At 74.7% G+C, this 56,376-nt stretch carries 53 protein-coding genes (2 of these 53 cut by a window edge); 30 read left to right on the forward strand and 23 right to left on the reverse strand.

Annotation, left to right across the window (positions count from 1 at the left end; translation table 11 throughout):
• From KPL57_RS53030 to KPL57_RS53040, 3 genes are all read left to right on the forward strand, one after another.
• On the forward strand, window positions 1–69 hold the 3' end of the coding sequence (locus KPL57_RS53030) for an MSMEG_0565 family glycosyltransferase (RefSeq protein ID WP_226357977.1). The gene continues 1,047 nt to the left of window position 1, outside the view; the window shows 69 of its 1,116 coding nt (coding positions 1,048–1,116); its start codon lies beyond the left edge, outside the window; the stop codon is at window positions 67–69.
• A 66-nt stretch (window positions 70–135) separates the two neighbouring features.
• On the forward strand, window positions 136–318 hold the full coding sequence (locus KPL57_RS53035) for a hypothetical protein (protein WP_157818271.1): 183 nt from the start codon (window positions 136–138) through the stop codon (window positions 316–318).
• A 379-nt stretch (window positions 319–697) separates the two neighbouring features.
• A complete protein-coding gene (locus tag KPL57_RS53040; protein ID WP_226357978.1) occupies window positions 698–1,603 on the forward strand; it encodes a hypothetical protein in 906 nt (301 codons plus the stop codon).
• 163 nt (window positions 1,604–1,766) lie between these two features.
• Here the strand turns inward: KPL57_RS53040 and KPL57_RS53045 are convergent, their stop codons facing one another.
• The 5 genes from KPL57_RS53045 to KPL57_RS53065 all read right to left on the reverse strand — a co-directional run bounded on the left by KPL57_RS53045 (window position 1,767) and on the right by KPL57_RS53065 (window position 6,495).
• Window positions 1,767–2,981 (reverse strand): CdaR family transcriptional regulator, encoded by a 1,215-nt coding sequence (locus tag KPL57_RS53045; RefSeq protein ID WP_226357979.1) that lies wholly within the window; start codon window positions 2,979–2,981, stop codon window positions 1,767–1,769.
• A 70-nt stretch (window positions 2,982–3,051) separates the two neighbouring features.
• Window positions 3,052–3,243 carry a ferredoxin gene (locus KPL57_RS53050; RefSeq protein ID WP_062396337.1) on the reverse strand — a complete coding sequence of 64 codons (192 nt, stop codon included), beginning with the start codon at window positions 3,241–3,243 and terminating at the stop codon, window positions 3,052–3,054.
• Window positions 3,243–4,661, reverse strand: a complete 1,419-nt coding sequence (locus KPL57_RS53055) for a fatty acid desaturase (RefSeq protein WP_226357980.1) — start codon at window positions 4,659–4,661, stop codon at window positions 3,243–3,245. The genes KPL57_RS53050 and KPL57_RS53055 overlap by 1 nt, the downstream gene beginning before the upstream one ends.
• 131 nt (window positions 4,662–4,792) lie before the next feature.
• Window positions 4,793–5,566 carry an ABC transporter permease gene (locus tag KPL57_RS53060; protein WP_226357981.1) on the reverse strand — a complete coding sequence of 258 codons (774 nt, stop codon included), beginning with the start codon at window positions 5,564–5,566 and terminating at the stop codon, window positions 4,793–4,795.
• Window positions 5,563–6,495 (reverse strand): ABC transporter ATP-binding protein, encoded by a 933-nt coding sequence (locus tag KPL57_RS53065; RefSeq protein ID WP_226357982.1) that lies wholly within the window; start codon window positions 6,493–6,495, stop codon window positions 5,563–5,565. The genes KPL57_RS53060 and KPL57_RS53065 overlap by 4 nt, the downstream gene beginning before the upstream one ends.
• 113 nt (window positions 6,496–6,608) lie before the next feature.
• Here KPL57_RS53065 and KPL57_RS53070 point away from each other — a divergent pair, with 113 nt between their 5' ends.
• Window positions 6,609–7,733, forward strand: a complete 1,125-nt coding sequence (locus KPL57_RS53070; protein ID WP_226357983.1) for a sensor histidine kinase — start codon at window positions 6,609–6,611, stop codon at window positions 7,731–7,733.
• The gene (locus KPL57_RS53075) at window positions 7,730–8,458 is read left to right on the forward strand and encodes a response regulator transcription factor (protein WP_226357984.1); all 729 of its coding nucleotides are present in this window, start codon (window positions 7,730–7,732) and stop codon (window positions 8,456–8,458) included. Before KPL57_RS53070 ends, KPL57_RS53075 begins: the two co-directional genes overlap by 4 nt.
• Before the next feature lies 1 nt (window position 8,459).
• Here the strand turns inward: KPL57_RS53075 and KPL57_RS53080 are convergent, their stop codons facing one another.
• Complete coding sequence (locus KPL57_RS53080; RefSeq protein WP_226357985.1) at window positions 8,460–8,654, reverse strand: hypothetical protein; 195 nt, start codon at window positions 8,652–8,654, stop codon at window positions 8,460–8,462.
• 209 nt (window positions 8,655–8,863) lie between these two features.
• Between KPL57_RS53080 and KPL57_RS53085 the strand changes: the two genes are divergently transcribed.
• The 5 genes from KPL57_RS53085 to KPL57_RS53105 all read left to right on the forward strand — a co-directional run bounded on the left by KPL57_RS53085 (window position 8,864) and on the right by KPL57_RS53105 (window position 13,021).
• Complete coding sequence (locus KPL57_RS53085; protein ID WP_226357986.1) at window positions 8,864–9,112, forward strand: hypothetical protein; 249 nt, start codon at window positions 8,864–8,866, stop codon at window positions 9,110–9,112.
• A 49-nt stretch (window positions 9,113–9,161) separates the two neighbouring features.
• Window positions 9,162–9,395 carry a hypothetical protein gene (locus KPL57_RS53090; RefSeq protein WP_226357987.1) on the forward strand — a complete coding sequence of 78 codons (234 nt, stop codon included), beginning with the start codon at window positions 9,162–9,164 and terminating at the stop codon, window positions 9,393–9,395.
• A gap of 144 nt (window positions 9,396–9,539) precedes the next feature.
• Complete coding sequence (locus tag KPL57_RS53095; RefSeq protein ID WP_226357988.1) at window positions 9,540–10,829, forward strand: aromatic acid/H+ symport family MFS transporter; 1,290 nt, start codon at window positions 9,540–9,542, stop codon at window positions 10,827–10,829.
• Between the two features lie 109 nt (window positions 10,830–10,938).
• Complete coding sequence (locus KPL57_RS53100) at window positions 10,939–12,039, forward strand: LLM class flavin-dependent oxidoreductase (protein ID WP_226357989.1); 1,101 nt, start codon at window positions 10,939–10,941, stop codon at window positions 12,037–12,039.
• 13 nt (window positions 12,040–12,052) lie between these two features.
• On the forward strand, window positions 12,053–13,021 hold the full coding sequence (locus KPL57_RS53105) for an AraC family transcriptional regulator (protein WP_226357990.1): 969 nt from the start codon (window positions 12,053–12,055) through the stop codon (window positions 13,019–13,021).
• A 42-nt stretch (window positions 13,022–13,063) separates the two neighbouring features.
• Here KPL57_RS53105 and KPL57_RS53110 read toward each other — a convergent pair whose 3' ends face one another.
• From KPL57_RS53110 to KPL57_RS53120, 3 genes are all read right to left on the reverse strand, one after another.
• Window positions 13,064–14,671, reverse strand: coding sequence for an NAD(P)/FAD-dependent oxidoreductase (locus KPL57_RS53110; protein ID WP_226357991.1), 1,608 nt, complete (start codon window positions 14,669–14,671; stop codon window positions 13,064–13,066).
• 3 nt (window positions 14,672–14,674) lie between these two features.
• A complete protein-coding gene (locus KPL57_RS53115) occupies window positions 14,675–15,448 on the reverse strand; it encodes a cyclase family protein (RefSeq protein ID WP_224401959.1) in 774 nt (257 codons plus the stop codon).
• 99 nt (window positions 15,449–15,547) lie between these two features.
• Window positions 15,548–16,522, reverse strand: a complete 975-nt coding sequence (locus KPL57_RS53120) for an AraC family transcriptional regulator (protein WP_226357992.1) — start codon at window positions 16,520–16,522, stop codon at window positions 15,548–15,550.
• A gap of 151 nt (window positions 16,523–16,673) precedes the next feature.
• On the opposite strand from KPL57_RS53120, the gene KPL57_RS53125 reads away from it, so the two are divergent.
• The 3 genes from KPL57_RS53125 (at window position 16,674) to KPL57_RS53135 (ending at window position 19,932) form a co-directional block, all read left to right on the forward strand.
• Window positions 16,674–17,465 (forward strand): SDR family oxidoreductase, encoded by a 792-nt coding sequence (locus tag KPL57_RS53125; RefSeq protein ID WP_226357993.1) that lies wholly within the window; start codon window positions 16,674–16,676, stop codon window positions 17,463–17,465.
• 5 nt (window positions 17,466–17,470) lie between these two features.
• Window positions 17,471–18,994, forward strand: coding sequence for an NAD(P)/FAD-dependent oxidoreductase (locus KPL57_RS53130; protein WP_226358041.1), 1,524 nt, complete (start codon window positions 17,471–17,473; stop codon window positions 18,992–18,994).
• A gap of 98 nt (window positions 18,995–19,092) precedes the next feature.
• The gene (locus tag KPL57_RS53135) at window positions 19,093–19,932 is read left to right on the forward strand and encodes a PaaX family transcriptional regulator C-terminal domain-containing protein (RefSeq protein WP_226357994.1); all 840 of its coding nucleotides are present in this window, start codon (window positions 19,093–19,095) and stop codon (window positions 19,930–19,932) included.
• A 325-nt stretch (window positions 19,933–20,257) separates the two neighbouring features.
• On the opposite strand, the gene KPL57_RS53140 is transcribed toward KPL57_RS53135, so the two are convergent.
• From KPL57_RS53140 to KPL57_RS53160, 5 genes are all read right to left on the reverse strand, one after another.
• On the reverse strand, window positions 20,258–20,683 hold the full coding sequence (locus tag KPL57_RS53140) for a RidA family protein (RefSeq protein ID WP_226357995.1): 426 nt from the start codon (window positions 20,681–20,683) through the stop codon (window positions 20,258–20,260).
• A 1-nt stretch (window position 20,684) separates the two neighbouring features.
• The gene (locus tag KPL57_RS53145) at window positions 20,685–22,382 is read right to left on the reverse strand and encodes an indolepyruvate oxidoreductase subunit beta family protein (RefSeq protein WP_226357996.1); all 1,698 of its coding nucleotides are present in this window, start codon (window positions 22,380–22,382) and stop codon (window positions 20,685–20,687) included.
• Entirely contained in the window at window positions 22,382–24,550 is a 2,169-nt protein-coding gene (locus tag KPL57_RS53150) for an indolepyruvate ferredoxin oxidoreductase subunit alpha (RefSeq protein WP_226357997.1), read from the reverse strand. The genes KPL57_RS53145 and KPL57_RS53150 overlap by 1 nt, the downstream gene beginning before the upstream one ends.
• Before the next feature lie 134 nt (window positions 24,551–24,684).
• Complete coding sequence (locus tag KPL57_RS53155; protein ID WP_226357998.1) at window positions 24,685–24,945, reverse strand: hypothetical protein; 261 nt, start codon at window positions 24,943–24,945, stop codon at window positions 24,685–24,687.
• Window positions 24,946–24,983: 38 nt separating this feature from the next.
• Window positions 24,984–26,312 carry a phenylacetate--CoA ligase family protein gene (locus tag KPL57_RS53160; protein ID WP_226357999.1) on the reverse strand — a complete coding sequence of 443 codons (1,329 nt, stop codon included), beginning with the start codon at window positions 26,310–26,312 and terminating at the stop codon, window positions 24,984–24,986.
• Between the two features lie 240 nt (window positions 26,313–26,552).
• Here KPL57_RS53160 and KPL57_RS53165 point away from each other — a divergent pair, with 240 nt between their 5' ends.
• The 4 genes from KPL57_RS53165 to KPL57_RS53180 are packed head-to-tail and all read left to right on the forward strand — an operon-like array spanning window position 26,553 to window position 31,070.
• Window positions 26,553–27,449 carry a fumarylacetoacetate hydrolase family protein gene (locus KPL57_RS53165; RefSeq protein WP_226358000.1) on the forward strand — a complete coding sequence of 299 codons (897 nt, stop codon included), beginning with the start codon at window positions 26,553–26,555 and terminating at the stop codon, window positions 27,447–27,449.
• The gene (locus KPL57_RS53170; RefSeq protein ID WP_226358001.1) at window positions 27,446–27,904 is read left to right on the forward strand and encodes a cupin domain-containing protein; all 459 of its coding nucleotides are present in this window, start codon (window positions 27,446–27,448) and stop codon (window positions 27,902–27,904) included. Before KPL57_RS53165 ends, KPL57_RS53170 begins: the two co-directional genes overlap by 4 nt.
• A complete protein-coding gene (locus KPL57_RS53175; RefSeq protein WP_226358002.1) occupies window positions 27,901–28,779 on the forward strand; it encodes an acyl-CoA thioesterase II in 879 nt (292 codons plus the stop codon). Before KPL57_RS53170 ends, KPL57_RS53175 begins: the two co-directional genes overlap by 4 nt.
• Entirely contained in the window at window positions 28,776–31,070 is a 2,295-nt protein-coding gene (locus KPL57_RS53180) for a bifunctional salicylyl-CoA 5-hydroxylase/oxidoreductase (RefSeq protein WP_226358003.1), read from the forward strand. The genes KPL57_RS53175 and KPL57_RS53180 overlap by 4 nt, the downstream gene beginning before the upstream one ends.
• Window positions 31,071–31,077: 7 nt before the next feature.
• Here the strand turns inward: KPL57_RS53180 and kynA are convergent, their stop codons facing one another.
• From kynA to KPL57_RS53200, 4 genes are read right to left on the reverse strand one after another with little or no spacing between them, the layout of a single operon-like run.
• Entirely contained in the window at window positions 31,078–31,929 is an 852-nt protein-coding gene (gene kynA, locus KPL57_RS53185) for a tryptophan 2,3-dioxygenase (protein ID WP_226358004.1), read from the reverse strand.
• A complete protein-coding gene (locus tag KPL57_RS53190; RefSeq protein ID WP_226358005.1) occupies window positions 31,926–33,182 on the reverse strand; it encodes an aminotransferase class V-fold PLP-dependent enzyme in 1,257 nt (418 codons plus the stop codon). The genes kynA and KPL57_RS53190 overlap by 4 nt, the downstream gene beginning before the upstream one ends.
• On the reverse strand, window positions 33,179–35,056 hold the full coding sequence (locus KPL57_RS53195; protein ID WP_226358006.1) for a helix-turn-helix domain-containing protein: 1,878 nt from the start codon (window positions 35,054–35,056) through the stop codon (window positions 33,179–33,181). The genes KPL57_RS53190 and KPL57_RS53195 overlap by 4 nt, the downstream gene beginning before the upstream one ends.
• A 25-nt stretch (window positions 35,057–35,081) precedes the next feature.
• On the reverse strand, window positions 35,082–35,858 hold the full coding sequence (locus tag KPL57_RS53200) for a FadR/GntR family transcriptional regulator (RefSeq protein WP_226358007.1): 777 nt from the start codon (window positions 35,856–35,858) through the stop codon (window positions 35,082–35,084).
• A 287-nt stretch (window positions 35,859–36,145) separates the two neighbouring features.
• Here KPL57_RS53200 and KPL57_RS53205 point away from each other — a divergent pair, with 287 nt between their 5' ends.
• Genes KPL57_RS53205 through KPL57_RS53245 form a run of 9 tightly spaced genes read left to right on the forward strand, consistent with a single transcriptional unit; the run spans window position 36,146 to window position 48,440 of the window.
• Window positions 36,146–37,546: an MFS transporter gene (locus KPL57_RS53205; protein ID WP_226358008.1), complete on the forward strand. Its 1,401-nt coding sequence runs from the start codon at window positions 36,146–36,148 to the stop codon at window positions 37,544–37,546.
• Window positions 37,543–38,100 (forward strand): MaoC family dehydratase, encoded by a 558-nt coding sequence (locus KPL57_RS53210; RefSeq protein WP_226358009.1) that lies wholly within the window; start codon window positions 37,543–37,545, stop codon window positions 38,098–38,100. Before KPL57_RS53205 ends, KPL57_RS53210 begins: the two co-directional genes overlap by 4 nt.
• Window positions 38,097–39,308 (forward strand): CaiB/BaiF CoA-transferase family protein, encoded by a 1,212-nt coding sequence (locus tag KPL57_RS53215; RefSeq protein WP_226358010.1) that lies wholly within the window; start codon window positions 38,097–38,099, stop codon window positions 39,306–39,308. The genes KPL57_RS53210 and KPL57_RS53215 overlap by 4 nt, the downstream gene beginning before the upstream one ends.
• Window position 39,309: 1 nt before the next feature.
• Window positions 39,310–40,473 (forward strand): acyl-CoA dehydrogenase family protein, encoded by a 1,164-nt coding sequence (locus KPL57_RS53220; RefSeq protein WP_226358011.1) that lies wholly within the window; start codon window positions 39,310–39,312, stop codon window positions 40,471–40,473.
• Complete coding sequence (locus KPL57_RS53225) at window positions 40,470–42,044, forward strand: amidase (protein ID WP_226358012.1); 1,575 nt, start codon at window positions 40,470–40,472, stop codon at window positions 42,042–42,044. Before KPL57_RS53220 ends, KPL57_RS53225 begins: the two co-directional genes overlap by 4 nt.
• A 28-nt stretch (window positions 42,045–42,072) precedes the next feature.
• Complete coding sequence (locus KPL57_RS53230) at window positions 42,073–43,467, forward strand: MmgE/PrpD family protein (RefSeq protein WP_226358013.1); 1,395 nt, start codon at window positions 42,073–42,075, stop codon at window positions 43,465–43,467.
• A complete protein-coding gene (locus KPL57_RS53235) occupies window positions 43,460–44,527 on the forward strand; it encodes an LLM class flavin-dependent oxidoreductase (protein WP_226358014.1) in 1,068 nt (355 codons plus the stop codon). The genes KPL57_RS53230 and KPL57_RS53235 overlap by 8 nt, the downstream gene beginning before the upstream one ends.
• Entirely contained in the window at window positions 44,524–46,635 is a 2,112-nt protein-coding gene (locus KPL57_RS53240; RefSeq protein ID WP_226358015.1) for a hydantoinase/oxoprolinase family protein, read from the forward strand. Before KPL57_RS53235 ends, KPL57_RS53240 begins: the two co-directional genes overlap by 4 nt.
• Window positions 46,632–48,440, forward strand: coding sequence for a hydantoinase B/oxoprolinase family protein (locus KPL57_RS53245; RefSeq protein WP_226358016.1), 1,809 nt, complete (start codon window positions 46,632–46,634; stop codon window positions 48,438–48,440). The genes KPL57_RS53240 and KPL57_RS53245 overlap by 4 nt, the downstream gene beginning before the upstream one ends.
• Window positions 48,441–48,488: 48 nt before the next feature.
• On the opposite strand, the gene KPL57_RS53250 is transcribed toward KPL57_RS53245, so the two are convergent.
• Window positions 48,489–49,310 (reverse strand): CoA ester lyase, encoded by an 822-nt coding sequence (locus KPL57_RS53250; RefSeq protein WP_226358017.1) that lies wholly within the window; start codon window positions 49,308–49,310, stop codon window positions 48,489–48,491.
• 274 nt (window positions 49,311–49,584) lie between these two features.
• Between KPL57_RS53250 and dctP the strand changes: the two genes are divergently transcribed.
• Genes dctP through KPL57_RS53265 form a run of 3 tightly spaced genes read left to right on the forward strand, consistent with a single transcriptional unit; the run spans window position 49,585 to window position 52,528 of the window.
• Entirely contained in the window at window positions 49,585–50,661 is a 1,077-nt protein-coding gene (gene dctP, locus KPL57_RS53255) for a TRAP transporter substrate-binding protein DctP (protein WP_226358018.1), read from the forward strand.
• Entirely contained in the window at window positions 50,658–51,239 is a 582-nt protein-coding gene (locus KPL57_RS53260) for a TRAP transporter small permease (protein ID WP_226350610.1), read from the forward strand. Before dctP ends, KPL57_RS53260 begins: the two co-directional genes overlap by 4 nt.
• Window positions 51,239–52,528 (forward strand): TRAP transporter large permease, encoded by a 1,290-nt coding sequence (locus KPL57_RS53265; protein WP_226350609.1) that lies wholly within the window; start codon window positions 51,239–51,241, stop codon window positions 52,526–52,528. The genes KPL57_RS53260 and KPL57_RS53265 overlap by 1 nt, the downstream gene beginning before the upstream one ends.
• Window positions 52,529–52,535: 7 nt before the next feature.
• On the opposite strand, the gene KPL57_RS53270 is transcribed toward KPL57_RS53265, so the two are convergent.
• Window positions 52,536–52,922, reverse strand: coding sequence for a DUF5313 family protein (locus tag KPL57_RS53270; protein ID WP_226350608.1), 387 nt, complete (start codon window positions 52,920–52,922; stop codon window positions 52,536–52,538).
• 47 nt (window positions 52,923–52,969) lie between these two features.
• Between KPL57_RS53270 and KPL57_RS53275 the strand changes: the two genes are divergently transcribed.
• Window positions 52,970–53,431: a MarR family winged helix-turn-helix transcriptional regulator gene (locus tag KPL57_RS53275; protein ID WP_226350607.1), complete on the forward strand. Its 462-nt coding sequence runs from the start codon at window positions 52,970–52,972 to the stop codon at window positions 53,429–53,431.
• A 42-nt stretch (window positions 53,432–53,473) separates the two neighbouring features.
• Here the strand turns inward: KPL57_RS53275 and KPL57_RS53280 are convergent, their stop codons facing one another.
• The 3 genes from KPL57_RS53280 to KPL57_RS53290 form a co-directional block, all read right to left on the reverse strand.
• Complete coding sequence (locus KPL57_RS53280) at window positions 53,474–54,382, reverse strand: tagatose-bisphosphate aldolase (RefSeq protein ID WP_226350606.1); 909 nt, start codon at window positions 54,380–54,382, stop codon at window positions 53,474–53,476.
• Window positions 54,379–55,860 (reverse strand): FGGY family carbohydrate kinase, encoded by a 1,482-nt coding sequence (locus KPL57_RS53285; RefSeq protein WP_226350605.1) that lies wholly within the window; start codon window positions 55,858–55,860, stop codon window positions 54,379–54,381. The genes KPL57_RS53280 and KPL57_RS53285 overlap by 4 nt, the downstream gene beginning before the upstream one ends.
• Window positions 55,861–55,934: 74 nt before the next feature.
• Window positions 55,935–56,376, reverse strand: partial view of an SDR family oxidoreductase gene (locus tag KPL57_RS53290; RefSeq protein WP_226350604.1) — the 3' portion only. Its footprint extends 287 nt past the window's final position; only the last 442 of its 729 coding nucleotides appear in the window; its start codon lies off the right edge, out of view; the stop codon is at window positions 55,935–55,937.

Genomic DNA, 56,376 nt, shown 5'->3' on the forward strand with positions numbered 1-56,376 from the left:
GCCGCGGACCGGCACGCCGGCCTCTACCGCACCCACCTCGCCGACCGCGGCGTGACGACGACGGGGTGACGGGGGCCACACCGACTGCGCTAACCTGGGGTGACCACACGACGACGACGTCCCGGGGGTACGCCGATGCCTGCTCACGAGGCACCCGCTCCGGCCACCGTCGTGCCCCTGTGCCGCGCCGCCCGCCACGGCGACGCCGCCGGGGTCCGCTGCCCGCACTGCACCCGCCCCACCCGCGACGACCGCGACGCCGTCGTGCTGCGGCTGCCCCGGCTGCGCGGCCACGAGGTGCTCGCGGGCGAGCTCTGACCCACCGCCCGCCCGGCCCCTCCGCGCCCGCGCCGGTCCGCCGCTGCCGCAGTGCTCCGCCGCTCCTGCATCGACCCGCCGCCCGCGCGCTGGTCCGCGGCTGCCGCAGGGCTCTGATGCCCCCGCAGGGCTCCGTTGCTCCCACATCGACCCGCCGTCGGCGCGCCGGTCCTTCGCCCGCGCGCTGATCCCCCGCCCGCCCGCGCGCTGATCCTTCGCCCGCGCGCTGATCCGCTCCGCGCGCGTGTCCGGACGCGCGCGCCGAGCGGATCACCGCGCGAGAAGGCGATCATCGGGTGCCCGTCCACAATCGCGGGAATGCTCCACAGGTGGCGGATCCGCTCCGGCGCGGGCGCCGGGCGCAGGCAGGGTCGGAACCGTGGACGAACCGCTGCTGCGCCGCGACCTGCTGAGACTCGGGACGACCGAGGCCGAGATCCGCGCCGCCCTGCGCACCGGTCGCTGGACCGGGCTGCGACCCGGCGTGTACCTGGAGACCGGCGACGAGCGTCTGCGGTTCGCCTCGACGCGGCACGCGACCCTGGTGGAGGCGACGTTCCCGACCCTCGCCCCCGGGGCCGTGGTCAGCGGCCCGTCCGCCGCCGTACGACACGGCCTGCCGGTCTGGGGCGTGCCCCTGACCACGGTGCACGTGACCCGGGACCGCGTGTCCGGCGGGCGCGGCGGACCGCGGTTGCGCGTGCACGCCTCCCCGTTGCCCGCCGACGACGTCGTCGACGTCCGAGGTATCCCGACGACGTCGGTGGCCCGCACCGTCGTCGACCTGGCCCGCACCGGGCCGTTCGAGACCGCCGTGGCCGTCGCCGACGCGGCCCTGCACCGCCACCTCGTCACGCCGGACCGGCTATGCGACGCGGTGCTCGCCGCCTGCGGACGCCACGGCGTCGGCCGGGCCCGGGCGGTCGTCGCCTTCGCCGACGCCCGCGCGGACGGGCCCGGCGAGTCGCGCAGCCGCGTCCGGATGGCACGCCTGCACGTGGCGAGGCCGGTGCTGCAGCACCCCGTGCTCGACGGGCGGGGCCACCGGATCGGGGTCGTCGACTTCTGGTGGCCGGACCACGGGGTGGTCGGGGAGTTCGACGGCCTCGGCAAGTACGGGCGGCCGGGGCACCCGGGAGACAGCGCGGCCGACGCCGTCGTCCGGGAGAAGCGGCGGGAGGACGCGCTGCGGGCCCGGCCCGGGGTGCGCACGGTCGTGCGCTGGACCTGGGACGACCTCGACGACTTCGCCGCCGTCGCGCAACGGCTCCCACGGGCAGCATGATCCGCTCCGCGCGAGCAGTGGATCAGCACGCGGCCGGCCGGTCGATGAGCGGCCGGCCGACCAGCGTGGCCGTGGACCAGCGCGATCGGTGGGCCTGCTCAGCCGACGGACCAGCGTGGTCGCCCGACCAGCGCAGCCGGGGGGGGTCGGCGCGCAGACCCGGTCAGTCGGCCGGGCGCAGCACGGCCGTCCCGAGGACCCGGCAGGCCAGGAGCGCCACCTCGACGTCGAGCCGGTCGTCGCCGAGGGGCCGGCCCCGCACCTCCTCGGCGCGGCGCAGGCGGTACTGCACGGTGTTCTTGTGCAGGTGCAGCTCGCCCGCCGCCGCGACGAGGCTGCCGCCGCCGCGCAGGTAGGCGGCGAGGGTGTCACGGAGCCGGGCGTGCTGCTCGTCGTCGATCGCGAGGTCGCCGAGGATCTCGGCGACCCGGTCGGCGAGCAGGTCGGTGCCCGCGTCGAGCAGCAGCAGCGGGCCCAGGTCGTCGGCGGTGGTGACCGGGAGCCGGGCGGCGGGAGCGGCGGCGGTGACCACCTCCTGCACCCGGCGGGCCCGGCGGTGCGCGCCGCGGAACCCGTCGAGGCCGCGGCCGGGGCCGCCGAGCGCGACCGACACCGGTCCGGGCGGCAGGGTCACCGGCCCGCCCGCACCCGGGTACCAGGCCCAGGAGGTCACCGCGTCCGGGGCGACGACGAGCGGGGCGCGGGTGCAGCCGAGGGCGGCGCCGACGTCGGCGACGGCACGTTCCAGGGCCCGGCCGGGATCGGGGGCGTCCGGGTCGACCCAGAGCACGGCGGCCAGGTGCTCCCCCGCGACCGGGTGCCCGAGCGCCGTCTCGACCTCGGTGACGGTGCCGCCGCGCCCGGCGAGCACGGCGTCGACCATCGCGAGCCGGGCGGCGTCGCGGCGGCGGACCCAGCCGTCGCGTTCGGCCTGGTGGACCGCGACCATCTCCTCGGAGACCCGGTCGACGTAGCCGAAGGCGACCGCGGTGAGCGCCCGGACGGCGTCGCCGACCTCGGTGGTCCCCAGCCCGGACCCGGCGATGCGGCCGATGAGCTCCTGCTGGAACACCGACTGGCCCAGCCGGTAGGCCCGCAGGACGACCGTGACCGGGACCCCCTGCTGGGCGAGTCGGCGGGCGAGCTCCCCGGCGACCGGAGGCAGCGGCACGTCGTCCGGGGCCCGGCCGGTCAGCACGACCAGCGCGCCCTCCAGCGAGCCCTGCACGGTGGCGACCAGCAGCTCGCGCACGCGGGGGTCGCGGCCGAGCTCGGGCAGCCCGGCGTCGATCTCGACGAGCACCCGCGCACCGAGCGCCTCGACGTCGTCGCGGACCTCGGTGGCGAGGCGGGCGAGCAGGGCGGTCACCGTCGACACGGGACCGACCGTAGCGCGACGCCCGCCCGGCTCCGGGGATCCGGTGCCGGGCGGGCGTCGGGTGGAGGGCTCAGTTCTCCAGGGCCAGTGCGCGGGCGGGGCAGGCGCGGACGGCGGCGTCCACGTGGGCCCGCTCGGACTCGGGCGGGTGCTCGTCGCGGACGACGACCACGTCGTCCTCCCCCACCTCGAACCAGCCGTCGGCCATGGCCTCGCACATCCCGATGCCCTGGCAGGCGTCGAGGTCGGCGACGATGCGCATCAGACCTCCTCGGTGGTCAGCGCGACGAAGTCGACCTTCTCGCGGACCCCGCAGTCCGGGCAGCACCAGTCGTCGGGGATCTGCGACCACGGGGTCCCCGCCGGGAAGCCCTCGGCCTCGTTGCCCGCGGCGACCTCGTAGGTGTACCCGCAGCCGGGGCAGCGGGCCGCGGTGACGGCGTCGCTCTGCGCGCGGCGGGTGACGTCGGCGGCGGTGTCGGCGACCGGAGCCGGGTCGGCGGGCGGCGGGTACGCGGCGAGGAGCTTGTCACGCTTGCCGGGCTGCAGGTTGGCGAAGCGCAGGTCGCCGTCGTAGTGGGCCACCACCAGCGGGTCCATCAGCCGGCGGAACACCGGCGGGACGGTCGCGGCCAGCATCATCCCGGTGTAGCCGGTCGGCAGGACCGGGGCCTCCGGGAAGTCGCGCAGCGTCTGGAACCGGCGGACCGGGTTCGCGTGGTGGTCGGAGTGTCGCTGCAGGTGGTAGAGCAGCACGTTGGTGGCGATGTTGTTGGAGTTCCAGGAGTGCTCGGGCAGCACGCGCTCGTAGCGGCGGCGGTCCGGCGGGCCGACCTTCTGGCGCAGCATCCCGTAGTGCTCCATGTAGTTCACCAGCTCGAGCAGGGTGAACCCGAAGACGGCCTGGATCAGCAGGTAGGGCAGCACGCCCCAGCCGAACAGCGCGATGATCGCGCCCCACAGCACCACCGACATCAGCCAGGCGTTGAGGACGTCGTTGCCGATCCGGAACGGGTGCCGGTCGCGGCGGGCGTAGCGCTTGCGCTCCAGGCGCCAGGCGCTGGTCAGCGAGCCGAACACGGTGCGCGGCCAGAACCGGTAGAAGCTCTCGCCCATCCGGGCCGAGGCCGGGTCGTCCGGGGTGGAGACGCGCACGTGGTGGCCGCGGTTGTGCTCGACGTAGAAGTGGCCGTAGAACGCCGGGGCGAGCGCGATCTTCGCGGCCCAGCGCTCCACGTCCTCGCGCTTGTGGCCCAGCTCGTGGGCGGTGTTGATGGCGACGCCGGCGACGGTGCCGAGCGTGACCGCGAGACCGATGTTGCCGACGACCGGCGCCCCGGCCGTGGCGATGTAGAACATCCCGGCGAACAGGCCCGCGTACTGCAGCGGGAGGTAGGCGTAGGTGACCCAGCGGTAGTAGCGGTCCTCCTCCAGCTCCTCCATCACCTCGTCCGGCGGGTTCGTCGGGTCCTTGCCCGCGAACAGGTCGATCGTCGGGACGATGCCGAGCACGACGATCGGACCCAGCCACAGCGCCACCGACCAGCCGGTGGCCAGGTGCAGACCGATCGCGAGGAACGGCAGGACCGGGACCAGCAGGCCCAGCAGCCAGGCGTAGCGCTTGCCGTCGTGCCAGGTGTGTTCACCGTTCACCGGTTCGGACAGTGCGTAGGTCCGCATCGGATTCCTCCTCGCGTCGGCTCTGACGGGATGTTGTGAGCAGACGTTAGGGAGATCGGCCCGCGATTCCTCGGTCGTCGGGACCGAAGATCGGCGCCCCGTTCGGTCCCGCGGACCGAACGGGGCCCGCCTCAGCGGTCCCAGCGGAACAACCGGACCGCGCCCACCGCGCCGACCAGCAGCGCGACGACCAGCCCGACGACGGCGCCGGTGTCCGGCGGGACCCCGCGCCACGCCGTCCCGAGCACTTCCGACGTCGCGCCGTAGGGCAGGGACCGGCCGATCTCGGCGAGCGGGCCGGGCAGCTTCCGCGGGTCGCCGAACATGCCGCCGAGCAGCCCGGTGCCGAAGAACAGCAGGACCCCGCCCGCGACGGCCGCGTTCGCCGTCGGGGCCAGCGCCGCGACCAGCGCGCCCACCGCGAAGAACGCCGCCGTGGCCAGGACCAGCCCGCCCAGCGCCGCCCACGGCGCGGCGGGCATCCGCGCGCCGTACACCGGCACCGCGACCGCCAGCGCGACGCCGACACCGGCCGCGACCTGCCCGACCCCGACCACCGCCTGCGCCACCAGCACCGGGACCGGGCCCGCCGGGGTGACCCCGAGCCGGCGCAGCACCCCGCTGCGCCGGTAGGCCGCCACGAAGCTCGGCACGTTCACCATGCCGACCAGGGCGAGCACCGTGGCGATCGCGATCGGCAGCCCGACGACCTCCACCACCGAGCGGTCGCCGAGGACGTCGGGGGGCAGCTCCGGCACCGTCGCGCCGACCATCACCAGGATCAGCAGCGGCAGCACCAGCGGGACCACCAGGCCCGCGGTGTCCCGGACGACCATCCTGAGCTCCGCGACGACGAGCGCCCGCCACCCGGCGAGCGGCAGCCCGGACCGGACCGGGGCGCTCACGCCGCCACCTCCCCCGCCGTCGACTCGCGGCCCCGGTCCCCGGTGAGCGCCAGGAACGCCTCGTCGAGACCAGGGCGCTCGGCGCGCAGCCCGGTGGCGACGACACCCTGCCGGACCAGCTCGGCCCCGACCGGGCCCAGCAGCCCGCCCCCGCCGGTCACGGTGACCTCGTGCCCGACCCGGGACACCTCCGCGACGCCGGGCAGGGCGAGCAGCCCGGCCCGGTCGAACCCGGCGTCGGTCCGGAACCGGACGTACTCCCCGAGCCCGGCGGCCGCGACGAGCCCGGCCGGGGTCGCGTCGGCGACGACCCGGCCCGCGTCGAGCAGCAGGACCCGGTCGCAGAGCCGTTCGACCTCGTCCATCCGGTGGCTGACCAGCAGTACCGCGACACCGTCGGCGGCGAGGTCGCGCACCAGGTCGAGCACGGTCTCCCGGGACGCCGGGTCCAGGCCGGTGGTCAGCTCGTCGAGGACCACCACCCGGGGCGCCCCGACCAGCGCGAGCGCCACCGACAGGCGCTGCGCCTGGCCGCCGGAGAGCCGGTCGAAGCGGGTCCCGGCCTGCGCGGACAGCCCGACCGCGTCGAGCAGCTCCGCCGGCTCCCGCCCGGTGCGGTGTAGGGACCGGTGCAGGCCGACGAGCTCGGCGGCGGTGAGCATGTCGTGCAGGGCCGCCTCCTGCAGCTGCACCCCCAGGACCGCGCGCACGGCGCGGCGGTCGCGGCGCGGGTCGAGCCCGAGCACCCGAACCGTGCCGGAGTCGGGGGCACGCAGCCCCGCGACGCACTCGACGGTCGTCGTCTTGCCGGCTCCGTTGGGTCCGAGCAGCCCGACGACCGACCCCGCGGGCACCGACAGGTCGACCCCGTCGGCGGCCACCGTGTCGCCGTAGCGCTTGTGCAGCCGGTGCACCTCGATCGCATCCATGCCGTCCACGGTGGCGGCCGGGCGGGCGCCGGGGTCAGTGCCGGACGTCGTGACCCCGGACCATGACTTCCGGCACCGGTGCCCGCGCCGCACCGTGCCCTACCGTGTCCGGTATGCGCCGGATCGACCCGAACGTCGTGGCCGGGCTCATCATGACCGTCCTGTGCGGCATCCTCGCCGTCCCGGTGGCGCTGGAGCAGGCCGCCGGGACGGCGAGCCCCCTGGGCCCGCCGTGGCTGTGGTGGGCCGCCTACGCCGCGTTCCTTCTCGCACTGGTGGTGGGAGGCTGGCTGGACGAGGTCGTCGGGGTGGTCGCGGCCCGCGCGCTGCTCGCGCTGATGGTGCTCGCCTCGGCGTCGCTGGTCCTGCTCGGCGCGCAGTTCGGCTGGCTGCCGATCTTCCTGGTCGTCACCGCGTCCGTCTCCACCTACCACCTGCGGGGCCCGGCGACCGCCGCGATCGTCGTCGGCAACGTCGGGGTGGCCGCCGCGGCGACGCTGGTCGCGGGCGGGTCGGTGCAGGTCGCGGCGGTCACCGGCGCGATCTACCTGCTGCTGCAGAGCGCCTCGGTGCTGCTCATCGTGGCGCTGCACCGCGAGGAGGCGTCGCGCCGACGCCTCGCCGCCGCGCACGCCGAGCTCGCGGCCGCGGGCGCCGCGCTCGCCGAGACCAGCCGGACCCAGGAGCGGCTGCGGATCTCCCGGGAGCTGCACGACCTCGTCGGGCACCAGCTCACCGCGCTCGCCCTGGAGCTGGAGATCGCGACGCACACCGGCGACGACCCGGGCGGGCACGTCGCGCGGGCCCGTGCGCTGGCCGGTGACCTGCTTGCCGACGTCCGCACGACCGTCGGGCAGCTGCGCAGCCGCGCCCCCGACCTGGCCGCCACCCTGGAACGGATCGGCGAGCAGCTGCCCCGCCCGGTGGTGCACGTGCGCGTCGCCGACGGGGTCGCCGCCGACGAGGAGCGCACCCTCGCGGTGGTCCGCTGCGTGCAGGAGATCCTCACCAACGCCATCCGGCACGGCGACGCCGACACCGTGTGGATCGACCTGTCCCCCGTGCCGGGCGGCGGTCTGCGGCTGGCCGCCCGCGACGACGGCCGTGGCGCCGCCGCCGGCGCGGTCCCCGGCAACGGGCTGCGCGGCCTGGCCGAGCGGGCCGGGGCGTTCGGCGGGTCGGTCGACTGGGGCCCGGCCGCACCGCGCGGCTTCGCCGTGACCGCGGTGCTGCCGTGAGGGCCGGTGCGGGCCCGGGCGGTGCCGGACCGGGGGCCACGACGGTCCGCGTCGTGCTCGTCGACGACCAGACCCTGGTCCGCCACGGCATCCGCGGGCTGCTCGGCCTGGCCGGTGGCGTCGAGGTCGTCGCCGAGGCCGGGGACGGCGCGGAGGGGGTGGCCGCCGTCGCCGAGCACGAGCCGGACGTGGTGCTGCTGGACCTGCGCATGCCGCGTCACGACGGGCTGTGGGCGCTGGCCGAGCTGCGCTCGCGCGGGCTCGACGTGCCGGTGCTCGTCCTCACCACCTTCGACGACGACGAGCTGGTCCTGTCCGCGCTGCGCGCCGGGGCCCGCGGCTACCTGCTCAAGGACGTGACCCTGGACCAGCTCGTCGGCGCGGTGCGGACCCTCGCCGACGGCGGCACCCTGATCAGCCCGGCCGTCACCGACCGGCTGCTGCGGGCGGTGCGCGACGGCCCGCCCCCGTCCGACGACGTGTCCGGTCTCGCCCCGCAGGACCTGTCGGCCCGTGAGGTCGAGGTGCTGCGGCTGCTCGCCGCCGGGCACAGCAACCGCGAGATCGCGCAGGTCCTGGTGCTGGCGGAGGGCACGGTGAAGAACCACGTGTCCAGCGTGCTGGCGAAGCTGGGGACGCGGGACCGGACCCGCGCGGTGCTGCGGGCCCTGCACCACGGCCTGCTCGACCCGCCACGGGGACGGGGCGAGCAGGCCGGGGCCTGACTCAGTCGTCCGACGGCGGCGCGGCGGTGGTGTCCTCCCCGACCAACGGCGGGTCGTCGGGCAGCACGCCCGGCTCGGTGCCCGCCTCGTCGGCGGTGCGGCCGGGTGCCTGCCGTTCCACCGTGTTCTGCTCGGTCTCGAACTGCTCGCCTGCCGGGTCGGGTGCGTCCCGGGGGTCCTGGGCATCGTTGTCCATGCCCCGGTCGTACCCGCCGGACGGGGCGTCACGCGGTCCGTCTCAGAACGAGACAGGGTGTCATGATCGCGCTCCGTGGTCGCGGGTTCACCCGTCCCGACGCGATTGAGGTGCCCGCTCCCGGGGTAACCACGCCTCGGCCGGGTGAAGATCGACGGAAGGATCGTCATGACCGACACGCAGATGGGTATCCGTTCCGGACTCCGTTCGTGTCGTCGTCGGACGTGCACCTGCCGCCGGTCCGCCGGTGGCCTGCGGTGACGCCGGACCTCGCCCGGGCCACCGACGCCGTCAGCCGGCTGCTCGACGAGCTCGGCCCGGCCATCAGCCGCGACGCCGTGGTCGCCGCCGTCGCGCAGGCCTGCGACGACCTGCGGGGCAGCCCGGTGGGCGCGCTGCCCGAACTGGTGGAGCGCCTGGCCCGGGTCCGCCTGGACCAGCCGACCGTCGGACTCTGAGTCTCCCGCTGCCGGTATGGGCCTCGCGGGGTCCGGGTATCCCCGTCGAGTGAGTGACGACGAGAACGACACCGGACGCGCGAGCCCCCCGATCGACCCGGAACGTGCGCTCGACGAGCTCGAGGAACGGGTGCTCGGCCAGCGGATCGACGCCGGGGACACCGAGGCCGACCGCGAGGAGTCCGCGGACACCACGTCCGAGGGCGCGGCCGAGCCGAAACCCGTCGGGGGAGCCGGGGAGCCGGACGACGCCGGGACCGGGGTCGACGCCCCGACCGATTGACCCGGCACCCCGCCGGTGCGGGGCCGTCCGGGTCCGGACACAGCGCGACCGGACCCGGACACGGTTCGTCATGCCCGGATGGTGACGCGCGGCACGTAAGCGACATAAGGTGCGTCCTCGACGAAGCCGTCCGAGGAGGTACGCATGACCGACGTGTCCGACCGTTCCGCACCACCCGGTACCGGGACCCGCTCCCGCGCCTGGGTCATCGCGCTGTGCTGGACGGCGATCGTCGTCGACGGCTACGACCTCATCGTCTACGGCACCGTGCTGCCCACCCTGATCTCCGGCGAGTGGGCCCTCGATGCGGGCACCGCGGGCTGGATCGGCTCGCTGGCGCTGGTCGGCATGCTCGTCGGCGCGCTGCTGGCCGGGACGGTCACCGACCGCATCGGGCGGCGGCGGCTGATGATCCTCTGCATCGCCTGGTTCTCGATCGCGATGGCGCTGTGCGCGCTCGCGCCCTCGCCGGAGGTGTTCGGGCTGCTGCGCTTCGTCGCGGGCGTCGGGCTGGGCGGGGTGGTGCCGACCGCGATCGCGCTGACCGTCGAGTACGCCCCCGCCGGGCGGCGCAACGCGGCGAACGCGCTGATGTTCTCCGGCTACTCCGTCGGCGGTGTCGTCGCGGCGCTGTCCGGGATCGTGCTGCTGGAGCAGCTGGGCTGGCGGGCGCTGTTCTGGATCGGCGCCGGGGTCGGCGCGGTGCTGCTCGTCGTCGTCGCCGTGGCGCTGCCGGAGTCGGTGTCCTACCTGGTCGGGCGCGGTCGCCGCGAGGAGGCGGCCGCGCTGGCCGCCCGCTACGGGATGCCCGTCCCCGGCGACGCCCCGGCCGGCACCGGCCGCGCCGGGCTGCGGGCGCTGCTCGACCGCCACCACCTGCGCGGGACGCTGCTGTTCTGGGTCGGCACCGGGTTCGGGCTGCTGCTGGTCTACGGCCTCAACACCTGGCTCGCCCAGATCATGCGCCAGGCCGGCTACCCGCTGGGCGGGGCGCTGGCGTTCCTGCTGGCGCTCAACCTCGGCGCGATCGTCGGGGCACCGCTGCTCGGGGCGCTCGCCGACCGGGTCGGGCCGCGCCCGGTCGTCACCGGCATGTTCCTCACCGCGGCGGCGTCGATCCTGCTGCTGATGAACCGCTTCCCGACGCCGGTGCTGCTCGGCCTGATCGCCGTCGCCGGGGCCTGCACGATCGGCACGACGATCATCGTCAACTCCTACACCGCCACCTTCTACCCGGAGCACCTGCGCGCCGCCGGACTCGGCTGGTCACTGGGGATCGGCCGCATCGGAGCCATCGCGGGCCCGCTCTACGGCGGCGTCGTGATGGCGACCGGGGCCGGGTTCGCCGCGAACTTCCTCGCCTTCGCGATCCCCGCCGTACTGGGCGCGATCGTCATGGCGCTGGTGCCGCGGGGTGCCGCCACGCAGACGTAACAGTGGGTGTGCGCGGTCCGGCCAGCGGCCGCGCGGATCGGATCGTGGAGTGGGTGCGACGCCGCCCACACTCGCCGCACCACTCCACGACCCCATCCCAGGAGCGACCATGGTCAAGCCCGTCGCGGACGGCAAGGGCTTCAAGCTCGGGCTGTTCTCCGCCAACTGCTCCTCCGGCCTCGCGGTCACCCGCGTGCCGGAGCGCTGGTCGGGCAGCTGGGAGGACAACCTCCGGCTCGCCGAGCTGGCCGACGAGGTCGGGATCGACTTCCTGCTGCCGATCGCCCGCTGGATCGGCTACGGCGGCGAGACCAACTTCCACGAGGGCGTCCTGGACCCGACGACGCTGGCCGCCGCGCTGCTCGCCCGCACCCGGCGGATCACCGTCTTCGCGACGGTGCACACCGCCTTCCACCACCCGGTCGTCGTCGCCAAGCAGCTCGCGACCGCCGACCTCGTCGGGCAGGGGCGCGCCGGGATCAACATCGTCGCCGGCTGGAACGAGCCCGAGTACCGGGCTCTCGGCGCGACCCTGCCCACCGACCACGACGCCCGCTACGAGCTGGCCCAGGAGTGGTGGGACGTCATCCACCGGATCTGGACCGAGCAGGGCCGCTTCGACCACGAGGGCCGCTTCTTCCGGCTCGAGGGGGTCGAGGGCATGCCGAAGCCGCACGACGGGCCGCTGCCGGTGCTCAACGCCGGGTCGTCCCCGCAGGGCCGCGACTACGCCGCCCGCAACGCCGACGTCGCGTTCACCGTGGTCGGCGGGCCCGAGGACGGTGCGGCGATCGTGTCGGGCATCCGGGACCGCGCCCGCGAGCAGTACGACCGCCGGGTCGGGACGTTCACCCTCGGCCACGTCGTCTGCCGTCCCACCCGCGCCGAGGCCGAGGACTACCTGCGGTACTACGCCGACGAGAACGCCGACTGGGCCGCGGTGGAGAACCTGATGCGGCTGCAGGGGATGCACGCGCAGTCCTTCACCCCCGAGATGCTGGAGACCTTCCGGCACCGCTTCGCCGCGGGGCACGGCTCCTGCCCGCTCGTCGGCACCCCCGACGAGGTCGCCGACCGGATCGTCGCCTTCCACGAGGCGGGGTTCGCGGGAATGACGTTGTCGTTCGTCGACTACCTCGGTGAGCTGGGATACTTCGCCCAGGAGGTGCTCCCCCGGCTCGAGGCGCGGGGCATCCGCCTCCCGGTCTGAGCCGGAGGTGACCGTGACCGAGCCGTCGTCGCCCGCCCTGCCGGCGCGGCGCAGCGACCGCCTCGCCGAGCTGCGCGACGAGGTCGCCCAGGTCACGGTGGTCCACGAGATCGGTGTGCGCCGCGGCCGTCCCGACGGGGCGGTCGCGGTCGCCGGGCTCGACGGCGTCAACGTCGCGTTCGTGCGCTACGGCGCCGAGGTGACCGTCGACGCCTTCCCCACCCGCAACCGGTTCGCCCTCACCGTGCCGCTGGGCCCGATGCGGGTGCGCGCCCCCGGCATCGCCGACGGCGGGATCGTGCCCGGGCCGTTCGTGCTGGCCGCCGACGCGCACACCCTGATGGAGCCCGACCCGGTCGCCGGGGCGCTGGTCGTCTCGGCCGGTGCGGGGCGACTGGAGGAGCAGCTGGCCGCGCTCACCGGGCGCCCGCCCGGGCACGCGCTGCGGTTCCTCCCGCCGGGGGCGGCGACGCCGGCCGCGCCGCCGTCGCTGCTCGACCAGGCCTGGCGCACCACGTGCGCGGTGCTCACCGAGTGCGGCGGGCGGCCCGCGCCGCTGGTCCGCCGGGTGCTGTCGGAGCAGCTGCTCACCGCGGTGCTGCTGACCCAGCCGCACACGGCGTCGGACGCGTTGCGCGACGAGGCCGCCGCCGGGCCCGCCGACGCCGTCGACCGGGCGCTGGCCTGGATCGAGGCACACCACGCCGAGCCGGTCACCGTCGCCGACATCGCCCGCGCCTCCGGGGTCGGTGTGCGACGGCTGCAGGAGGAGTTCCGCCGCCGGCTCGGCACCGGCCCGGCGACGGCGCTGCGGGAGGTCCGGCTGGCCCGGGCGCACCGGGTGCTCGTCGAGGACGGGCACGCCCCGGTCTCCGACGTCGCGTACGCCTGCGGTTTCGGCCACCTGGGCCGGTTCGCCCACGACTACCGCGACCGCTACGGCGAGCTGCCCTCGGAGACCGCCCGGCGTCGTCGCGGGTGACCGCTCCTCCGATCTCGGCGGGATCGGAGGAGCAGCGTCGGGTCAGCGCCCGGTGAGACGCCCGCGGAGCCGGGCCACCGGCCCCGGGGTCGCGAGCCGGTCGGCGACCAGGAACCCCGACGCCCCGCCCAGCCCCGGGCCGGGGTGGGTGGACGCGCCGATCTGCCACAGCCCGGGCACCGGCGTCGCGTGCCCGCCGGAGGTGGGCAGCGGGCGCCACCAGAAGTTCTGGTCCAGCTCGGCCGACCCGGCGTAGGGGTCCCCGCACAGTGCGTTCGGGTTGTGCGCGGTGATCGCGGTCGGGTCGAGCACGTCGACCCGGCCGACGAGCTCGCGCAGGCCCGGCGCGTGCGCGGCGACCCGGTCGAGGACGCGCTCGGCGTAGCCCTCGGCGAGCTTGCGGTCCCAGCCGTCGGCGGTGTCCAGCTCGCCCGCCGCGTCGCCGACCGGGGCGAAGGGCAGCTCCTGGAGCTGCAGCCACAGCGCGGCGGCACCCTCGGGGACCCGGGTCGGGTCGAGCACGTGCTGCTGCCCCACGACGACGGTCGGCCGGCGCGGCAGCAGCCCCGCCTCCGCCTCCGCGCAGGCGATCCCGGTCGAGGACGAGCCGTCGGAGACGTGCACGAGCGGCACCCCGGCCAGCCGGGCGTCGGCCCACGGGACCGGCCCGGACAGCGTCACGTGGATCTGCATCGCGGCGCGGCCGGGGCGGTAGCGGGCGGCGGCCTCGGCCACCGGCGGGGGCACCACGGTGGGCGGGAGCAGCGAGCCGTAGAGCGCGGGCGGGGTCACCGAGGCCAGCACCGCACGGCGCGCCCGGAACGCGAACCCGTCGCCGGCGACGCCCGTCGCGCGCCCGGACCCGACCGTGACCCGCTCGACCCGGCGGCCGGTGTGCACGGCGACGCCCAGCTGGTCGAGCAGCCGCTCCCAGGCGGTGAGGAAGTGGCCCGCCCCACCGGCGACGACCGGCAGCCCGGCGCCGTGCATGGTCGCGGCGAAGATCGGGACCATCAGCCCGCCGGACGCGGAGTCCGGGGCCAGGCCCGCGTGCAGCAGCCACGGCGCCCAGAGCCGGTCGGTCTCCGGACCGGCGAACCGCGCGCGCATCCAGGACCGGCCGGAGGTCAGCGTGTCGCGGGCGTAGGTCTCCATCCCGGCGACGCCCGCGGCGCGGGCCAGGGTCGCGACCGGGCCGAGCGTGCCGGGGGCGTGCAGCTCGGAGCCGAGCAGCCCGCCGATCCCGGCGGCGTGCGCACCGAAGCGGTCGATCATGGCGCGGTAGGCGTCGCGGTCGGCGGCCTCGGCGAACCCGGCGACGGTCTCGTCGACCGACCGGTGGGCGAGCGCGACCGAGCCGTCACCCGCGACCGTCGCGGTGAGCGGGCCGTCGGTGTTGGCGTAGGCGAGACCGTGCCGGTGCAGGTCCGCACCGAACGCGGCGTAGGCCGGGCCGGTGACGAACAGCGGGTGCCAGCTCGACCAGGTGTCGCGGACGAACCCGTCCTGCTCCTGGGCGGCGACGAACCCGCCGATCCGGTCGTGGTCGTCGACGAGGGCGACCGACCAGCCGGACCGGGCCAGCCGGGCGGCGGCCGCCAGGCCGTTGATCCCGCCGCCGACGACGACGGCGTCGTACGTGGCGTGCACGGCTCAGCCCTCGACGAGCGCGAGCACGCGCGCCGGGCTGCCCGAGCCGCCGACGATCGGCAGCGGGCACACCACGAGCACCGCGCCGGTCGCCGGGAGCTGGTCGAGGTTGCGCAGGCTGGTCAGGCCCCACTTGTCGGCGCCCATCAGCTCCGAGTGGCACGGGAACGCCGGCTCCAGGTTCGGCGCCTGCCCCGCGTCGGTGCCCACGGTCTCCACACCCAGGCCGGTGATCGGGGTCTCGCGCGCCAGCCACCGCGCGCACTCCGGCGCGACGCCGGGGGTGTGCGGGCCGTTCTCGTCGGCGTTGGCGAAGGCCGCCTCGTCCTCACCGCGGGCGGACCACCCGGTGCGCAGCAGCAGCCAGCCGCCCTCGGGCAGCGGGCCGTTCTCGGCCTCCCACGCCTGCACGTCGGCGATCTGCAGCAGGTAGTCGGCGTCCTTCTCGACCTCGGCGGTCCGGTCGATCACCACGACCGGCGCGACGAGGGTCGACAGCGGCGCCTGCGAGACGTCGAGGCCGTCCTTGCCGGTGATCCAGTGGTTCGGCGCGTCGAGGTGGGTGCCGGTGTGCTCACCGGTGCGGATGTTGTTCCAGTACCAGGCCGGGCCACGGTCGTCGTAGCGGGAGATCTCCTCCAGCTCGAACCGGCTGGTCTGCCCGAAGGGCTCGGGCAGCTCCAGGATCGGCGTCGAGGACTGCAACGGCGTGGTCAGGTCGACGACCCGCACCGATCCGGAACGGGCGGCGTCGAGCAGGGCGGAGAGCACGGACACGGGGACCTCCAGGTCGGGCGGGGCGTGCCGGACAGCTTCGTCGCACCGATGCGTGTGCGGCCATCCGTTGTGCGCGGTGACTGTCCGCGCGGCGTGGGCCTATCCGCGCAGGGTGTCCGACGGCGACTCGCCGAACCGCTCCTTGTAGGCGACGGCGAACCGGCCGAGGTGCCCGAACCCCCAGTCCGCGGCGACCTGCGAGACGGTGCACCGGGTGGGGTCGGCGTCGGCGAGCTCGGTGCGCACCCCGGCGAGGCGGGCGTCGCGCAGCCGCGCGGTCGGTGTGGTGTCGAGGTGGCGGCGGAAGCCCTCCTGCAGGCTGCGCACGGACAGCCCGACGGCCTCGGCGACGTCGTCGACGGTCAGCGGCTCCCGCGCGTGCCCCTCGATGAGCGCCTCGGCCCGGCGGATCACCTTCGGCACCGCGGGTGCCGGGTCGGCGACGGCGAGCAGCTCCTCGGTCGCCGAGTGCGGCACCGCGGCGAGCAGCTGGCTCATCAGCAGCTGCTCGACCTGGGCGCGCAGCACGGGGTGGGTGAGGCCGCCGGGCCCGTCGAGGTCGGTGCGGACCATGTCGACGGTCGAGAGCCAGGACCGTGCCGCCGGCGTCCGCAGGTCGACGCTGGTCGCCAGGCGCAGCGGCTTCGACGGCGGCCGCCCCAGCATGCGGTGCAGCTGGGCGTCCAGTGCCGCGCGCTCGACCCGCACGATCAGCTGCTCGTTGCCGGCCTCCCAGGTCATGTCCAGCCCGGCGTCCGGGTCGGGCACCGACGCCGTCGTGGGGTCGGAGACGACCTCGGTGCCGCCGGTGCGCACCAGCGCCCGGCCCGACAGCGGGATCTGCACCAGGACGAACGAGCGCAGCGGCTGCGGGCGGATCCGCACCGACGCCCCGTAGGACAGGTACGACAGCCCGACCGCCCCGAACCCGGCCGTGTTGAACCGGACCGGCGTCGGGATGCCGCGGTCGACGGGTTCGAGCCGATGCGGGCAGAACACCTCGCCGACGCGCTCGCGCGCCTCCTCCAGATCGGGCGAGTGCACCCGGCAGAAACCGCTCAGCACCTCGGTCATGGCACCTCCTCGTGCTCGACCCCGGCTCCGTCGTCCCGGCCGCGTCCCCCGGACAGCGACCGCGTGGTGGGGATAGTCACCCCGACTATATAGCCAAAAGATGACTGCCATCACGGGTCCGCTAGATGACCGTTCTGTTTCGGAGGCTCCCATGACTGACCTGCACGGCCGCACGATCCTCGTGACCGGCGGATCCACCCTGGTCGGGCACGGTGTCGTCCGCGCCCTGCACGCCGCCGGTGCGACGGTCGCGATCGCCGACGTCGACGCCGCGGGCGCCAAGCCGCTGCTCGACGAGCTCGGCGGGCGCGTCTCGTTCCACCTCACCGACATCACCGACGACGACGCGGTGCACGCCTGCGTCTCCGCCGTCGCGGCACCGTCCGGCCTGCACGGCCTGGTCAACCTGGCGTGCAGCTACCTCGACGACGGCGCCGACACCGTCCGCGCCGACTGGCTGCGCGCCCTCGACGTCAACCTGGTCAGCACCGTCCAGACGACCCGCGCCGCACGGGCGCACCTCGCCGCGGTCGGCGGCGCGGTGGTCAACCTGACCTCGATCTCGTCGAAGGTCGCCCAGACCGGCCGGTGGGTCTACCCGGCGTCCAAGGCGGCGCTGGTGCAGGTCACCCGCTCGATGGCCATGGACCTGGCCGCCGACGGGATCCGGGTCAACTCGGTCTCGCCGGGCTGGACCTGGTCGAAGATCATGGACGACCTGTCGGGCTCCGACCGCGCGCACACCGACCGCGTCGCCGCCCCGTTCCACCTCACCGGCCGCGTCGCCGACCCGGACGAGGTCGGCGCCGTCGTCGCCTTCCTGCTCTCCCCGGCCGCCTCCGCCGTCACCGGCGCGGACTGGGCCGTCGACGGCGGCTACTCCGCCATGGGCCCGGAGCAGGCCGTCCCCGCCATCCCCCAGCTCGCGACCGCTTCGGAGTGACCACCATGAAGATCGCCGTCGTCGGGGCCGGATTCGCCGGCCTCTCCTCCGCCAAGGTCCTGACCGGTTTCGGTCACGACGTCACCGTGTTCGAGAAGGCGCCGGACGTCGGCGGGGTGTGGAGCGCCAGCCGCCGCTACCCCGGCCTGACCACCCAGAACGACAAGGGCACCTACTCGCTGTCGGACTTCCCGATGCCGAAGCACTACCCGGAGTGGCCGAGCGGGCAGCAGGTGCAGGAGTACCTGGAGGCCTACGCCCGCCACTTCGGCATCCGCGACCTGGTGCGCACGGACACCGAGGTGCTGTCCGCCGAGCCGCGCGACGGTGGCGGCTGGACCGTCACCACCGCCGGAGCGGCCGCCGGGGTGGGCGAGTTCGACCACCTCGTCGTCGCGAACGGGATCTTCTCCGAGCCGTTCCTGCCCCCGTTCCCGGGCACCGAGGAGTACCGCGCCGCGGGCGGGCGGTACTGCGCGCCGTCGGACTTCACCGACATCGACGACGCCCGCGACCGCGACGTCGTCGTGATCGGCTACGGCAAGTCCTCCTGCGACGTGGCCGTGGCGCTGGACTCGGTGTCCCGCTCGACGACGGTCGTGGCGCGCGAGCTGCTGTGGAAGATGCCGCGCCGGATCGGCGGTGCCCTGAACTACAAGTACCTGCTGCTCACCCGGCTCGGCGAGGGCCTGTTCCGCTACGCCCACCTGGTCGGCTTCGAGAAGTTCCTGCACGGCGCCGGGCGGGGTGTCCGCAACGGCATGATGTCGAGCCTGCAGGGCCAGATCGTGCGGCAGCTGAAGCTGCAGAAGCTGGGCCTGGTGCCGGACGGGTCGCTGGAGGACATCGCGCGGTCCACGGTGTCGCTGGCCACCGAGGGCTTCTACGAGGCCGTCGCCGACGGCTCGATCACCGTCCACCGGGACACGCTCATCAGCGCGCTCGGTGCCCGCGACGGCAGGCCCGTCGCGATCCTGCAGGACGGCACCGAGGTCCCGGCCGACGTCGTCGTCGCGGCGACGGGGTTCCACCAGCGGGTGCCGTTCCTGTCCCAGGACGTGCGGGACCGGCTGGTCGACGAGCGCGGCAACTTCGAGCTCTACCGCCAGATCCACCCGCACACCGTGGCGGACCTGAGCTTCTGCGGGTACAACTCGTCGTTCCTGTCCCCGCTGTCGGCCGAGGTCGCGGCGCTGTGGATCGGTGTGCACCTGGCGGGCGGGATCGACCTGCCGTCGGTGGAGGAGCGCCGGGCGTTCGTCCAGGAGCGGCTGCGCTGGATGGAGGAGCGCACCGAGGGCAAGCACGCCCGCGGCACGAACATCATCCCGTTCTCCCTGCACAACATCGACGAGATGCTGTCCGACCTCGGGGCGGGCATCGGCCGCCGTCGCCGGTTCGGCGAGTGGCTGCTGCCGGTCGACCCGGGTGCCTACGCCCGGATCACCGCCGACCTGACCGCCCGGCACGCACCGGTCACCGCGGACGCGCCCCGCTCCCGGGCCACCCCGCTGCGGGCCGCGGGGTGACGAGCTCCGCTCCCCCGCGACGCGCCGCACCGTCCTTCCCGGACGGTGCGGCGCGTCGCGCTCGTCCGGGGGTGCGGGCACGCCCGTACGATGTCGTCGTGACGACCGTCGCCGAACCGGACGAGATCCTCGCTCCCGTCCCCCCGCGTCGGCTCATCGTGTCGGTGTACGGGCTCTACGCACGTGAGCGCGGCGGGGCCCTGTCGGTGTCGTCGCTGGTGCGGCTGCTCGGCGGGCTCGGGGTGGACGGCCAGGCCGTCCGGTCCGCGGTGTCCCGGCTGAAGCGACGCGGGCTCCTCGAACCGCAGAAGGTCGGCGGCGCCGCCGGGTACCGGCTGTCCCCCGCGTTGGCCGACGTGCTCGCCGAGGGCGACGAGCGGATCTTCTCCCGCCGCCGCGCCGGCGCCGGGGAGGGCTGGCTGCTGGTGGCCTTCTCGGTGCCCGAGTCGGCGCGCGACCAGCGTCATCAGCTGCGCAGCCTGTTGATCCGGCTCGGCCTGGGCACGGTCGCACCGGGCTTGTGGGTCGCCCCGGCACACCTGGAGGCCGAGGTCTCGCACGCCCTGGACCGCGCCGGTCTGCGCGGCTACACCGAGCTGTTCCGGAGCCGGCACGTCGCCGGCCGCCCGCTGCGGGAGACCGTCGCTTCCTGGTGGGACCTCGACGCCCTCGCGGGCCAGTACTCCGCCTTCGTCGCCCGTCAGGAGCCGGTGCTGCACGCCTGGCGGGACGCCGACGGCGAGTCCGAGCAGGCCTTCGCCGACTTCGTGACGCTCGTGACGGTGTGGCGACGCCTGCCCTACCTCGACCCGGGCCTGCCGCTGGAGGCGCTGCCCGAGAGCTGGGTCGGCGACCGCGCCGAGGAGCTCTTCGGCGACCTGCGCGCCCGCCTCGCCGGTCCGGCGCGGGAGCACGTCAGCAGCGTCCTGGACGCCTGAGCCGCTCGAGGCCGGCCGTGCCACCTCCGGCACGGCGTGGGCGATCGCACCGTTCACCGGTGAGGGTTTCCGGCGAATTCGCTTACCCGGTAAGCGAATTCGTCGAGGTCGATCCCCGGACCAGCGGCGACGCCGCGGGCCGACGCCGCGAGCGGACGGTCGGCACGCCGGGGACGTCGATGCCGGCCATCCCCTCGGGCGGATTCGCTTACCGGGTAAGCGAGTTCACCCGAACCACCCTGCCCCGGGCCCCGCACACGCCGGAGCGCCGGGCCCGGTGATCCGGACCCGGCGCTCCCGAGGACACCCCCGGCGGGACGGGTGCTCAGACCCGCCGCGCCGCGACCGCCTCGATCTCGATCAGCGCCTCGGGCTGCCACAGCGCGGTGACCCCGACGCCGGTCATCGCCGGGTAGGTCCGCCCGCACAGCTCCTTCCAGATGGCGCCGATCTCCTTGCCGCGGGCCTGGTAGCCGGGCACGTCGAGCAGGTAGATCCGCACCGACAGCAGGTCCCCGGGCTCGGAGCCCGCGGCGCGCAGGGCGGTGACGACGTTGGACAGGGACTGCCGGAACTGGTCGACGATGTCGCCGTCGACGATCCGGCCGGTCGCGTCCATCGCGGTCTGGCCGGAGAGGTGGACGGTGTCGCCGTGGCGGACGGCGTGGGTGAAGCCCGACGGCTTCGCCAGGGTGTCCGGGTTGATGAGCTCGACGTCGGACGCGGTGCCGGTCGTGGTGCCGGTGGTCATGTCAGTGCTTCCTCTTCCTCGACGGAACGGTGGTGGGCAGGCCGGCCCCGGACAGCTGGGCCCGCAGGGCCGCGCCGTCCTCGTCGGCCAGTGCCGCGGAGCGGAGCCGGGCGAGCGTGGCGGCGGCGCCGTCACGGCCGCGCAGCTGCCGTGCCGCCTGGCTGAGCAGGGCGAAGCTGTCGTTGCCGTGGGCGTAGGTCTCGCCGTAGCCCTTGAGGACCTTCTGGCAGACGAGGATCTCCACGGCGAGGTCCGCGTCGGCGGCGACGGTGTCGAGCGCGAGCGCGGTCCATGCCTCGATCGCCTTCTGCTCCTCGACGAACCGCAGCGACCGCGGCCGCAGGGGCCGCATCCGCGCCATCGTCGCGAGCATCGCGTAGCCGGTCACCGAGGTGGTGTTCAGGACCATGCCCTCGCGGGTGACCCGGTCGACGGTGCGGGTGAACGCCTTCGAGCGGCGCAGCACCTTCCCGAGCCGGTACGGCAGCGTGTCGGTGATCTCCTCGGCCTGTGGGTGCAGGTACTCGCGCACCTGGGACAGCTGCGCCGAGCTCACCCCGGCCTCGTCGCGGACCCGCTCGAGCCGCCGGGCACGGGTCTTCTGCAGCGCGACGTGGATCGTGTCCTGGTAGCACATCCACAGCGCCAGGTGCCGGGCCGCCTCGGTGGTGAGACGGGCGTCGCCGAACGGGTCGGGGTCGACGGCGGCGAACGCGCGGACCCGGTCGAGGTAGCGGGCGGCGTAGTCGAGGTCCTGGTAGACGCCGGTCCGCACGAGCCCGTGCAGGACCGTGGAACGCGCCGCGGCCGGGAGGTCGGCGACGGTGCGGGCGAGCGGGCGCAGGTCCTCCCCCACCAGTGACTCCGGGTCGGTCGCGGCGACGGCGTTGCGCCGCGCCTCCTCGCGCTCCTTGCGCTCCTCGGCGGAGACGGGCCGCGGGCCGATCGCGATGTCGACCGTCGCCGGTGCGCGGGGCGCGGGCGGCGTGGGCGGGGCGGGCGCGAGCGCGGCGGTGGCCGCGTCGAACCCTCCCGCGAACGCGGCCAGGCTCGGCTCGACGCCCTTGCCGGCGTCGCGGATGGCCTGCTCGAAGCGGTCCCGGGAGAAGGGCAGCGCCCCGGACCCGGCGAGCGCCCCGAACAGCGCCGCGGAGATCACGCTGCGGTGCTCCTCGGCGATCGCGGCGAAGTCCGCGGCGACCAGGTGCTGCGCGGCGCGGCCCGCCGCCGCGACGAGCTCGGCGGAGTCGACGCGGCCGTCGCCGAGGTGCATCTTCTCGTCGATGGAGTAGACGCGGTTGGTCGAGGTGATCAGCGTGGTGCGGTCGGGGGTGGCGAAGCCGCGCTGGACCGCGCGGCCGCACTCCATCAGCTCCGAGGCGACGACGACGTCGACCTCGCCGGGCGTCGGGAACACCGACAGCACCGGCTCGGCCCGGCCCGCGCCGTCGGCCGAGTCGGTCCCGGGCACCGGGGGGTGCAGCTCGGCGTAGTAGACGGTCGCCCCGGTCCGCTGGGCGACGCCGGCGACCGAGGTGGTCTGCGCGTGGTAGCCGGCGGCCTCGGCGACGGCGACGACCCAGTCGGCGAGCACCCCGCCGCCCTCGCCGCCCATCGCGAGGATCGCGAGGGTGATCGGGCGGGTCCCGGTGTACCAGGATCCGGTGGGACCCGCCGGTGCGGGCATCACGGTGGGCATCAGGCTGCCTCCATCCGGGCGGCGCGGCGGTCGAGGCCGCGCCCGACGAGGGTGATCCACCAGGACCGGAGGCGGGCGCGGACCCGCTCACCGGCCGTGGGGTTGTCGACGACGTCGGTGCGGTAGAACGACGGGCACAGCACCGCCGCGTGGGCGTTGTTGCCGCAGACCCCGCACCCGACGCAGGAGTCGAGCACGGTCGCGATCGGGTCGGTGCGCAGCGGGTCCGGGTTGTCGGTGATCGTCAGCGACGGGCAGCCGGAGATCCGGATGCAGGCGTGGTCGCCGGTGCAGGTCTCCGGGTCGACGCCGAACCGCTCCCGCACGACACGCTCGCCGCGCTTCAGCTTCGCAGCGCGGTCCTTCTTCACGCGGCGCTGCCGGTTGAGCTGGCACTCCGACTGCATCACCAGCAGCTCGGGCCCGCGTTCCTTGCGGCGGAACGCCTTCAGGAAGGTGTCGCGGACCTTGGCGACGTCGTAGGTGTGGTCGATCGTGGTGGCGTTGGTGATGCCGAGACCACGCGCGGCCTTCTCGATCGGGTGCTTGGTCGAGCGGCGCTCCAGGTCGGCGTGGCTGGACAGCACGTCCTGCCCGCCGGTGGCGGCCGCGTAGTCGTTGTCGACGACCACCATGACCTGGTCGGACTTGTTGAACACGGCGTTCCCGACGCCGGACACGAGCCCGTTGTGCCAGAACCCGCCGTCGCCCATGATCGACACCGGTCGCTTCTCAGCGTCGCCGCCGGCCAGCGCGGCCGAGCCCGCGGCGCCCATGCCGTAGCCCATCGTCGTCGCACCCAGGTCGAACGGGGCGTTGATGGCGAACAGGTGGCAGCCGATGTCGGCGGAGATCTGGTGCTGCCCGGTCTCGCGCTCGGCCAGCTTGAGGCCGGAGAAGATCGGGCGCTCCGGGCAGCCGGTGCACAGGCCCGGCGGGCGCGGGCGCACGACCTCGGCGGCGACCCGCGGCGCGAACGGGCTCGCCGGGTCGGCCGGGTCGCGCAGCAGCGACGGCCGGTGGGTGACGACGTCGGGGGCGTACTTGCCGAGGAACTGCTCCAGGCCGCGGGTGATGACCTGGGCGGTGTACTCGCCGCCCGCGGCCAGCATGTCCTTGCCGTGCAGCACCGTCGGGACGTCGGCGCGGCGCAGGATCGCGTGCAGGTTCTGCTCGATGTAGTCGGGCTGCCCCTCCTCGACCATGATCACCGCACGCTTGCCGGAGCAGAACTCGACGATCTCGGAGTCGACGACCGGGTAGGTCACGTTCATGACGTAGGTCGGGACGCGGGTGCGGCCGAGCGTGTCGGAGGCCCCGAGCAGCTCCATCGACCGGTTCAGCGTGTTGTACAGCCCGCCCTGGACGATGATGCCCACGTCGGAGGCGGTGCCGTCGCCCGGGAACAGCTCGTTGAGACCGTGCTCGCGGATGAACTCGACCGCCCGGGGCCAGCGGTCCTCCAGCTTCTCGCGCTCGTGGGCGAACGACGCGGGCGGCAGCACGATCCGGTCGACGCTGCGCCGCGGGGCGTCCGCGGCCTGGGCGACGGTCATCGGCGGCCGCACGTTGTCCTTGGCGACGAACCCGCCGTGCAGGTGGCAGGACCGCAGCCGCAGCTCCAGGAACACCGGGGTGTTCGACGCCTCGGACAGCGCGAACCCGGACTCGACCGCGTTCACGATCGCGGTGGTGTTGGCGCGCGGGTCGAGCAGCCACATCTGCGACTTCATCGCGAACGCGTGCACCCGCTCCTGCATGATCGAGGAGCCCTCGCCGTAGTCCTCGCCGAGGATCACCAGCGCACCGCCGGTGACCCCGCCGGAGGCGAGGTTGGCCAGCGCGTCGGAGGCGACGTTCGTGCCGACCGGGGACTTGAAGGTGATCGCGCCGCGCAGCGGGTGGTGCACCGACGCCGCCAGCATGGCCGCGGCCGTCGCCTCGGAGGCGGAGTTCTCGAACCGGACGTCGAGCTCGTCGAGGATCTCGCGGGAGTCGCCGAGGACGTCCATGAGGTGCGAGATCGGCGCGCCCTGGTAGCCGCCGACGTAGGCGACGCCGGACTGCAGCAGCGCCTTCGTCACGGCCAGGATGCCTTCGACGTGCAGTGTCTCGCCGGCTCCGGCGCGCAGCTTCTGCACCTCGGCGGCGAAGGACCGTTCGGCCATGGCCGTCCTCTCGTCGTGGTGGTCGTGGTGGTGGGGGTGGTCGTCGGTACCGACGCTAGGCACCGGATCGCGTGGCGCCTATCCCGTGGGCGTGGTCGCTGTCCGATCGGCGCTGCGCGGAGCGCGCCGCGCGGCTACACGCCCAGGTCGGTCAGGTGCTCGAAGCGCAGGCCGAGATCGGTGACGGCGACGGCGACCGGGGCGAGCGCGGCGCGCAGGTTCGCGGCGACGCAGGGCGGGAGGTCGTCGCGGCGCAGCGCGGCGACGATCCGGTCGTAGACGTCGAGCAGGGCCTGCTCGGCGTCGTCGAGCGGGGCGCCGAGCAGGTCCGTCGCCCGGTCGGCGGCGGTACGCGGGGCGGGCGGCGCGGTGGTCGTGGTGCTGGTCGTACTCATGGCGGGCTCCTCGCGGGTCGGGTCGGCGGCGGGCCCGGTCAGACGGCCGGACGCAGGTCGGTGAGCCGCTTGGCCTTCAGCTCGAAGCGGGGCAGCTCCCCGGTCGCGGCGCGGCGCACGTGGAAGCGCAGGCCCTCGTGGGAGTCGGCCAGCTCGTCGGCGACCCGCCCGGACAGCAGGTCCCACCCGGTGTCGTCCACGGTCGCCGCGGGCTCGAGCAGCAGCTCGATCTCGTCGCGGTCACCGGGGCGGGAGATGCGGATCTGGAACTCCTCGACCCCGTCGAAGCCCCGGACGATCGCCTCGACGGCGCCCGGGTAGACGTTCGTGCCGCGGACGAGCTTCATGTCGTCGACCCGGCCGATGATCCCGCCCTCGTAGAGGTCCCAGGTGCGGCCGGAGGTCGTCCGGGAGCCGGGGACCTTCACGACCAGGTCGGCGGTGCGGTAGCGCAGCAGCGGGGTGGTCGAGCGCCCGAAGGAGGTGCAGACCCGCTCGCCGCGTTCGCCGTAGCCGACCTCGCGCCCGGTCTCCGGGTCGATCACCTCCTCCAGGAGGTGGTCCTCGATGACGTGGCAGCCGCCGGGCTGCTCGGCCGGGGTGAACATGACGATCGTCGACACCTCGGTCATGCCCGCGGTGTCGTAGGCCGCCGCGCCCCACTTCCGCTCGATGAGCGCCTTGGTCTCCGGGATGGACCCGGCGGGCTCACCGGAGAGGATCACGCGGCGGACCGGGCCGTTCACCAGGTCGATTCCCAGCTCCTCGGCCTCGGCGGCCAGGCGCAGCGCGTAGGTCGGGGTGGACGCGACGACGGTCGCGCCGAAGTCGTGGATCTGGCGCACCCGCTGGGCGGTGGACTGCGCGCCGCCCGGGATGGTCAGCGCGCCGATCTTCTCCAGCCCGTTGTGCAGGCCCCAGAACCCGATGAACGAGCCGTAGCCGAACGCGACGTAGCCGACGTCGTGCGGGCGGACTCCGGCGCCCCAGAGCGCGTAGCACCACATCTCCGCCGACCAGGACCAGTCCTTGCGGGAGTCCAGCGCACGCAGCGGGGTGCGCCCGGAGGTGCCGGAGGTGGTGTGCAGCCGGATCGCGTCGTGGGCGCCGGTGACCGGCAGCTCGCCGAACGGCGGGTGCGCCTCCTGCGAGGCCATCCACTCCTCGCGGGTGAGGAACGGGATGCGGGCGAGGTCGTCGCGGGTGCGGATCCGGTCCGGGTCGACGCCGGCGAGGGTCCGCCGGTAGTGCGGGCTGCGGTCCTTCGCCCAGGCCAGGACCCGGCGCAGCTTCGCGAGCTGCAGCTCGACCAGCTCCGCGCGCGGCATGAGCTCGGTCTTGGGGTTCCAGAACGGCTGGTCGGTCACGGCGTCCCCTTCTCCCGGCACGAGCCGTATATCGCTGACGTGACGACAGTCATCAGAGCATGCGATCACCGGAGCGGGCAAGCCCCACGCGCACTCCGATCACAGCCGAGATCAGCACGTCATGGCCACGAAACGCGAGCACTGTCCGCATGACGCAGATCGTGCAGGCGCGCTTGCCGAGGCCGTGTTCATCGTGTTTCAGTGGTCACCGTCAAGGACACGACACATCAGGAGGTCGGGATGCGTCTGGCGACCCTGCGGTCGGGCGACGAAACCGTCGCCGCCGTCGCCGCCGGCGAGGAGTGGGTGGTGCTCCCCCACCGCGACGTCGGCGACCTGCTCCGCGACCCGGACGGGCTTCGGACGGCCCGCGCGGTCGCCGCCCCGTCCCCCGCGGAGGGCCCCGCCACCCCTGCCGGCGGCCTCGCCGCGGTCGTCCCCCGGCCGTCGAAGATCGTCTGCTGCGGGCACAACTACGCGGGACACATCCGCGAGATGGGCCGGGACCTGCCCGAGCACCCGACCCTGTTCACCAAGTTCGCCGACACCCTCACCGGCCCCGCCGACACCGTGACGCTGCCGGACTGGGCGGGGCGGCCGGACTGGGAGGCCGAGCTCGCCGTCGTCGTGGGCGCCCCGCTGCACCGGGCGACGCGGGACGAGGCGCTGGCCGCCGTCGCCGGGTACACCGCGGCGAACGACCTGTCGGTGCGCGCCTGGCAGCACCACACCGGGCAGTGGCTCCCGGGCAAGGCGTTCGACGCGACCACCCCGCTCGGCCCGGTCCTCGTCACCCCCGACGAGCTGGACCCCGCCGCCGGGCTCGCGCTGACCTGCCGGGTCAACGACGAGGTCGTGCAGTCCGGCGACACCGCGGACCTGGTGTTCGACGCGCCCGCCCTGCTCGCCTACATCTCGGCGTTCACCCGCCTGTCCCCCGGCGACGTCGTGCTCACCGGCACCCCGGCCGGCGTCGGCGCCGGGGCGACCCCGCCGTGGTTCCTGGCCGACGGCGACGTCGTCGAGGTCGCGCTGGCCGGCGTCGGCGTCCTGACCACCCCGATCCGCATCGAGAAGACCGGTACCGCGAACACCGGCACACCGAAGACCGGCACCGAATTCGAGGAGTGCGCATGAGTGAGCAGAGCAAGCAGGACGGCACCGAGCTCGCCTGGTCCGCCGTACCCGTCGTCACCCGCGCCGGGTCCGAGGACACCGGCACCGGCCAGTCCGGTGGCTGCGTCCGCGTCTCGGGCGTGTCGCCGCAGCACACCCCGGCCACCCGGATCTGGTTCGGCCGGGTCTCCAACGAGCCGGGCTACCGCTCGCTGCCGCACCACCACGGCGAGGCCGAGACCGGCGGCTACGTGCTCAAGGGCACCGGCCGGATCTGGTACGGCGAGAACTACGAGCAGTGGACCGAGATGACCGAGGGCGACTTCGTGTTCGTCCCGCCGTTCATGCCGCACGTCGAGGGCAACATGTCGACCACCGAGGAACTGGTGTGGCTGACCTGCCGGACGCCGGACAACATCGTCGTCAACCTCCCCGAGGTCGACGACGCGAGCCTCGAGGGGTACCGCCGCGCATGACCACTCCGATGCCCTCCACCAGCGAGAGGTCCGTCGCCCCGCTGCTCGCGGCGCTGGACCTGACCAAGGACGGGGACGACGCGTTCCTCGCCCACCACCAGGTCATCCCGTCGGGCCGCGCCTACGGCGGCGAGCTCGTCGCCCAGGCCGAGCGGGCCATGACCCTCACCGTCGGCGACGACCGTCGCGTCGCGAACCTGCACGGCTACTTCCTGCGCGCGGGCGACGTGCACACCCAGACCCGTTGGGAGGTCGAGCGCGTCCGCGACGGCCGCGGCTTCTCCCACCGTGCGGTCCGCGGCCTGCAGGGCGGCAAGGAGATCTTCCGGGCGATGGCGCAGTTCGCGGTGCCGGTCGACGGCGCCGTCGAGCACGCCGACACCCTGCCCCCGGAGGCGGGTGACCCGGAGGAGCTGCCGAGCACGGCCGACGTGCTGGTCGGCGCGGACACCCGCGACGCCGAGTACTGGCGGTACCACCGCTCCTTCGACATCCGGCACGCCCCGTCGGCGCTCTACACCACCCACGACGGTGTGCGGGTCGCCCGCCAGACCGTGTGGCTGAAGGCCTGGGAACGGCTGCCCGACGACCCGGCGATCCACCGCAGCGCCCTGGCCTACGTCTGCGACTACACGCTGCTGGAGCCGATCCTGCGCCGCCACGGCGCCGCCTGGGCCGACGACGGCGTCGTCACCGCCAGCCTCGACCACGCCATGTGGTGGCACCACGACGGCCGCATGGACTCCTGGGTCGCGCTGGTCCAGACCTCCCCGGTCGCCACCCGCGGCACCGGGCTCGGCACCGCCCGCCTCTACTCCGCCGACGGCCGCCCGCTGGCCTCGGTCGTCCAGGAAGGACTGGTGAACCTCCCGTGAGCGCCCACTCCATCGCGTCCGTCGGCGGCGGCCCCGGCGGGCTGTTCTCCGCCATCCTGCTGAAGAAGACCGACCCGTCGCGCGAGGTGGTCGTCTACGAGCGCAACCGCGCCGACGACACCTTCGGCTTCGGGGTCGTGTTCTCCGAGGAGACCCTGGACAACATCTCGGCCGCCGACCCGGAGTCCCTCGATCGCATCTCCGCGGAGTTCCGGCACTGGTCGGCGATCGACGTCGACGTCCTCGGCGCCCGCGAGCGCAGCGACGGCCATGCCTTCGCCGCGCTGGAGCGCAAGCGGCTGCTCGGCATCCTCGGCGAGCGCGCCGCGGAGCTGGGCGTGGACGTGCGCTACTGCACCGAGGCGCCCGACCTGGACACGCTGCGCCGCGAGAACGACCTCGTCATCGCCGCCGACGGCGTCAACTCCCGCATCCGCGAGGCCCTGTCGGAGGAGTTCCGGCCGAGCCTGGACCGGCGCACCGCCAAGTACGTCTGGTTCGCGACCACCCGGCCGTTCGACTGCTTCACCTTCCAGTTCGTGGAGACCGAGTTCGGGCTGTTCTGGGCGCACATCTACCCCTTCGACGGGGAGCGCTCCACGTTCATCGTCGAGACCGACTCCGACACCTGGGAGCGCGCCGGGCTCGCCGAGTTCGCCGCCGCCGAGCGGAGGCCCGGCGAGAACGACGAGCGCTCCCTGCGGTTCTGCGAGGAGGTCTTCGCCGACCTGCTCGACGGCCACGGCCTGATCGGCAACAACTCCGGCTGGCTGTCGTTCGCCGTCATGCGCAACGGGTCCTGGCGGGCCGGGAACGTCGCGCTGGTCGGCGACGCCGCGCACACCGCGCACTTCTCCATCGGCTCGGGCACCAAGCTCGCGCTGGAGGACGCGATCGGCCTGGCCGGCGCGATCGACCGGGAGCCGACCGTCGAGGCCGCGCTCAAGGCGTACCAGGAGGACCGCAAGCCGGTCGTCGAGTCGCTGCAGCGCTCCGCGCAGACCAGCCTGGAGTGGTTCGAGGGCGTCCGCCGCTACCGACACCTGGACCCCCAGCAGTTCGTGTTCCAGCTGCTCACCCGCTCGCAGCGGGTCACCTACGACAACCTGAAGCTCCGCGACGCCGGCTACGTCGGCCGGGTCGACGCCTGGCTCGCCGACCGGACCCGCGACCAGGGTCTCGAGGTCGAGACCGGCACCCCGCCGATGTTCCACCCCTACCGGCTGCGCGGCATGACGCTGCCGAACCGGATCGTCGTCTCGCCGATGGCGCAGTACTCCGCCGTCGACGGCGTGCCGACCGACTGGCACCTGGTGCACCTGGGCGGGCGCGCGCAGGGCGGCGCCGGCCTGGTCATGACCGAGATGATCTGCACCTCCGCCGACGGCCGGATCACCCCCGGCTGCCCCGGTCTCTACACCGACGCCCAGCGCGACGCCTGGGCCCGGGTCGTGCGGTTCGTGCACGAGAACACCGACGCGAGGATCGGCGCGCAGATCGGGCACGCCGGGCGCAAGGGCTCGACGAAGGTCATGTGGGAGGGCATCGACGAGCCCCTCGACGAGGGCAACTGGGAGATCCTGGCGCCGTCGCCGCTGCCCTACCGGTCCGACAGCGCCGTCCCGCGCGAGGCGACCGAGGCCGACCTGGACCGGGTCGTCGCCGACCACGTCGAGGCGGTCCGCCGCGCCGACGAGGCCGGGTTCGACCTGGTCGAGCTGCACTTCGCGCACGGCTACCTGGTGTCGGGCTTCCTCTCGCCGGTGTCGAACCGGCGCACCGACTCCTACGGCGGCAGCCTGGAGAACCGGGCCCGCCTGGCCCTGCGCATCCTCGACGCCGTCCGCGAGGTGTGGCCCGCCGACAAGCCGGTCAGCGTCCGGATCAGCGCCACCGACTGGGTCGCCGACGGCGGCTTCGACGGCGACGACGCGGTCGCGCTGGCCCCGATGCTGCGTGCGCACGGCGCGGACATCGTCGACGTCTCCACCGGCCAGACCAGCACCGAGGCGAGGCCGGCCTACGGGCGGCTCTACCAGACGCCGTTCGCGGACCGGATCCGTCAGGAGACCGGCGTCCCGACGATCACCGTCGGCGCGGTGTCCAGCGTGGAGGACGCGAACACGATCATCGCGTCCGGCCGGGCGGACCTGTGCGCGATCGCGCGGCCACACCTGGTGGACCCGTACTGGACGCTGAACGCGGCCCTGGACCAGGACTTCCGGGGGCACGCGATCCCGCGGCAGTACCGGTCGGGGCTGTCGGCGCGGCGGCGCGCGCAGGTGCCGTGAGGGCCCGCTACATCGCCGTCCGCACGGCGTAGAGCTCGGGGAAGAAGGTGAGGTCCAGCGCCCGGCGCAGGAAGTCCCGGCCGCTGGACCCACCGGTCCCCCGCCGCACCCCGATCGTCCGCTCGACGGTCTTGAGGTGCCGGAAGCGCCACAGCTGGAAGTTCTCCTCGATGTCGACCAGCTCCTCGCAGGCCTCGTAGAGGTCCCAGTGCGTCTCGGGGTCGGCGTAGACCTCGGCGAACACCGGCACCAGGTCCTCGCGGTAGGTGTGGGCGAGGGTGACGTCGCGGTCGAGCAGGTCGGCGGGGACGGCGAACCCGCGGCGGGCGAGCAGGCGCAGGAACTCGTCGTAGAGGCTGGGCCGGTGCAGCGCCGCGTCGAGCAGCGCGTGCGCCGCGGCGTCGTCGGCGAACAGCTCCAGCATCGCGGCGTTCTTGTTGCCCAGCAGGAACTCCACGGCCCGGTACTGGTAGCTCTGGAACCCCGACGAGGTGCCGAGCGCGCCGCGGAACTGCACGTACTCCGACGGCGTCAGCGTCGCGAGCACCGACCACTGCTCGATGAGGGTGCGCTGCACGTGCTTGACCCGGGCCAGGCGCTTGAGGGCGAGCGACAGGTCGTCGGCGGCCGTGTCGTCGGCGGCGCTGCCCAGCTCGTGCAGCACCAGCTTCAGCCACAGCTCCGAGGTCTGGTGCTGGACGATGAACAGCAGCTCGTCGTGGTGCTCGGGGCGGCTGCGGGGGTGCTGCGCGCCCAGCACCCGGTCGAGGTCGAGATAGCCGCCGTAGGACAGGTTCTCCCGGAAGTCGCGGACCACACCGTCCTCGACCGGCCGGGTGTTCGTGCCGTCGTCGCTCATCGGGCGACCTCCTCGGCGAGCGCGGTCATCCCGGCGAGGACCTCGGCGAACGAGGTCGACAGCGGCGCGAGCCCGATCCGGATGCCGTCCGGGGCCCGGAAGTCCGGGATGACCCCCCGCTCCCACAGCCGGGCGTTGACCTGCGCGAAGTCCTCGCGGCGCAGCGTGACGTGCCCGCCGCGGCGGTCCGGGTCGCGCGGTGAGGCCACGGTGACGCCGTGCGGGGCGAGCAGGGTGTCGGCGAGGTCGAGGGCGAACCCGGTGAGCTGCACCGACTTGGCGCGGACGGCGTCGATCCCGGCCTGCGCCAGCAGCTCCACCCCGCACTCCAGCGGCACCGAGGCCAGCACCGGCGGGGTGCCGGACAGCAGGGCGCGCACGTCGGGCGCCGGCTCGTGGCCGGGCCCCATCGCGAACGGCGCGCGGTGGCCGAACCAGCCGGTGATCGGCTGGCGCAGCGTCGTGGTGTGCCGGGCGGCGAGGTAGCCGAACGCCGGCGCGCCCGGACCGCCGTTGAGGTACTTGTAGCCGCAGCCGACGGCGAGGTCGGCGCCCCACGCGTCGAGCCGGACCGGGACCGACCCGACCGAGTGCGACAGGTCCCAGAGCACCAGCGCACCGGCGTCGTGGGCGGCCCGGGTGATCGCGGGCGCGTCGGCGAGGAACCCGGAGCGGTAGGCGACGTGGGACAGCAGCACCAGCGCCGTGTCCGGCCCGACGACGGCCGCGACCTGATCGGGCGTGACGCCCGAGGCCGGGTCGGAGGTGATCCACCGCAAGACCGCGCCGCGCTCGGCGGCGATGCCCTCGAGCACGTAGCGGTCGGTCGGGAAGTTGTCGGTGTCGACGACGATCTCGCGGCGCCCCGCGGCCGCCTGGTGGTCGACGGCGGCCCGGGCCAGCTTGTAGAGCAGCACGGTCGTGGAGTCGGCGACGACGACCTGCCCCGGCGCGGCGCCGAGCGCGGCCGCCCCGATCCGGTCCCCCAGGCTGCGCGGCCGGTCGACCCAGCCCTCGTCCCAGCCGCGGATCAGCCGGGTGCCCCAGTCCGCGCGCACGAACCGCTCCATGCGCTCGGCCGTCGCCCGCAGCGGGCGGCCGAGGGAGTTCCCGTCGAGGTAGGCGACGACGCCGTCGGCGGGCAGGAACCGGTCGCGGTACCCGGCGAGCGGGTCCTCGGCGTCGAGCCCCGCCGCGACGGCCGTGAGGTCGGTGCTGCAGTCGGTGGTCGGGTCGGTACGGCGGTCGGTCACGGTGTCCCCTCCGGTCGCGGTGTGCCCAGCCGGTGCAGCCGCAGCGCGAGCTGCAGCTCCAGCCCGTGGTCCGGGTCCTGCCAGCGTGGGCCCAGCAGCGACGCGACCCGGTCGAGCCGCTGGGCCACGGTGTTGACGTGCACGTGCAGCGCCGCCGCGGCCCGGGTCGGGCTGGCGCCCGCGGCGTAGTAGGCCTCCAGGGTGCGCAGCAGCTCGCTGCCGCGGCGCGCGTCGTGCTCGGCGACGGGCCCGAGGATGCCGCGCACGTACCCGGCGACGTCCGGGCGCTCGCCGAGCAGCAGCCCGGCGAACCCGAGGTCCGACGCCGAGGCGCACTCCCCCTCCCGGTCCAGCGCGACCAGCGCCTCCGCCGAGCGACGGGCCTCGGCCAGCGCGGCGTCCGCGCCGTCGGCCGGGTGCAGCGGGCCGACGCCGCCGACCGTCACCGCCCCGTCGGGGTCCTGCTCCGACGCCGGACGCGCGAGCCGGGCACCGGCCGCGGCCGGGTCGGTGCCGGGCAGCAGCACGACCACCGCGCCGTCCCGTTCCCCGACCAGCCCGGAACGGCCGCCGAGCGCGGCCGCCTCCCGGGCCAGCGCCCGTCGCCGGGCGGGGTGGCAGCGGCAGACCAGCAGCACGTGCGGCCGCCGGGGCGACACCCCGAGCGCGGCGAGCCGGGTCAGCGTCGTCGGTCGCGGGGCCCCGGACGCGGCGAGGAGCTCGGTGAGGGCGTCGGCGCGGTCGAGCCGGTCGGCCTCGTCGGCGCGCTGGGCGAACAGCAGCACCAACGCCGTGACCATCGCCGCCCGCTCCACGATGCGGACCTGGCCGGGGGTCAGGGGGTCCCCGGCACCGAGCCCGCCGATCAGCAGCGTCCCGAGGCGCTGACCACCGGCGATCACCGCGGTCACCCAGACGCCGCCGGCGCACGGCACCGGTACCGGGCGCCCGGCGCCGTCGCGCTCCCCGGCGCGGCGCAGCGCGGCGCGGGCGTCCAGGCCGGGCGGGACCGGGCCGTGGGCCGCGGCGGTGGCGCCGTCGCCGTCGAGCACCGCGACCCACCCGCCGAGCAGCCTGCCGAGCGCCTCGGCGATGTCGCCGACGTCGCCGCCCTCCAGGACGACCCCGGCGAACCGGTCGTGGGCGTCGGCGGCCTCGGCGATCGCGGCGTGCGCGCCGCGCAGCTCGCGCAGCGTGGTGGCGGTGTCGGCGAGGCGCCGGGTCTGCACCAGCGACACCGCGGCGAGCGCGGCCAGCGAGCCGAGCAGGGCGACGTCCTCGGCGGTGAAGGGGCGGGCGGACCGGTTGGCGGCGAACAGGACGCCGACGAACTCGTCGTCGACCAGCAGCGGGGTGCCGCAGATGCCGACGATGCCCTCCTCGGCGACCGCGGTGTCGATCTCCTCGGTGTGCCGGTAGCGGCCGTCGCCCGCGTAGCGGCCGGTCCAGTGCGGGGTGCGGCTGGCCGCGACGAGACCGCCCAGCCCGGCCCCGAGCGGGAGCCGCAGCGACTGGAAGCGGTGCGAGACCGATCCGGAGGTGACCCGCATGAACGTGTCCCCGCGCTCGGGGTCGTGCAGGGTCAGGTAGGCGACGTCGGTGCCGAGCAGTCCGCGCGCCCGGCGCACGATCGCCTGCAGCACCGAGCCGGGGTCGGACTCCGAGGCGAGGTCGCGGGCGATGCCGACCAGCGCGGCGAGCTCGGACTCCCGGCGGCGCCCGGCGTCCATCGCCGCCCGCACCCGCAGGGTCAGTGCGCCGGCCTCCGGCTCGGAGGCCGCCAGCTCCGCGACGACGCGGTCCAGCTCACCGTCGCGGGCACCGCCGTCGGCCCGGTCGGCCAGCAGCCGGAGCAGGTCGAGGACGGTGCGCACGCCACCATCCTGCCGTGCGCGGCACTCAGTCGGACTTCCACGCTCCCGGGCGGCCGTAGATGTCGCGCAGGTCGAGCAGGTGGCTGCGCATGGCCTCCTCGGCCTGCGCCGCCTCGCCCCGGGCGATGTGCTCGGTGATCGTCGCGTGGCAGGCGTCGACCTCGGCCCAGTGCTCGGCCGCGACGACGTGCCGGTTCAGCCGGGTGCGGAGCACGTCGCCCACCGGCTGGCCCATCATGGTGATCATCAGGTTGCCGGTGGCCATGAGCACCGTGGTGTGGAAGTCCATGTGCTCGACGAACCCGCTGGGGTCGCGCGGGTCCCGCGGTGCCGCCGCCGCGGCGCGCAGCGCCTCGATCGTCTCCGGCGCGGCGCGCTGGGCGGCCAGCCGGGCCGCCGCGGGCTCGAGCAGCAGCCGGGCCTCCAGCAGGTCGGCCATGCCGAGCTGCGGCGTCGCGACCAGCACCCCGAGCGCGCCGCCGACGTCCTCGACCAGGCGGGCGGGGTCCGGCGCGGCGACGAACGAGCCGCCCTGCACCCCGCGCCGGGTGTCGATCAGGTGCTGGCTGGCCAGGACCCGCAGCGCCTCGCGGACCGTGGAGCGGCTCACCCCGAACATGCCGGTCAGCTCGGACTCCGCGGGCAGCCGGGTGCCGGCGGGCAGGGCGCCGCGCATGATCTGCGCGCGCAGCTCGTCGGCCACCTGCCGGTAGGCGGGACGGACCCGCTGGACCCGCAGCCGCGCCGTCGGCGGCCGGTGACCGTCGCGGGGCCGCTCCCCCGCCGGTGCGTCGGTCGGCACGGTGACGCCGTCACGCGGATCCCGGGTCGCACCCATGTTCACGCCGCCGCCCTGTCGTCCACCGTGCCGCGCGTCCCGCGACCCGTTCCAGGGTACCGGTCGGGCGTTGCCCGGGACCATCGCCCGACGGCATAGGTCTGACACATCGGTCGAGCACTTCTAGCAGCTCGTGACCGTTGGAAGGTCTTGCTTCTGAAAGCGTCTGATGTTTACCGTGCGGAGGCGGGGTCCGGTCGGCCCCCGCGGACCGGAAGGCGGGCGACGGCGCCCGCCGAGGGGAGTACGCGATGACCGTCGACCCACCCGGTGACCGGCAGGCGGCCGGCGTGCCGCCCGCTCCGGCCCCCGTCACGGACCTGGCCGCCCGGCTCGACCGCATCCCGGTCGCCACCCCGACACACCGCCGCTGGGTGGCGGTGCTCGGTGCGCTGTTCGTCTTCGACCTGGTGGACCTCAACTCCTTCGCCTACGCCGCGCCCGCGCTGCGGGCCGAGTGGGGGCTGTCCATCGGGGAGGTCGGCGCGGTCACCTCGGCCGCGTTCGTCGGGATGTTCGCCGGGGCGATCGTCGGCGGCCGCCTCTCCGACCGCTACGGCCGCCGCCCCGTCCTGCTCGGGGCCGTCCTGTTCTTCTCCGTCTGCTCGCTGCTGAGCGCGCTGAGCTGGGACGCCTGGTCGCTGGGCGTGCTGCGGGTGCTGACCGGGTTCGGGCTGCAGGCCACGACCGGGGTCCTGCTGGTCTGGGTGAGCGAGATGTTCCCGCGCTCGCTGCGGGGCCGGTACCAGGCGCTGCTGCTCGCCGTCGGCCTCGCCGGCATCCCGATCGCCGCGTGGCTGGCGCGGATCGTCGTCCCGCTCGGACCGGGCTCCTGGCGCTGGATCTTCGTCGTGGGCGCGCTCGGCGCGGTCGTCGCCCTCGTCGCCTGGCGGACGGTCCCCGAGTCGGTCCGCTGGCGCTCGGCACAGGGCCGGTCCCCCGACCCCCGCGACGAACGGCTCGTGGCCCGGATGGAGCACGAGGCCCGCGCCCAGCTCGGCACCGACCTGCCCGAACCGGTCCCCGACCCCCCGAGGCCCGAGGGACGGCTGTCGGACCTGCTGCGCGGCGCGACGCTGCGCCGGACCGTGGTCGCCTCGACGGCCTGCGTGTTCCTGATCCTCTCGTTCTACGGTTTCAGCTCCTGGGTGCCGACGCTGCTCGTGGAGCGCGGGTACACCACGGCCGAGAGCCTGACCTTCGCCTCGGTCCTCGCGATCGCCGCCGTGCCCGGGGCGCTGCTCGTGGCGCCGGTGGTGGACCGCTTCGACCGGCGCGCGGTCGTCCTGGTGCTGCAGACCCTCTCCGCGGGCCTGGTGCTCGCCTTCGGCCTGGTCACGCACCCGGTCGCGATCGCGGTGACCGGCTTCCTCGCGGCGATGTTCATGCAGGCGACGGTGCCGGTCCTCTACACCTACATCGCCGAGGTCTTCCCGCTGCACCTGCGCGGCCTGGGCTCCGGCATCGCGAACGGCTCCGGCCGGCTCGCCGGGGTCGCCGGCGGCCTCCTCGTCGCCGCGACCTTCGCCGGCCTCGGCCTCACCGCCGTCTACGTCTACCTCGCCGCGGCGGCACTGCTGCTCGGCCTGGTCATGGCCCTGTTCGGCGAACGCACCACGAACCGCCGCCTCGAGGACATCGAGCGCGGATGACCACCACCCACCGGAAGGACGACACGCACGTGACGATCAAGCAGGGCTGGCAGGGACGCTTCTACGAGGACTTCGAGATCGGCGACGTCTACCAGCACCCGCTGGGCCGGACGATCACCGAGACCGACAACACCTGGTTCACGTTGCTGACCATGAACACCAACCAGGCGCACTTCAACCGCCAGGTCGGCGAGTCCTCGGAGTTCGGCCGGATGCTCGTCGTCTCCCCGCTGACGATCTCCATCGCGATGGGCCAGTCGGTCACCGACACCACCCAGAACGCGTTCGCCAACCTGGGTCTCGACGACCTGAAGCTCACCGCGCCGGTGTTCGCCGGCGACACCATCTGGTCGGAGTCGATCGTGCTGGACAAGCGCGAGTCCTCCTCCCGCCCGACCGCCGGGATCGTCACCGTGCGGACCCGCACCCTGAACCAGGACGCGGTCGAGGTGCTGAGCTTCCGGCGGACCTTCTACGTGCACAAGCGGGAGGTGGGCGGGGCGTCGTCGCTGTTCCCGCAGGCCGCGGAGCCGCTGACGGTGGAGGGCGCGTGACCCGGCGGCCGCTGGAGGACATCCGGATCGTCTCGCTGGAGCAGTACGGCGCCGGCCCGTTCGGGTCGATGCACCTCGCCGAGCTGGGCGCGGAGATCATCAAGATCGAGGACCCGTCGGTCGGCGGTGACGTCGGCCGCGCGATCCCGCCGTACACCGCGCCGGGCGACTCGCTGTTCTTCCAGTCCTTCAACCGGGACAAGTCCTCGGTCACCCTCGACGTGCGCACCCCCGAGGGCCGCGAGGTGTTCCACGACCTGGTCCGCACCGCCGACGCCGTGTTCTCCAACCTGCGCGCCGACGTCCCGGCGACGCTGGGGATCCGCTACGAGGACCTCAAGGAGGTCAACCCGCAGATCGTCTGCTGCTCGCTGACCGGGTTCGGGATGACCGGCCCGCGCTCGGCGGAGCCGGGCTACGACTACGTCCTGCAGGCACTGGCGGGCTGGATGTCGCTGACCGGCGAGCCCGGCGGCGCCCCGCAGAAGACCGGGCCGAGCCTGGTCGACTACTGCGGCGGCTACGTCGCCGCGATCTCGCTGCTGGGCGCGATCCACGGGGCGCGGCGCGACGGCGTCGGCACCGACTGCGACGTCTCGCTCTACGACACCGCGGTGAGCCTGCTCGCCTACCCCGGGACCTGGCACCTGACCGCGGGCTTCGAACCGGTGCGCACCCGGCAGTCGGCCCACCCCTCGCTGGTGCCCTTCCAGGCCTTCGAGGCCTCCGACGGCTGGCTGGTCGTCGGGTGTGCGAAGGAGAAGTTCTGGCAGCGGCTCACCGTCGTGCTGGGCCGCCCGGACCTGGCCGAGGACCCCCGCTTCGCGACCTTCGCCGACCGCAACCTGCACCGCGACGCGCTGCTGCCCGAGCTGGAGGCGCTGTTCCGGACCCGCACGGTCGCGGAGTGGCTCGCCCCGCTCTACGCGGCCTCGGTCCCCTGCGCCCCGGTCCGCGACGTCGCGGGCGCCCTGACCGACCCGCACACCGTCGAGCGCGACCTCGTCGCCGAGACCCCGCACCCCGACTTCGGCCCGGTCCGCACCCTGCGCAGCGCGGTCCGGGTGGGCCCGCCCGGCGCCGACCGGGCCCCGACCCGCGCCGCACCCGTGATGGGTGCCGACACCGACCGCGTCCTGCGCGAGCTGGGCTACGACGACACCAGGATCACCGCGCTCCGGAGCTCCGGCGCGCTGGGGAAGGACTGACATGGACTTCCGGTTCACCGACGAGCAGCGCCTCTACCGGGACACGCTGCGCGCCTTCGTCGACAAGGAGATCGTCCCCGTCGCGCGGGAGTGGGAGCAGTCGGGCCGCTACCCCACCGAGATCGTCGAGGGGATGAAGCAGCTCGGTCTGTTCGGCCTCGCCGTCCCGGAGGAGTACGGCGGCCTGGCCGCCGACACCGTCTCGTTCGCGCTCACCTTCGAGGAGATCTCGCGGGGCTGGATGGGCATCGCCGGCATCCTCGGCAGCCACTCGGTGTCCTGCTTCCTGCTCGCGAACCACGGCACCGAGGAGCAGAAGCAGCGCTACCTCCCCGAGCTCGCGACGGGCGCGCGGCGCACCGGGATCGCGCTGACCGAGCCCGGCGCCGGCACCGACCTGCAGGGCATCCGCACCACCGCCCGCCGCGACGGCGACGACTACGTCATCGACGGCACCAAGATGTGGATCACCAACGCCCGGCACGCCGACCCGCTCCCGGTGCTGGTCAAGACCGACCCGTCGGCCTCGCCCGCGCACAAGGGCATGAGCATCCTGCTCGTCGAGGCGGGCACTCCCGGCTTCGAGGTCACCGCCGACATCGGCAAGCTCGGCTACAAGGGCACCGAGTCCTGCGAGGTCGTGCTCGACGGCGTGCGCGTCCCGTCGTCGCAGCTGCTCGGCGGGGTCGAGGGACGCGGCCTGCAGCAGGCGCTGTCCTCGCTGGAGACCGGGCGGATCAACATCGCCGCCCGCAGCGTCGGGATCGCCCAGCGCGCCTACGACGAGGCCCTGTCCTACGCCCGCGAGCGCGAGGCCTTCGGCAGGCCGATCGGCGACTTCCAGGCCGTCCAGCAGCGGCTCGCCCAGACCGCGGTGCGGCTGCAGGCGGCCCGGCTGATGACCTACTGGGCGGCGTCGCGGATGGACGACGGCGTGCGGATGGACACCGAGTCCGGGATGGCGAAGATCTTCGCCTCCGAGCAGGCCCTGGAGTGCGCGCTCGACGCGATGCGCATCCACGGCGGCTACGGCTACTCCACCGAGTTCGAGGTCGAGCGGCTCTACCGCGACGCCCCGCTCATGTCGATCGGCGAGGGCACCAACGACGTGCTGCGCGGCGTGGTGGCGAAGGCGCTGCTCAGCGGCAAGGCCACCGTCCGGTGAGCACGGCCGACGAGCTGGGCGCACTCGCCGCGCGGCTCGGGTACACCCTCGACCCCGGCCAGGTGACGGCGATGCACGACGCGGTCGCGGGCGCCGAGCCCGCGGTGGCGGCGCTGCGGGCGGCCCCCGTCCCGGCGGCGGCCGCCGACCCGGCGCGGGGCGAGGCGTGGCTCGCCCCGCCCGCCGTCGCCGGGAGCGCCCCCACCGGGCCGGACCCCCGCGCCGCGGAGCTGCGTGCGGAGTGGTCCGGGCACGCGGCCGGGGCCGCGCAGCGGCTGGAGCGCCTGCACGCCGAGCTCAACTGCACGATCCGGGTGCTGCACGAGCGGGCCCGCGACCACCGCGCGCCCGAGGGGCCGCCCCGGCCGCTGGAGGGCGTGCCGTTCGCGGTCAAGGACGTCATCGACGTCGCCGGGGTGCCGACGACCGGGGCCTCGCGCACCCGCGCGGACGCCGCCCCGGCGGCGGCCTCGGCGACGGTCGTCGCCCGGCTGGAGGCGGTGGGCGCGGTACCGGTGTCCAAGGACGCGACGACCGAGTTCGCCGTCGGCGGGCCGCACCCGCCGCTGACCGGGCCGTGCCGCAACCCGTGGGCCCCCGGGCGGTGGGCGGGCGGTTCCTCGACCGGGACCGCGGCCGCGGTCGCCGCCGGCGTCGTCCCGTTCGGGCTCGGGACCGACGTCGGCGGCTCGGTCCGGCTGCCCGCGGCCTGGTGCGGCCTGACCGGGCTGAAGCCCACGGCCGGGGCGGTGCCGCGCACCGGGGTGATGCCGCTGTCCTGGACCACCGAGACGGTCGGCCCGCTGGCCCGCGACGCCCGCACCGTCGGTCTGCTGTTCGGCCTGCTCCGCGGCCCGGACGGCGTCGACCCCCGGGTGCCGCAGCTGCCGCCGCTGCCACCCACGACGGTCCCGGCCGACCTGCGCGGCCTGCGGGTCGCCCGTCCCGGCGGCTACCTCACCGCGCTGTGCGACGCGGCCGTCCGGGCGGGCGTGGACCACCTCGTCGACGTCCTCACCGACGCCGGGGCCACCGTCGTGCCGGGCGAGATCCCGTCGGCCGAGCAGGCGCTGCCCATCGGCTACCAGGTCGTGTTCACCGAGGCCGCCGCGGTGCACCGGGTCGACGCCGACCGCTGGGGCGACTACGACCCGGTGACGGTGCGCCGGATCAGCCAGGGCATCACCACACCGGCCGCCGACCTCCTGCGGGCCCTGCAGTTCCGGGTGCAGCTGCAGGCCGAGCTGGACGCCGTGTTCGCCGGGGCCGACCTGGTCGTCGTCCCCACCACGCCCGCGACCGCGCCGCGGCTGCCGGACTGCACGGTCGTCGTCGACGGGGAGCGGTACCCGCTCTACGCGGCGCAGTCGCGCGCCACGATGCTCGGCAACCTCACCGGGGCGCCCGGGCTGGCCCTGCCGACCGGCCTCGCCCCCGACGGCTGCCCGGTCTCGGCGCTGCTCATCGCCCGTCCGCACGACGAGATCACCGCGCTGCGGGTCGCCGCCCTGTTCCAGGACCGCACCGACCACCACCGGCGCACCCCACCGGTCGCCGACCGGATCACCTGACCGTCCCACTCCGACCCGGAGGTCACCGATGACCACCATCCCGGCCCCGTCCACGACCACCTCGCTGGCCGCCACCGTCGGCGCGTTCGCGGCCCGCGCGACCCTCGACGACGTCCCCGCCGAGGTGCAGGAGCGGGCCCGCCACCTGATCCTCGACGCCGTCGGGCTGGCGTTCGCCTCCACCGCCTACGGCTTCCCGGGGGTCGCCGTGGCGGCCCTGTCGTCCTTCGGGGGCGCGGGCGACCAGCCCGTGCTCGGCCTGCCCGACCGGCTCCCGGCCCGTGACGCCGCGGTGCTCAACGGCGTGCTGATCCACGGCATGGACTTCGACGACACCCACATCCCGGCCGTCACCCACGTCTCCGCCGCGGCGCTGCCCGCCGCGCTCGCCGCGGCCGTCGCCCGCGGGGCGGACACCCGGACGCTGCTCCTGGCCTACGTGCTCGGTGTCGAGGTCTCGGCCCGGGTCGGCATCGGCGGCGCGGGCGGGTTCCACGACGTCGGGTTCCACCCCACCGCGGTGGCCGGGGCGTTCGGGTCCGCCGTCGCCGCCGGGAAGGTCGCGGGCCTGGACGCCGACGGTCTCGCGACGGCGCAGGGCGTCGTCGGCTCGATGAGCTCCGGGCTGCTGGAGTTCCTGGCCGACGGGGCCTGGACCAAGCGGCTGCACCCGGGCTGGGCCGCGATGTCCGGGCTCACCGCGGCCGGGTTCGCCGAGGCGGGCTGGAGCGGGCCGGGCGCGGTCTACGAGGGCCGGTTCGGCCTCTACAACTCCCACCTGGCCGGGCGCGAGACCCGGCCCGGCGCGGTCGGCGAGGGCCTGGGCGGGACCTGGGAGCTGATGCGGACCGCGGTCAAGCCGTACCCGATCTGCCACTTCATCCACGCCTTCGCCGACGCCGCGCTGCTGCTGCGCCCCGAGATCGGCGACACCGCGATCACCGGGATCCGCTGCGCGATCCACCCGGTGCCCGGCAAGGTCGTGTGCGAGCCGGCGGAGGCCAAGTGGACCCCCCGCGACGAGTACGACGCCAAGTTCAGCCTCCCCTACGTCGTCGCGACCACGCTGCTGCGCGGCCGCTTCGGGCTGACCGAGCTGTCCGACGCCGCGCTCGCCGACCGCGCCGCGCTCGACCTCGCCCAGAAGGTGCGGGTCACCGACGACCCGGACAGCGCCTTCCCGGCCGCCTACTCCGGCGCGATCGAGATCGAGCTGGCCGACGGCCGGGTCCTGCGCCACCGCGAGCAGGTCAACCGCGGTCACGACGAGCGCCCGCTCACCAACGACGACGTCGTCGCCAAGTTCCGGGAGACGATCGGCACGGTCGCCCCGGCCGCCGTCGCCGACCGGGTGCAGCGCGCGGTGCTGGGGCTCGGCGACGACACCCCGGTCGCGGAGTTCGCCGAGGCCTGCCGTGGCTGACCGCCCGGTGCGGGTGGGGGTGTTCCTGACCCACCAGCAGCCCGCCGGGCGGGACCCGCTGCTCGCGCTGGCCGAGCAGCTGTCGCTGGTCCGCACCGCCCGCGACGGCGGCCTGGACTCGGTGTTCGCCGGCCAGCACCACCTGCCGGAGTCGTTCTCGCACATCCAGCCGCTGCCCTGGCTCGCCCGACTGGCCGCCGAGGCCGGGGACATGCGGATCGGCACCGGCATCCACCTGCTGGCCCTGCACAACCCGGTCGACACCGCCGAGAGCTTCGCCGGCCTCGACGTCGTGACCGGCGGGCGCTCGGTGTTCGGGGTGGGGCTGGGCTACCGCGAGGTCGAGTACGCCGCGTTCGGGATCCCGCCCGGGGACAAGGTCCGCCGGTTCACCGAGAACCTGCGGATCGTCCGCGCACTGTGGACCGGGGAGCCGGTGCACGCCGACGTGGACTGGTGCCGCCTCGACGGGGTCCGCGCCACCACGCTCCCGGCGGCCGTCCCGCCGGTCTGGATGGCCGCGAACTCCGACGGCGCGGTCCGCCGCGCCGCCCGGCTCGCCGACACCTGGATGATCAACCCGCACGCGACCGCGGCGACCGTGCGCCGTCAGCTGGACCTGTTCCACGCCGAGCGGGTCGCCGCCGGGCGCGGTCCGCTGCCCGAGCTGCCGCTGATGCGCGAGGTCTACTGCGCGCCCACCCGGGAGCGGGCCGTCGAGCTGGCCCGGCCGTACCTCGCCGGGAAGTACGAGGTGTACGCGGACTGGGGCCAGGACCGGGTGCTGCCCGGCGCCGAGACCTTCCGCACCGGCTACGACGCGCTGGCCCGCGACCGGTTCGTCGTCGGGACCCCGGAGGACTGCCTGGCCGCGCTGCTGCCCTGGCGCGACGAGGTCGGCGTCGACCACTTCGTGCTCCGGACCGACTGGGCGGGCATGCCGGTCGAGGACGCCCGCGCCTCACTGGACCTGCTCGCCCGCGAGGTGGCACCGGTGCTGCGTGCCGCCCCCGCCACGACCTCCCGACCGCACCCCCGACCCGAGGAGACCGGACTGTGAAACGAGTGGGAGTCGACGTCGGTGGCACGTTCACCGACATCATGTACTGCGACGACGACGGCGGGGTGGCCGTGCACAAGGTGCCCTCCACCCCGCACGACCCGTCGGTCGCCACCGTCGACGGTGTCCGGGAGCTCTGCGTCCGGCTCGGCGTCGACCTGGCCGAGCTGGACCAGTTCCTGCACGGCACCACGGTGGCCACGAACATCGTCCTGGAGCACGACGGTTCCGAGGTCGGCCTCATCACCACCGAGGGCTTCCGCGACATCCTGCACATCGCGCGGAAGAAGCGGCCGCTCAACTACTCCTCCTACCAGGACCTGCCGTGGCAGAAGTGGCAGCTCGTGCGGCGCCGCCACCGCCGCGTCGTCCCGGAGCGGGTGAACGCCGCCGGTGAGGTCCTCGTGCCGCTCGACGAGGACGCGGCGCGCGAGCAGGTCCGGCTCCTGCGTGACGCCGGGGTCACCGCGGTCGCGGTGTGCTTCCTGCACTCCTACCGCAACCCGGCCCACGAGCAGGCGGTCAAGCGCATCCTCGCCGAGGAGGCGCCGGAGGTGTTCGTCTCGCTGTCCAGCGAGGTGGCCCCGCAGTACCGCGAGTACGAGCGGTTCTCCACCACGGCGCTCAACGCCTTCGTCGGCCCGAAGGTGTCGGGCTACATCGACCGGCTCGCGACGACCGTCCGCGACGCCGGCGTGCGCGGTGACGTCGGGCTGATGACCTCGGCCGGTGGCCTGGTGACCGCGCGGCGCGCGGCCGAGAACCCGGTCCTGCTGCTCACCAGCGGTGTGGTCGCGGGGCTGCTCGGCGGCTGCGCGATCGGCAAGGCGTCCGGGTACCCGAGCGTGATCACCCTCGACGTCGGCGGGACCTCCGCGGACGTCGGCGTCGCACCGGACGGCGGGCTGCGGATGAAGCACCTGCTCGACACCCGGATCGGCGACTACCACGCGATGGTCCCGATGGCCGAGGTCGACACCATCGGCGCCGGGGGCGGATCGATCGCCTTCGTCGACGAGGGCGGGATGTTCCGGGTCGGCCCGCGCAGTGCCGGGGCCTCCCCCGGTCCCGCCTGCTACGCCCGCGGCGGCACCGAGCCGACCAGCACCGACGCCATGGTCGCGCTCGGCTGGCTGCGCGAGGACAGCTTCCTGTCCGGGTCGATGCGGATCGAGCCGCAGCTGGCGGCCAAGGCCATCGGCGAGCACGTCGCCGACCGGCTCGGCACCTCGGTGCACGCGGCCGCGATCGGGGTCTTCCGGATCGCCGCGCACGCGATGACCGAGGCGATCAGCCTGCACTCGGTCCGCAAGGGCTACGACCCGCGCGAGTTCTCGCTGGTCGCCGAGGGCGGCGCCGGTCCCCTGTACGCCTGGCACATCGCCGACCAGCTCGGCATCCCGCGGGTGGTCGTCCCGCACCACCCGGGCATCGCCTCGGCGATGGGTCTGCTCGCCACCGACATCCGCTCGGAGATCCCGGCGACGGTGTGGACCTCGACCGACGACCCGGACCTGGAGCGGATCGCCGCCGAGTTCGACCGGCTCGCCGGCCAGGCCGTCGAGCAGCTCGGCGCCGACGGCCTCGACCCGGCCGACGTGCTCGTGGAACGCAGCCTGGACTGCCGCTACCTCGGCCAGGGCTACGAGCTGCGGGTCCCCGCCCCGGACGGCCCGATCGACGACGACTGGATCGCCCGGGCCTCGCGCACCTTCCACGAGGTGCACGAGCGGACCTACTCCCAGCGCTTCGACGACAAGCCGGTGCACATCGTCAACGTCCGCGTCACCGCCGTCGGCCGGGTCGGCGAGGTCCCCCTCGCCGAGATCGAGAGCGGCGGACCCGACCCGTCGGCGGCCGTGCGGGCCACGGTCGAGGCGATCTTCTGGGACGCCTCCGGGACGGCGGGCGCCGTGCCCACCACCGTCTACGACCGGGACCGGCTGCGCGCGGGGAACGTCGTCGACGGCCCGGCGATCATCGAGCAGTTCGACTCGACGACGATCGTCGGCCCCGGCCAGCGCGCCGTCGTCGACCGGGTCGGCCATCTCGTCATCTCGACCGGGGCCGCCCGGGAGGACCAGCAGACCGGAGGAGACCCGCGATGACCGCTCTGGACCCCCGCGGGGTGTCGCTGGCCGGGACCGCGCCCGGCACCCACACGACCGTCGAGGTCGACCCGATCACGCTGCGGGTGATCGGCGGCGCGCTGAACTCCATCGCCAAGGAGATGGCGCAGATCCTCTACCGGATGGCGTACTCCAGCCTCATCCGCGAGTCCGAGGACCTCGGGGCCGGCATCTTCGACGTCAACGGCCGCGAGCTGTGCGAGTCCGACTCGACGCCGATGCACTGCGGCTCGATCCCCGCCTACATCCGCGGCATCGACCGGAGGCTGGCCGGCACCTACCGGCCGGGCGACGTCGTCCTGCACAACCACCCGTACCACGGCGCGGCGCACAGCCCGGACTACGGCATCGTCATCCCGATCTTCTTCGGCGGCGTGCACGTCGGGTTCGCCGGCTGCACCGGGCACGTGTCCGACGTCGGCGGCAACTTCCCCGGCCTGTGCATGGACGTCGTCGACGTCTGGGCCGAGGGCAAGCTGCTGGACTCGGCGAAGATCTACGACGGCGGCGTCCGCAACGACGCGCTGATCCAGCACGTCCTGGACAACGTCCGCACCCCGGAGCAGAACCTCGGCGACCTGGAGGCGCTGATCGCCTGCGCCCGGCTCGGCGAGCGCCGGTTCACCGAGCTGCTGCAGCGCTACGGCCTCGACGTCGTGATGTCGGCGGCCGACCGGTGGATGGACTACAGCGAGGAGATGCTGCGGCGCCGGATCCGGGAGCTGCCCGACGGCGAGTACGCCGCGCCGGTGTCCTACCTCGACGACGACGGCAAGAACCGCGACGTGCCGCTCGCCGTCGCCGTCACGGTGCGGGTCGAGGGCGACGAGGTCGTCGTCGACCTGACCGGGTCGAACCCGCAGGTCCCGACGGCGTTCAACGTCCCCTTCGAGGGGTCGGTGCTCCCGACCGTCGCCTCGGCGATCCGGACGCTGCTGCTCGACGAGGCGCTGACCGAGGAGTTCGTGCCGCAGAACGACGGCTGCTTCCGGCCCGCGAAGGCCTACGCGCCCGAGGGCACGCTGTTCAACCCGGACTTCCCGGCGTCGTGCTTCGCCCGGTTCTCCCAGATCAACCGGGTCTTCGACTCGATCAACCTGGCGCTGGCCGACGTGCTGCCCGATCGTGCGGTCGCCGGGTCCTCGGCGGCGCTCTGCGCGATCGCCTACTCCGGGCTGGCCCCGGACGGGCAGTCCTACTGGGTCTACATCGAGATCAACGAGGGGTCCTACGGCGGACGCAACGGCAAGGACGGCCTCGACTGCGTCGACTCGCTGATGGCCAACACCCGCAACAACCCCATCGAGGAGGTCGAGCTCAACCACGCGATGCTCGCCGAGCGCTACGAGCTGCGTGACGAGCCCCCGGCGCCCGGCCGGTGGCGCGGCGGGGTCGGCAGCGTGCGGCAGTGGCGGATGCTCACCGACACCTTCATGGGGACCGAGGCCGACAACCGCACGGACCCGCCCCGGGGCCTCGCCGGTGGGCACGACGGTCTGCCCGGGTCCTTCGTCCGGAACGCGGGCACCGACCGCGAGGAGGTCCTGTACTCCAAGGTGACCCAGGAGCGGTGCGCGGACGGGGACACCCTGGAGATCCGGCTGCCCTCCGGCGGCGGCTACGGCGACCCGTTCGAGCGGGACCCCGCCGCGGTCCTCGACGACGTGCTCGACGACTACCTGTCCGCCGACGACGCCCGTACCCACTACGGCGTGGTGGTCGACGTGGCTGCGGGCACCGTGGACCGGGAGGCCTCGGCCCGGCTGCGCGCGGCGGCCCGGTGACGCGCGGGCGGGCCCCGGCCGGCACCGAGGCCCGCCCGCGCACCCGGGTCAGCGCACCGGGACCGGCCGCCCGGCCCGGTGCAGCAGCGCGACCGCGCGGTCGACGACCGGCTTGTCGACCAGCGCCCCGTCCAGCACGGCGACGGCGCCGGTCTCCGCGGCCGCCACGACCCGGTCCGCCCAGGCCAGCTCCTCCGCCGAGGGGCGGAAGGCCGCGGCGACGCCGGCGACCTGGGCGGGATGGATGCACAGCTTCGCGGTGAGGCCGAGGGCGAGCGCCGCGGCGCTGTCGGCGGCCAGCCGGGCGTCGTCGCGGACGGCGGTCGTGACCCCGTCGACCGGTGCCGTGACCCCGGCGGCGCGGGCGGCCAGGACGAGCTCGCAGCGGGTGTGGCGCAGTGCGACGTCGTCGAGGTGGTCGACGCCGATGTCCACCGCGAGGTCGACACTGCCGAAGGCGGGACGCACGACGCCGGGGGCGGCGCAGATCTCCTCGGCCCGGCGGACCCCGAGCGCGGTCTCGACGACGGGAACGAGCGGGGTGCCCGCGGGCAGCCGCTCGGCCAGCGCGACGAGCTCCGCACCGCTCTCGGCCTTGGGCAGCACCACCGGGCAGCCGAGCGCGGCGACCACGGCGACGTCGTCGTCGAACCAGGGCGTGCCGGTGCCGTTCACCCGCACCGCGGCCCGGCCGCCGGCGGCCAGCCACTCCCGGACCTGCTCCCGCGCGGCGGTCTTGCCCTCGGGCGCGACGGCGTCCTCGAGATCGACGATCACGACGTCGGCACCGCTGGCGACCGCCTTGTCGTAGCGGTCCGGGCGGGAGCCGGGGACGAAGAGGAAGGTGGTCGCGGCATCGATGGCGAGCATCTGTCCATGGTTAATGTCTGATGTTTAGCTGTCAACGCCGAACTCCGCGCATCGAGCGCTCTGAGGTGTCGTTGGGAAAACATCTGATGATTCCTTGAAACCGCGGTCGGCGCCGTGCGACGCTCCCTGTGACGCCCCACACGGTCCGCCCCCGGACCGTGCCACCCCGACCGGTCGCCGACGCCCGGCCGGTGTCGTGGCCGCGCCCGCCCCCGCGAGCGCGGCGCGGCGCCGTTCCCGCGAGGTCCGCCCGGGACGACGCCGAGAGGAACCGATGAGGACGCTGGGCAAGGGAGCCGGGCTGACGACCTGCCTCGTCGCCGCGGTCGCGCTGCTGACCGCCTGCACACCCGCACGGGAGGCACCGCCGGACGGGGTCCGGACCCTCGTGGTCGCCGACTCCTACCCGGTGACCCACCCCGCGTCCCGGGACGGGATCGTCCACTTCACCGACCGGGTCCGCGAGCTCACCGGCGGTGCCCTGGACGTCGAGTACTACCCGTCCGAGCAGCTGGGCAAGTCCACCGACTACGTCAAGCTCGTCGCGAGCCGCGCCGTGGACGTCGGCGTCGTGTCGCCGCCCTACCTGTCCGACAAGCTCCCCCTGTCCAACGTCGGCGACCTGCCGGGCCTCAGCACCGACTCGTGCACCACCGCCCGCGCGGTCGGCGAGCTCACCCGGGAGGGCGGGCTGCTGCACCGCGAGGAGTTCGCGCCCCGCGGGCTGCGGACGCTGTTCGTCGGCGTCGTCCCGCAGTACGAGCTGTTCACCAACGGCCCGGTGACCGACCCGGCGCAGCTCCCCGGCCTGCTCACCCGCTCCCCCGGCGGTGTCGTCGACCAGACGCTGCGCACCCTGGGCGCCACCCCGGTCTCCATCGCCGGACCCGAGGTCTACGAGGCGATGTCCCGCGGCACCGTCGACGCGATGACCCTCCCGCCGATGAGCGCGGTCCCCTTCCGCCTCGACGAGGTCGCCTCGCACGCCACCGAGGGCGCCCCGCTCGGCGGTTTCACCCTCACCTTCGCCATCTCCGAGGCGCTGTGGCAGGAGCTGCCCGAGGCCCACCGCGACGCCATGACCCGGGCCGGCGAGGAGACCTCCCGCCACCTCTGCGCGGTGATGGGCGAGCAGACGGCGCAGGCCCGGTCGACCCTCGAGGACGGGGGCATGACCTTCACCGCGCTGACCGCCGCCCAGCAGCAGCGCTGGCAGGACGCGGTCGCCTCGGTGCGCGCCGACTGGGCCGCGGACATGGAGGCCCGCGGGCGACCCGGCCGCGCCGCGCTGGAGGAGATGGAGGCGGCGCTCGACCGGGCCCGCGACGAGACCCCGGAGGCCGCACGATGAACGCGGGCACGACGAACGCGGGCACGACCCGGCCGGACTCGGTGGACCGCGTACTGCGCACGGTCGAGGACGCGGCGGCCGCCGTCGGCCTCACCGGCGTCGTCGTCACGGTCGCGCTGATCGTGATCGACGTGGCCCTGCGCTACCTGGTGGGGGCGCCGCTGTCCTGGTCGGTGGGCTTCGTCGGCGACTACGCGCTGGTGGGACTGTTCTTCCTCGGGCTGTCCTACACGGTCCGCGAGGGCGCCCACGTCCGGATCGACCTCGTCCACAAGCGCCTGGGACCGGCCGGACGACGCGTGCTCGCGGTCACCGGGTCGGCCCTGACCGCCGTGTTCCTGGCGCTGGTCGGCTACGGCGGGCTGCTCCTGACCGCGGGCGCGCTCCGCCACGGCGACGTCCCGCTGGCCGGGGCCTCGGAGCTGTCGTGGCCGGTGTGGACCTCGGCGGTGCTGGTGCCGATCGGCGCGGGGCTCGCGGTGCTCCGGTGCCTGCACACGCTGGTCCACGACCTGCGCGGCCCCGCGCCCGCCGCCCCCGAAACCCCCCTCACCTCGGCCGCGGAGGAGATCGCCTGATGGTGCTCGCCGGAGTCCTCGTCCTGCTGTTCGTCCTGCTGCTGGCCCGGGTACCGGTCGGTGTCGCGATCGGGGTGAGCGCCGTCGTCGGACTGCTCGCCCACGGCGGCCCGTCCGCCGCCGTCGGCTTCCTGGAGACCACCCCGTACGCGGCGGTCTCGACCTACACCCTCGCGGCGATCCCGCTGTTCATCCTCATGGCCCAGCTGGTGCTCAAGAGCGGGGTCACGACCGAGCTGTTCGCCGCGGCCCGGGTGTGGGTCGGGCGGGTCCCGGCGGGTCTGGGCGTCGCCACGACGACGACCGGCGCCACCTTCGCCGCGGTCTCCGGGTCGAGCACCGCGGCCGCGGCCGCCCTGGCCTCGACGACCATCCCGGAGATGGAGCGCGAACGCTACGACGGCCGGCTCGCGAACGGCCTGGTCGCCGTCGTCGGCACGCTCGCCGCCATGGTGCCGCCCAGCATCATCCTGGTGTTCTACGCGATCCTGGCCGAGGTCAGCGTGGGCCAGATGCTCGTCGCGGGCCTGGTGCCCGGGCTGCTCGTCACGGTGACGATCATCGTCACGACGCTGTTCCTGGTGCACCGCAAGCCCGCGCTCGCGCCGGCCGGCCGCCGGTACAGCCTGGCCGAGAAGCTGCGGACGGTCCCCGTCCTCGGCCCCGTCGCGCTGCTGTTCCTGCTGGTCGTCGGCTCGATCTACCTGGGGCTGACGACGCCGACCGAGTCGGCGGGCCTCGGTGTCGCCGGTGCGCTGGTCATCGGGCTGGCCCGGCGGCGGCTCGACCTCGCCCGGATCCGCGACGCGCTCGTCGAGACCCTCACCTCGACCGCGATGATCCTGCTGATCATCGCCTCGGCGTACCTGTTCGGCTACTTCATGACGCTGACCCGGATCACCGGGACCCTCGTCGACGCGATCGCCGGCGTCGCCGCGCCGCCGCTGGCGATCTTCGCCCTGATCGCGCTGATCTACCTCGTGCTCGGGGCGTTCCTCGACCAGCTCGCGATCCTCGCGCTCACCGTCCCGGTCGTGCTGCCAGTGGTCGAGCAGCTGGGCTACGACCCGATCTGGTTCGGGGTGATGGTCATCCTGCTGGCCGAGATCGGCCTGGTCACCCCGCCGCTGGGGATGAACGTGTTCATCGTGTCGAAGGCGACCGGACGCCCGGCCGAGGAGATCTTCGTCGGGGTCCTGCCCTACGTGGCGGCGCTGCTCGTGCTCGTGGCCGTGCTCGCCGCGCTGCCCGGTGTGGTGCTGTGGCTGCCCGAGACGATGGGCGGGTGAGCCGGGTTCAGCCGCGCCAGCGCCGCTCGTAGCGCTCCCGGGCCGCGTCCCGCTGCCCCGCGTCGGCCTGCTCCCGCACGACGGCCGCGTGCCCCACGGGGTACCCGGCCTTCGCGACGCGGTGCTCGGCGGACTCGTACATGTAGGCCACCGAGTAGAAGTAGCCGAGGATCGCCCCGGCCAGCACCGACAGCGCCCGGACGTACACGGGGCCGGGGATGAGCAGGAACAGCAGCACCCCGACCGGCAGCAGCTGGACGGTGGTGCGGACGAGGTGACGCAGCTGCCAGGTCCGGGTCGTGACGTCGTGCAGCACCCAGCCGCGGTGCCGGGCGGGCAGCCCGGCGCCGTAGGCGTAGGCCAGCCACCGCAACGGGTTCGGCCGCTCGTCCACTGTTGGTCCCCCAATTCTTGGTGCACCAACAATGTACGATGGCCACCATGTCGAGCGCAGCCCCGGGGGACGGTGACACGGGTAGGGACCTGCTGCGGCTCGACCGGCAGGTCTGCTTCGCCCTCGCCGTCGCGGCCCGCAACGTCATCGCGCTCTACCGGCCGCTGCTCGAGCCGATGGGCCTGACCCACCCGCAGTACCTGGTGATGCTCGCGCTGTGGGAGGACTCCCCCCGCTCGCTGGGTGAGCTGGCCCGCGCGCTCGCCCTCGACCCGGGCACGCTCTCGCCGCTGCTCAAGCGGCTGGAGGCGGCCGGGCTGGTCGACCGCCGCCGGGTCCCCGGCGACGAGCGGACGATGGCGGTCTCCCTCACCGGCGCCGGCCGGGCCCTGCGCGCCCGGGCCGAGGCGATCCCGCCGGCGATCGTGGAGCGGCTCGGGATGCCGCTGCCCGAGCTGGAGGAGCTGCGGGCGGTGCTGGACCGGGTGATCGACGCGTCGCGGAGCTGAGACCGGCCTGCTCCCGGACCGGTCCGGTCCGGGAGCAGGAGCTCAGGCGCCGACGGTGGCGTCGGCCCGGTCGACGGCCGCCCGCAGCTCGCGCAGGCGCGGCAGCGCCCGGTGGGTCAGCAGGTCCTCGCGGACCGCGGAGGCGACCGAGAGGGAGTCCTTCCACAACGACCGTCCGGCCATCGCCCCACTGGCGCCGTGGGCCACCGCGGTGCGGACCTGCCCGATGAAGGTGCTGTGGTCGACACCCGCCGAGAGGACGGCCCACGGGACGCCCGCCGCGGCCTCGGTGACCGCGGCGCAGGCCTCCGCCGAGCCGGGGTAGGGCAGCTTGAGGACCTTGGCGCCGGCCTCGACCGAGAGGCGGGCGGCGTCGGCGACGAGCTGCGGGAAGCGCTCGGCGTACTGCTCGTCGGTCTCCCCCTCCAGCCGGTAGAGCAGGATCTCGACGATCAGCAGGACGCCCTCGGCGGTGCAGGCCTCGACCAGCTCGCGGATCCCGCGGACCACGTCGGAGTCGGCGCCCTGCCGGTCGGGGCGCAGGTACCAGAGCATCTTCGCGGCGTCGCCGCCCAGGTCGCGCACGGTCCGCGGGGTCACGCCCGCACTGAACCGGGTGTGGCGCAGGCCGTCGACGGTCTCGTAGCCCGAGGCGTCCATCCCGACGACGAGCGCGGTGCCCGAGGCGTCGAGCGTGCCGTCGTCGACGAGCTGCGGCAGCGCCACCTCGGGGTCGAGCAGGATGGCCGGGCCGTGGCTCGCGAGGTGGCGGACGAGGTCGCCCTTGGCCTGCGCGAGCTCCTCGCGGCTGATGGACTCCGGGCCGTCGGGGGCGTCCTGCATGACGGCCTTCATGCTGTTGCGCTGGTCGGCGGCGACGATGAGCATGTGGCCGTCGGCGGTGCTGATGCGCGCCATCGCGCGCTTCTCGAGGGTCGTCAGCTCGTTCACGGTGATCCTTCTCCTGGGTGGGCGGGTTCGTGGGACGGGGTCGCGCCGACGCCGGCGGCGCGCGGCGGGCCCCAGTCGGCCAGCACGGCCGCGAGGCCGGTCTGGTCGGTGGCGCCGGTGGCGGCCAGCGCACCGAGCGCCGCCGCACCGCGGCACCCGGGCAGCGCGACGGAGGAGAACTCCAGACGCGGCAGTACGTCGTGCTTGAGGGCGCGCACGCTGGCCATCCGCGTCCAGCCGCCGACACAGAGCGCCGAGACGTGCGGTCCGACGGCCGAGGTGACGAGGTCCAGCAGGGCCGAGGTCCGTTCTCCGACGTGGTGCAGGGCGGCGGCCAGGAGCTCGGCGGGGTCCGCCTCCCGGGTCAGGACGATCTGCACGTCGTCGCTGCCGCGGCCGCCCGCCCGCACCGTGACGCCCGGGACGGGGCGGGGCACCCGCGCGGCGGCGGCGTCGACGGCGTCGCGGCGGTCGCCCTCGGTGGCGCCGGCCAGCGACAGGATGCGGCGCAGGATGACCCCGGCGCTGACACCGCAGAGCACGGCGCTGAGCCCGTCGACCACGTGCGCACCCACCGACACGCCCGCGTCCGCGAGCCGGGCGCGGTCGGCCGGGGAGACCGGGGTGGCCGCCGAGCGCAGCAGGACGTCCGCGGTGCCCGCCCCGTTGAACAGGTGCTCCGGGTCGGTGGCGCCGGCCCCGAGGGCCGCGACGGGGTGGTCGTGCCCGGCGACGGTGAGCACCGCGCCGCGCAGCCGGGCGTCGACGTCGGTCCGGGTGATCCGCCCGGCGCCGGTGCCGGCGGGGCGCAGCGGGGGCAGCAGTGTGGGGGGCAGGCCCAGCGCGTCGGCGACGTGGTCGGCGGGTGCGAGCCGGGCGGTGTCGAGCAGCCCGGTCCGCGAGGCCAGCGACGGCTCGGCCACACGCTCGCCGCCCAGGGCGGCGACCACGTGCTCCGGCACGCTCAGCCAGGTCGACGACGGCGTGACGCGCCACCCGTGCCCGAGCCCCCAGGCCAGGGAGGCGGCGCTGGGCTGGGCGTCGGCGCGCAGCCCGGTGGCGGCGGTGAACGCCTCCCGGACCGGCGCCGGCAGCGCGGCCATCTGCGCGCCGCCGCGGGGGTCGTACCAGGCGACGACGGGTGCCGCCTCCGCCCCGGTGCCGTCGAGCAGGACGCCGCTCTCGGCCATGCCCGTGACGCCGAGGGACAGCACCGGCCCCCGTTCGGGCGGCAGCCCGGCGAGCAGGCCGTGGAGCACGGCGAGCACCCGGTCCACCAGGGCCGCGCCGGTCGTCTCACTCTCCCCGGTCCGCGACACGCGCCACGGGGTGTCGGCGCTGTACCGGCCCAGTGCGGTGCCCCGGTCGTCGTAGGCCACGGCCTTGGTCTGGGTCGAGCCGACGTCGAGCCCGATGTGCATGCCGTTCGCCATGCCCGTTCCCTCCTGGACGTATCGGTGGTGCTGAGCGGTGCTCACGGTCATGTCATCGGTGTCATGCACGCCACTGCGGCATCACCGGCCTCCCACGGTCGGGAGGGGGTACCGGTCGCTCAGCGGCAGCTGTAGCCGCCGTCGACCGGGAGCGACACGCCGGTGATCATCGAGGCGCCGTCGCCGAGCAGGAAGACGATGGGCGCGGCGATCTCGTCCTCGGTGGCCCAGCGGTGCAGCGGCATGGCCTCGAGGAACGGGGGCCCGACGTCCTCGCGGCCCCAGTACCAGGCCGACATCGGCGTCATGACGACGGTCGGGTTCACGCTGTTGACCCGGATCCCGTACCGGCCCAGCTCCAGGGCCGACACACGGGTGATGTTGTCCAGCGCCGCCTTGGACGAACCGTAGGAGACGTGCCCGGGCAGTGCCACGAGGCTCGCCTGGCTGGAGACGTTGACGATGGAGCCGCCCCGCCCGAGGCGGACCATCGACCGCGCGGCGTACTTGGTGACCAGCAGCGCGCCCCGCGCGTTGACGCTGATGACCTTGTCGAAGACC

This window comes from Pseudonocardia sp. ICBG601 (assembly GCF_020496245.1).

Coding starts and splice junctions, on each gene's coding strand:
- KPL57_RS53035 (WP_157818271.1), top strand. CDS start 136: ATGCCTGCTCACGAGGCACCCGCTCCGGCCACCGTCGTGCCCCTGTGC.
- KPL57_RS53050 (WP_062396337.1), bottom strand. CDS start 3,243: ATGCGCATCGTCGCCGACCTCGACGCCTGCCAGGGCATCGGGATGTGC.
- KPL57_RS53055 (WP_226357980.1), bottom strand. CDS start 4,661: ATGCGGACCTACGCACTGTCCGAACCGGTGAACGGTGAACACACCTGG.
- KPL57_RS53065 (WP_226357982.1), bottom strand. CDS start 6,495: ATGGATGCGATCGAGGTGCACCGGCTGCACAAGCGCTACGGCGACACG.
- KPL57_RS53070 (WP_226357983.1), top strand. CDS start 6,609: ATGCGCCGGATCGACCCGAACGTCGTGGCCGGGCTCATCATGACCGTC.
- KPL57_RS53080 (WP_226357985.1), bottom strand. CDS start 8,654: ATGGACAACGATGCCCAGGACCCCCGGGACGCACCCGACCCGGCAGGC.
- KPL57_RS53095 (WP_226357988.1), top strand. CDS start 9,540: ATGACCGACGTGTCCGACCGTTCCGCACCACCCGGTACCGGGACCCGC.
- KPL57_RS53100 (WP_226357989.1), top strand. CDS start 10,939: ATGGTCAAGCCCGTCGCGGACGGCAAGGGCTTCAAGCTCGGGCTGTTC.
- KPL57_RS53120 (WP_226357992.1), bottom strand. CDS start 16,522: ATGACCGAGGTGCTGAGCGGTTTCTGCCGGGTGCACTCGCCCGATCTG.
- KPL57_RS53125 (WP_226357993.1), top strand. CDS start 16,674: ATGACTGACCTGCACGGCCGCACGATCCTCGTGACCGGCGGATCCACC.
- KPL57_RS53130 (WP_226358041.1), top strand. CDS start 17,471: ATGAAGATCGCCGTCGTCGGGGCCGGATTCGCCGGCCTCTCCTCCGCC.
- KPL57_RS53140 (WP_226357995.1), bottom strand. CDS start 20,683: ATGACCACCGGCACCACGACCGGCACCGCGTCCGACGTCGAGCTCATC.
- KPL57_RS53145 (WP_226357996.1), bottom strand. CDS start 22,382: ATGCCCACCGTGATGCCCGCACCGGCGGGTCCCACCGGATCCTGGTAC.
- KPL57_RS53150 (WP_226357997.1), bottom strand. CDS start 24,550: ATGGCCGAACGGTCCTTCGCCGCCGAGGTGCAGAAGCTGCGCGCCGGA.
- KPL57_RS53155 (WP_226357998.1), bottom strand. CDS start 24,945: ATGAGTACGACCAGCACCACGACCACCGCGCCGCCCGCCCCGCGTACC.
- KPL57_RS53165 (WP_226358000.1), top strand. CDS start 26,553: ATGCGTCTGGCGACCCTGCGGTCGGGCGACGAAACCGTCGCCGCCGTC.
- KPL57_RS53170 (WP_226358001.1), top strand. CDS start 27,446: ATGAGTGAGCAGAGCAAGCAGGACGGCACCGAGCTCGCCTGGTCCGCC.
- KPL57_RS53175 (WP_226358002.1), top strand. CDS start 27,901: ATGACCACTCCGATGCCCTCCACCAGCGAGAGGTCCGTCGCCCCGCTG.
- kynA (WP_226358004.1), bottom strand. CDS start 31,929: ATGAGCGACGACGGCACGAACACCCGGCCGGTCGAGGACGGTGTGGTC.
- KPL57_RS53205 (WP_226358008.1), top strand. CDS start 36,146: ATGACCGTCGACCCACCCGGTGACCGGCAGGCGGCCGGCGTGCCGCCC.
- KPL57_RS53210 (WP_226358009.1), top strand. CDS start 37,543: ATGACCACCACCCACCGGAAGGACGACACGCACGTGACGATCAAGCAG.
- KPL57_RS53220 (WP_226358011.1), top strand. CDS start 39,310: ATGGACTTCCGGTTCACCGACGAGCAGCGCCTCTACCGGGACACGCTG.
- KPL57_RS53230 (WP_226358013.1), top strand. CDS start 42,073: ATGACCACCATCCCGGCCCCGTCCACGACCACCTCGCTGGCCGCCACC.
- KPL57_RS53245 (WP_226358016.1), top strand. CDS start 46,632: ATGACCGCTCTGGACCCCCGCGGGGTGTCGCTGGCCGGGACCGCGCCC.
- KPL57_RS53250 (WP_226358017.1), bottom strand. CDS start 49,310: ATGCTCGCCATCGATGCCGCGACCACCTTCCTCTTCGTCCCCGGCTCC.
- dctP (WP_226358018.1), top strand. CDS start 49,585: ATGAGGACGCTGGGCAAGGGAGCCGGGCTGACGACCTGCCTCGTCGCC.
- KPL57_RS53260 (WP_226350610.1), top strand. CDS start 50,658: ATGAACGCGGGCACGACGAACGCGGGCACGACCCGGCCGGACTCGGTG.
- KPL57_RS53265 (WP_226350609.1), top strand. CDS start 51,239: ATGGTGCTCGCCGGAGTCCTCGTCCTGCTGTTCGTCCTGCTGCTGGCC.
- KPL57_RS53275 (WP_226350607.1), top strand. CDS start 52,970: ATGTCGAGCGCAGCCCCGGGGGACGGTGACACGGGTAGGGACCTGCTG.